Origin of the sequence: Pseudomonas sp. CFII68 (genome assembly GCF_000416195.1) — a bacterium.
Lineage (GTDB): Bacteria > Pseudomonadota > Gammaproteobacteria > Pseudomonadales > Pseudomonadaceae > Aquipseudomonas > Aquipseudomonas kilonensis.
The window spans coordinates 1-54,311 of record NZ_ATLN01000092.1 but is presented as its reverse complement, the minus strand read 5'-3'; the positions used below and the strand labels follow the sequence as shown (position 1 = coordinate 54,311).

The 54,311-nt window shown below is 61.2% G+C and carries 58 protein-coding genes, 2 tRNA genes and 1 pseudogene (1 of these 61 running past the window's edge); 34 read left to right on the top strand and 27 right to left on the bottom strand.

Going from position 1 to position 54,311, the window contains the following annotated elements:
• The 19 genes from CFII68_RS12440 to recX form a co-directional block, all read left to right on the top strand.
• Nucleotides 1–567: the 3' portion of a phage baseplate assembly protein V gene (locus CFII68_RS12440; protein WP_018607978.1), read on the top strand. Its footprint begins 45 nt before the window's first position; the window shows 567 of its 612 coding nt (coding positions 46–612); the start codon falls outside the window, past its left edge; it ends in the stop codon at nucleotides 565–567.
• An 11-nt stretch (nucleotides 568–578) separates the two neighbouring features.
• Nucleotides 579–911 carry a hypothetical protein gene (locus CFII68_RS12445; RefSeq protein WP_018607976.1) on the top strand — a complete coding sequence of 111 codons (333 nt, stop codon included), beginning with the start codon at nucleotides 579–581 and terminating at the stop codon, nucleotides 909–911.
• Nucleotides 908–1,903 carry a baseplate J/gp47 family protein gene (locus tag CFII68_RS12450; RefSeq protein ID WP_018607974.1) on the top strand — a complete coding sequence of 332 codons (996 nt, stop codon included), beginning with the start codon at nucleotides 908–910 and terminating at the stop codon, nucleotides 1,901–1,903. The genes CFII68_RS12445 and CFII68_RS12450 overlap by 4 nt, the downstream gene beginning before the upstream one ends.
• On the top strand, nucleotides 1,900–2,535 hold the full coding sequence (locus tag CFII68_RS12455) for a phage tail protein I (protein ID WP_018607972.1): 636 nt from the start codon (nucleotides 1,900–1,902) through the stop codon (nucleotides 2,533–2,535). The genes CFII68_RS12450 and CFII68_RS12455 overlap by 4 nt, the downstream gene beginning before the upstream one ends.
• On the top strand, nucleotides 2,536–4,083 hold the full coding sequence (locus tag CFII68_RS12460; RefSeq protein WP_018607970.1) for a phage tail protein: 1,548 nt from the start codon (nucleotides 2,536–2,538) through the stop codon (nucleotides 4,081–4,083).
• An 81-nt stretch (nucleotides 4,084–4,164) separates the two neighbouring features.
• Nucleotides 4,165–4,602, top strand: coding sequence for a hypothetical protein (locus CFII68_RS12465; RefSeq protein ID WP_018607968.1), 438 nt, complete (start codon nucleotides 4,165–4,167; stop codon nucleotides 4,600–4,602).
• A gap of 101 nt (nucleotides 4,603–4,703) precedes the next feature.
• A complete protein-coding gene (locus CFII68_RS12470; RefSeq protein ID WP_018607966.1) occupies nucleotides 4,704–4,913 on the top strand; it encodes a hypothetical protein in 210 nt (69 codons plus the stop codon).
• Nucleotides 4,914–4,915: 2 nt separating this feature from the next.
• Nucleotides 4,916–6,082, top strand: coding sequence for a phage tail sheath protein FI (locus CFII68_RS12475; RefSeq protein ID WP_018607964.1), 1,167 nt, complete (start codon nucleotides 4,916–4,918; stop codon nucleotides 6,080–6,082).
• The gene (locus CFII68_RS12480; RefSeq protein ID WP_018607962.1) at nucleotides 6,082–6,588 is read left to right on the top strand and encodes a phage major tail tube protein; all 507 of its coding nucleotides are present in this window, start codon (nucleotides 6,082–6,084) and stop codon (nucleotides 6,586–6,588) included. Before CFII68_RS12475 ends, CFII68_RS12480 begins: the two co-directional genes overlap by 1 nt.
• Nucleotides 6,589–6,744: 156 nt before the next feature.
• Complete coding sequence (locus CFII68_RS12485; RefSeq protein ID WP_018607960.1) at nucleotides 6,745–7,311, top strand: phage tail assembly protein; 567 nt, start codon at nucleotides 6,745–6,747, stop codon at nucleotides 7,309–7,311.
• A 128-nt stretch (nucleotides 7,312–7,439) separates the two neighbouring features.
• A complete protein-coding gene (locus CFII68_RS28075) occupies nucleotides 7,440–9,611 on the top strand; it encodes a phage tail tape measure protein (protein ID WP_018607957.1) in 2,172 nt (723 codons plus the stop codon).
• Nucleotides 9,611–9,994, top strand: a complete 384-nt coding sequence (locus tag CFII68_RS12500) for a phage tail protein (RefSeq protein WP_014336828.1) — start codon at nucleotides 9,611–9,613, stop codon at nucleotides 9,992–9,994. The genes CFII68_RS28075 and CFII68_RS12500 overlap by 1 nt, the downstream gene beginning before the upstream one ends.
• Entirely contained in the window at nucleotides 9,987–10,199 is a 213-nt protein-coding gene (locus tag CFII68_RS12505; RefSeq protein ID WP_018607955.1) for a tail protein X, read from the top strand. The genes CFII68_RS12500 and CFII68_RS12505 overlap by 8 nt, the downstream gene beginning before the upstream one ends.
• A gap of 9 nt (nucleotides 10,200–10,208) precedes the next feature.
• Nucleotides 10,209–11,225, top strand: a complete 1,017-nt coding sequence (locus CFII68_RS12510) for a contractile injection system protein, VgrG/Pvc8 family (RefSeq protein ID WP_018607954.1) — start codon at nucleotides 10,209–10,211, stop codon at nucleotides 11,223–11,225.
• Between the two features lie 133 nt (nucleotides 11,226–11,358).
• Complete coding sequence (locus CFII68_RS12515; RefSeq protein WP_018607953.1) at nucleotides 11,359–11,922, top strand: glycoside hydrolase family 19 protein; 564 nt, start codon at nucleotides 11,359–11,361, stop codon at nucleotides 11,920–11,922.
• Nucleotides 11,904–12,440, top strand: coding sequence for a lysis system i-spanin subunit Rz (locus CFII68_RS12520; protein WP_018607952.1), 537 nt, complete (start codon nucleotides 11,904–11,906; stop codon nucleotides 12,438–12,440). Before CFII68_RS12515 ends, CFII68_RS12520 begins: the two co-directional genes overlap by 19 nt.
• Nucleotides 12,441–12,511: 71 nt before the next feature.
• Entirely contained in the window at nucleotides 12,512–13,012 is a 501-nt protein-coding gene (locus tag CFII68_RS12525) for a CinA family protein (RefSeq protein WP_018607951.1), read from the top strand.
• Nucleotides 13,013–13,095: 83 nt separating this feature from the next.
• Nucleotides 13,096–14,148 (top strand): recombinase RecA, encoded by a 1,053-nt coding sequence (gene recA / locus CFII68_RS12530; protein ID WP_018607950.1) that lies wholly within the window; start codon nucleotides 13,096–13,098, stop codon nucleotides 14,146–14,148.
• Between the two features lie 8 nt (nucleotides 14,149–14,156).
• Nucleotides 14,157–14,624, top strand: a complete 468-nt coding sequence (recX, locus tag CFII68_RS12535) for a recombination regulator RecX (protein ID WP_018607949.1) — start codon at nucleotides 14,157–14,159, stop codon at nucleotides 14,622–14,624.
• A gap of 47 nt (nucleotides 14,625–14,671) precedes the next feature.
• Here recX and CFII68_RS12540 read toward each other — a convergent pair whose 3' ends face one another.
• Complete coding sequence (locus CFII68_RS12540) at nucleotides 14,672–15,790, bottom strand: TIGR00730 family Rossman fold protein (protein ID WP_018607948.1); 1,119 nt, start codon at nucleotides 15,788–15,790, stop codon at nucleotides 14,672–14,674.
• Nucleotides 15,791–16,244: 454 nt separating this feature from the next.
• Between CFII68_RS12540 and CFII68_RS12545 the strand changes: the two genes are divergently transcribed.
• Nucleotides 16,245–16,439, top strand: a complete 195-nt coding sequence (locus tag CFII68_RS12545) for a hypothetical protein (RefSeq protein ID WP_014336838.1) — start codon at nucleotides 16,245–16,247, stop codon at nucleotides 16,437–16,439.
• Here CFII68_RS12545 and CFII68_RS12550 read toward each other — a convergent pair whose 3' ends face one another.
• Nucleotides 16,440–16,862, bottom strand: a complete 423-nt coding sequence (locus CFII68_RS12550; RefSeq protein ID WP_018607947.1) for a quorum-sensing-regulated virulence factor family protein — start codon at nucleotides 16,860–16,862, stop codon at nucleotides 16,440–16,442. It abuts the gene before it with no gap.
• Between the two features lie 184 nt (nucleotides 16,863–17,046).
• Between CFII68_RS12550 and CFII68_RS12555 the strand changes: the two genes are divergently transcribed.
• From CFII68_RS12555 to CFII68_RS12565, 3 genes are all read left to right on the top strand, one after another.
• Nucleotides 17,047–17,793: a tRNA-uridine aminocarboxypropyltransferase gene (locus tag CFII68_RS12555; RefSeq protein WP_018607946.1), complete on the top strand. Its 747-nt coding sequence runs from the start codon at nucleotides 17,047–17,049 to the stop codon at nucleotides 17,791–17,793.
• A 212-nt stretch (nucleotides 17,794–18,005) separates the two neighbouring features.
• Complete coding sequence (gene erdR / locus CFII68_RS12560; RefSeq protein WP_018607945.1) at nucleotides 18,006–18,653, top strand: response regulator transcription factor ErdR; 648 nt, start codon at nucleotides 18,006–18,008, stop codon at nucleotides 18,651–18,653.
• Between the two features lie 77 nt (nucleotides 18,654–18,730).
• Complete coding sequence (locus CFII68_RS12565; protein WP_018607944.1) at nucleotides 18,731–19,093, top strand: diacylglycerol kinase; 363 nt, start codon at nucleotides 18,731–18,733, stop codon at nucleotides 19,091–19,093.
• Between the two features lie 4 nt (nucleotides 19,094–19,097).
• Here CFII68_RS12565 and CFII68_RS12570 read toward each other — a convergent pair whose 3' ends face one another.
• Nucleotides 19,098–20,024: a LysR family transcriptional regulator gene (locus CFII68_RS12570; protein ID WP_018607943.1), complete on the bottom strand. Its 927-nt coding sequence runs from the start codon at nucleotides 20,022–20,024 to the stop codon at nucleotides 19,098–19,100.
• 121 nt (nucleotides 20,025–20,145) lie between these two features.
• Between CFII68_RS12570 and fpr the strand changes: the two genes are divergently transcribed.
• The gene (fpr, locus tag CFII68_RS12575; protein ID WP_002554680.1) at nucleotides 20,146–20,925 is read left to right on the top strand and encodes a ferredoxin-NADP reductase; all 780 of its coding nucleotides are present in this window, start codon (nucleotides 20,146–20,148) and stop codon (nucleotides 20,923–20,925) included.
• 237 nt (nucleotides 20,926–21,162) lie between these two features.
• Here fpr and tsaA read toward each other — a convergent pair whose 3' ends face one another.
• From tsaA to rimO, 5 genes are all read right to left on the bottom strand, one after another.
• Nucleotides 21,163–21,861, bottom strand: coding sequence for a tRNA (N6-threonylcarbamoyladenosine(37)-N6)-methyltransferase TrmO (gene tsaA, locus CFII68_RS12580; protein ID WP_018607885.1), 699 nt, complete (start codon nucleotides 21,859–21,861; stop codon nucleotides 21,163–21,165).
• 6 nt (nucleotides 21,862–21,867) lie between these two features.
• Nucleotides 21,868–22,329 (bottom strand): DUF1456 family protein, encoded by a 462-nt coding sequence (locus tag CFII68_RS12585; protein WP_018607883.1) that lies wholly within the window; start codon nucleotides 22,327–22,329, stop codon nucleotides 21,868–21,870.
• A 57-nt stretch (nucleotides 22,330–22,386) separates the two neighbouring features.
• Nucleotides 22,387–23,097 (bottom strand): rRNA pseudouridine synthase, encoded by a 711-nt coding sequence (locus tag CFII68_RS12590; protein WP_018607880.1) that lies wholly within the window; start codon nucleotides 23,095–23,097, stop codon nucleotides 22,387–22,389.
• Between the two features lie 83 nt (nucleotides 23,098–23,180).
• Nucleotides 23,181–23,654, bottom strand: a complete 474-nt coding sequence (locus tag CFII68_RS12595; protein ID WP_014336846.1) for a GNAT family N-acetyltransferase — start codon at nucleotides 23,652–23,654, stop codon at nucleotides 23,181–23,183.
• Nucleotides 23,655–23,891: 237 nt separating this feature from the next.
• Entirely contained in the window at nucleotides 23,892–25,232 is a 1,341-nt protein-coding gene (gene rimO, locus CFII68_RS12600) for a 30S ribosomal protein S12 methylthiotransferase RimO (protein WP_018607877.1), read from the bottom strand.
• A gap of 333 nt (nucleotides 25,233–25,565) precedes the next feature.
• Here rimO and CFII68_RS12605 point away from each other — a divergent pair, with 333 nt between their 5' ends.
• Nucleotides 25,566–27,407, top strand: coding sequence for a potassium transporter Kup (locus tag CFII68_RS12605; protein ID WP_371103547.1), 1,842 nt, complete (start codon nucleotides 25,566–25,568; stop codon nucleotides 27,405–27,407).
• Nucleotides 27,408–27,667: 260 nt separating this feature from the next.
• Here CFII68_RS12605 and CFII68_RS12610 read toward each other — a convergent pair whose 3' ends face one another.
• From CFII68_RS12610 to CFII68_RS12625, 4 genes are all read right to left on the bottom strand, one after another.
• Complete coding sequence (locus CFII68_RS12610; RefSeq protein WP_018607874.1) at nucleotides 27,668–28,957, bottom strand: virulence factor family protein; 1,290 nt, start codon at nucleotides 28,955–28,957, stop codon at nucleotides 27,668–27,670.
• On the bottom strand, nucleotides 28,957–31,599 hold the full coding sequence (mprF, locus tag CFII68_RS12615; RefSeq protein ID WP_018607872.1) for a bifunctional lysylphosphatidylglycerol flippase/synthetase MprF: 2,643 nt from the start codon (nucleotides 31,597–31,599) through the stop codon (nucleotides 28,957–28,959). The genes CFII68_RS12610 and mprF overlap by 1 nt, the downstream gene beginning before the upstream one ends.
• Before the next feature lie 151 nt (nucleotides 31,600–31,750).
• Nucleotides 31,751–31,827, bottom strand: a tRNA-Met gene (locus CFII68_RS12620).
• 232 nt (nucleotides 31,828–32,059) lie between these two features.
• A tRNA-Met gene (locus CFII68_RS12625) sits at nucleotides 32,060–32,136 on the bottom strand.
• 282 nt (nucleotides 32,137–32,418) lie between these two features.
• Here CFII68_RS12625 and dinB point away from each other — a divergent pair.
• On the top strand, nucleotides 32,419–33,480 hold the full coding sequence (gene dinB / locus CFII68_RS12630) for a DNA polymerase IV (RefSeq protein WP_018607870.1): 1,062 nt from the start codon (nucleotides 32,419–32,421) through the stop codon (nucleotides 33,478–33,480).
• 173 nt (nucleotides 33,481–33,653) lie between these two features.
• Here dinB and CFII68_RS12635 read toward each other — a convergent pair whose 3' ends face one another.
• From CFII68_RS12635 to CFII68_RS12650, 4 genes are all read right to left on the bottom strand, one after another.
• Entirely contained in the window at nucleotides 33,654–34,607 is a 954-nt protein-coding gene (locus CFII68_RS12635) for a hypothetical protein (RefSeq protein WP_018607868.1), read from the bottom strand.
• 17 nt (nucleotides 34,608–34,624) lie between these two features.
• Nucleotides 34,625–36,340 carry a proline--tRNA ligase gene (locus tag CFII68_RS12640; protein WP_018607866.1) on the bottom strand — a complete coding sequence of 572 codons (1,716 nt, stop codon included), beginning with the start codon at nucleotides 36,338–36,340 and terminating at the stop codon, nucleotides 34,625–34,627.
• 129 nt (nucleotides 36,341–36,469) lie between these two features.
• Nucleotides 36,470–38,029 (bottom strand): AmpG family muropeptide MFS transporter, encoded by a 1,560-nt coding sequence (locus tag CFII68_RS12645; RefSeq protein ID WP_018607864.1) that lies wholly within the window; start codon nucleotides 38,027–38,029, stop codon nucleotides 36,470–36,472.
• Between the two features lie 44 nt (nucleotides 38,030–38,073).
• Nucleotides 38,074–38,427 (bottom strand): MGMT family protein, encoded by a 354-nt coding sequence (locus CFII68_RS12650; protein WP_018607862.1) that lies wholly within the window; start codon nucleotides 38,425–38,427, stop codon nucleotides 38,074–38,076.
• Between the two features lie 157 nt (nucleotides 38,428–38,584).
• Here CFII68_RS12650 and CFII68_RS12655 point away from each other — a divergent pair, with 157 nt between their 5' ends.
• On the top strand, nucleotides 38,585–39,592 hold the full coding sequence (locus CFII68_RS12655) for a DUF481 domain-containing protein (protein WP_024619906.1): 1,008 nt from the start codon (nucleotides 38,585–38,587) through the stop codon (nucleotides 39,590–39,592).
• Between the two features lie 194 nt (nucleotides 39,593–39,786).
• Here the strand turns inward: CFII68_RS12655 and CFII68_RS12660 are convergent, their stop codons facing one another.
• On the bottom strand, nucleotides 39,787–39,996 hold the full coding sequence (locus tag CFII68_RS12660; RefSeq protein ID WP_002554837.1) for a cold-shock protein: 210 nt from the start codon (nucleotides 39,994–39,996) through the stop codon (nucleotides 39,787–39,789).
• 354 nt (nucleotides 39,997–40,350) lie between these two features.
• Between CFII68_RS12660 and dcd the strand changes: the two genes are divergently transcribed.
• Together dcd and CFII68_RS12670 are read left to right on the top strand one after the other, a co-directional pair.
• A complete protein-coding gene (dcd, locus tag CFII68_RS12665; protein ID WP_003184751.1) occupies nucleotides 40,351–40,917 on the top strand; it encodes a dCTP deaminase in 567 nt (188 codons plus the stop codon).
• 99 nt (nucleotides 40,918–41,016) lie between these two features.
• The gene (locus tag CFII68_RS12670; RefSeq protein ID WP_018607786.1) at nucleotides 41,017–41,223 is read left to right on the top strand and encodes a hypothetical protein; all 207 of its coding nucleotides are present in this window, start codon (nucleotides 41,017–41,019) and stop codon (nucleotides 41,221–41,223) included.
• 589 nt (nucleotides 41,224–41,812) lie between these two features.
• Here CFII68_RS12670 and CFII68_RS12675 read toward each other — a convergent pair.
• From CFII68_RS12675 to CFII68_RS12700, 6 genes are all read right to left on the bottom strand, one after another.
• Complete coding sequence (locus tag CFII68_RS12675) at nucleotides 41,813–42,577, bottom strand: ABC transporter ATP-binding protein (protein WP_014336859.1); 765 nt, start codon at nucleotides 42,575–42,577, stop codon at nucleotides 41,813–41,815.
• Between the two features lie 13 nt (nucleotides 42,578–42,590).
• Nucleotides 42,591–43,709, bottom strand: a complete 1,119-nt coding sequence (locus tag CFII68_RS12680; protein WP_018607783.1) for a succinylglutamate desuccinylase/aspartoacylase family protein — start codon at nucleotides 43,707–43,709, stop codon at nucleotides 42,591–42,593.
• A gap of 27 nt (nucleotides 43,710–43,736) precedes the next feature.
• A complete protein-coding gene (locus CFII68_RS12685; protein WP_018607780.1) occupies nucleotides 43,737–44,447 on the bottom strand; it encodes an ABC transporter permease in 711 nt (236 codons plus the stop codon).
• Entirely contained in the window at nucleotides 44,444–45,172 is a 729-nt protein-coding gene (locus CFII68_RS12690) for an ABC transporter permease (protein WP_018607778.1), read from the bottom strand. Before CFII68_RS12690 ends, CFII68_RS12685 begins: the two co-directional genes overlap by 4 nt.
• Nucleotides 45,173–45,230: 58 nt before the next feature.
• Nucleotides 45,231–46,013: a transporter substrate-binding domain-containing protein gene (locus CFII68_RS12695; RefSeq protein ID WP_018607777.1), complete on the bottom strand. Its 783-nt coding sequence runs from the start codon at nucleotides 46,011–46,013 to the stop codon at nucleotides 45,231–45,233.
• A 430-nt stretch (nucleotides 46,014–46,443) separates the two neighbouring features.
• Nucleotides 46,444–48,894: a penicillin acylase family protein gene (locus tag CFII68_RS12700; protein WP_018607776.1), complete on the bottom strand. Its 2,451-nt coding sequence runs from the start codon at nucleotides 48,892–48,894 to the stop codon at nucleotides 46,444–46,446.
• Nucleotides 48,895–49,102: 208 nt separating this feature from the next.
• Here CFII68_RS12700 and CFII68_RS12705 point away from each other — a divergent pair, with 208 nt between their 5' ends.
• Entirely contained in the window at nucleotides 49,103–49,660 is a 558-nt protein-coding gene (locus CFII68_RS12705) for a cysteine hydrolase family protein (protein WP_033062679.1), read from the top strand.
• Between the two features lie 306 nt (nucleotides 49,661–49,966).
• Here CFII68_RS12705 and CFII68_RS12710 read toward each other — a convergent pair whose 3' ends face one another.
• From CFII68_RS12710 to CFII68_RS12725, 4 genes are all read right to left on the bottom strand, one after another.
• Nucleotides 49,967–50,176 (bottom strand): SEC-C metal-binding domain-containing protein, encoded by a 210-nt coding sequence (locus CFII68_RS12710; RefSeq protein ID WP_018607772.1) that lies wholly within the window; start codon nucleotides 50,174–50,176, stop codon nucleotides 49,967–49,969.
• Nucleotides 50,177–50,181: 5 nt separating this feature from the next.
• Nucleotides 50,182–50,667, bottom strand: a complete 486-nt coding sequence (locus tag CFII68_RS12715) for an LEA type 2 family protein (protein ID WP_018607771.1) — start codon at nucleotides 50,665–50,667, stop codon at nucleotides 50,182–50,184.
• Between the two features lie 69 nt (nucleotides 50,668–50,736).
• A complete protein-coding gene (locus CFII68_RS12720) occupies nucleotides 50,737–51,225 on the bottom strand; it encodes a YchJ family protein (RefSeq protein WP_033062678.1) in 489 nt (162 codons plus the stop codon).
• A gap of 2 nt (nucleotides 51,226–51,227) precedes the next feature.
• Entirely contained in the window at nucleotides 51,228–51,725 is a 498-nt protein-coding gene (locus tag CFII68_RS12725; protein WP_018607768.1) for a DUF6231 family protein, read from the bottom strand.
• A 191-nt stretch (nucleotides 51,726–51,916) separates the two neighbouring features.
• Here CFII68_RS12725 and CFII68_RS0126025 point away from each other — a divergent pair, with 191 nt between their 5' ends.
• The 4 genes and pseudogenes from CFII68_RS0126025 to CFII68_RS12740 all read left to right on the top strand — a co-directional run.
• Entirely contained in the window at nucleotides 51,917–52,612 is a 696-nt protein-coding gene (locus CFII68_RS0126025; RefSeq protein WP_024619901.1) for an OmpA family protein, read from the top strand.
• Between the two features lie 90 nt (nucleotides 52,613–52,702).
• Nucleotides 52,703–53,428, top strand: coding sequence for an OmpA family protein (locus tag CFII68_RS12730; protein ID WP_018607764.1), 726 nt, complete (start codon nucleotides 52,703–52,705; stop codon nucleotides 53,426–53,428).
• Nucleotides 53,429–53,566: 138 nt separating this feature from the next.
• Nucleotides 53,567–53,839 carry a DUF1145 domain-containing protein gene (locus CFII68_RS12735; RefSeq protein ID WP_018607762.1) on the top strand — a complete coding sequence of 91 codons (273 nt, stop codon included), beginning with the start codon at nucleotides 53,567–53,569 and terminating at the stop codon, nucleotides 53,837–53,839.
• Nucleotides 53,832–54,311: pseudogene (locus CFII68_RS12740) on the top strand (collagen-like protein); the annotation flags it as partial. The gene CFII68_RS12735 and the pseudogene CFII68_RS12740, both read left to right, overlap by 8 nt.

Genomic DNA, 54,311 nt, shown 5'->3' with positions numbered 1-54,311 from the left:
CGTCTGGCGCAGATGGAAACCGAGCTGGAAGACATGCATCGGCGGGCGGAGAGTTTCTGCCGCATCGGCGTTTGCCAGGAAGTCGACGCGGCCAGCAACACCTGCAAAGTCAGCCATAGCGGACTGCTGACCCCGGCGATCCGCTTTTTCAATCCGAGTGCCGGGGCCCAGAGCGAGTCGCGGATTCCTTCCGTGGGCGAGCAATGCCTGTTGCTGAACCATGGCGGCGGCGAAAGCGGTGGGCAAGCCGTGGCGTTGTTCGGCCTCAACGGCGGTCAGTTCCCGCCCGTCTCGACCCAGGCCTCGCTGACGCGGCGCCTCTATCAGGACGGTACGGAAAACGGCTACGACCATGCCAGCCATGTCCTGCACTGGCAAAACGGCCCGGCGACGTTCAGCGGTTCTCGTGAATCCCTGCAGTTGAACATTGGCCCGTCGCGGCTGGCGATGACGCCCCAGGCCATCGAATTGCAAGTCGGCGCCGTCGGCATTCGGCTCGACGCTTCCGGCGTGCACCTGAGCGGCCCGGTGGTGGATCACCAGGGACGCGTCATCAGTACCGCATAAGAGATTTCCTCATGATTGGAATCGATCGAAACACCGGCGCCACGGTCGACGACTGGCTGCAGTTCGTGCAGCGCGCCACCCGTGCCTTGACCACGCCGTTGGGCACTCGCCAGAAGCGCCCGTTGTATGGCTGCGCACTCACGCAGTTGCTGGGGCAGAACCTCGGTGACGACCTGCTGATCCTGGCCCAGAGCCACGCGGCCCAAGCGTTCTACAACCCGGACAACGGCATCGATGATTTCGAGCCGCAGGTCATTGTCGCCAGCCGACAGGGGGCCGGATTGCTGCTGCGTTTCGCCGGCACCTGGAAAAACCGCAAACAGACTTTCGAGGTGGTGACATGAGCATGTTGATACCCGGCCAGAACCAACTGGCCGAACCGGCCATCGTCACTGTCGAAGCGTTCGAGGATCTGCTGGCAGAGTTCAAGACTTTCGTGGTCGAGTACGTCGGCGCACGCTCTCCAGCAAGCGCGGCGAAGCTGGTGGACAGCCTCGAAAACGAAAGCGAACTGCTGACCCTGGCCCTCGAGGCGTTCTGCGTCCGGCTGCAAACCCACGAACGCAAATACAACGCCCGCATCAAGCAGATGTTGGCGTGGTGGGCCACGGGCACCAACCTCGACGCTCGCCTCGCGGACATGGGCCTTGAGCGCCAGTTGCTCGACCCGGGCGACTCGGCGGCATTCCCGCCCGTTCCCCCGGTCTACGAAAGCGATGACGATGCGCGGTTGCGCTACTACCTGGCGCCCCACGCCCCAGCAGCGGGGTCGCGCATGCAGTATCGGCGGGAGATTTTTACCTTGGGTGAACGGCCAGCGGTGAAGGTGGAAAACGCCTCGGCGGGTGTGGTGACGGTCACCTACACCTTCGACCCGGATGGTCATGCGGCGCAGGTCAAGGATGGTAATGGACGTCGGACAGCGCCGGGTGAAGTCACGGTCACGGTGCTGTCCCGTGACGGCGACGGCACGCCGACCGAGGCGCTGCTCGACGGTGTTCGCCAGCATTTCGCCCGGCCGGATGTACGACCGGAAACGGACCTGGTCATCGTCCAGGCCGCGCAGATCAAACCCTACAAAATCCGCGTCGTGGCGAAGATCAATGCCGGCCCGGATTCGGGCTTGACCCAGGTTGCCGCCGAACAGCAGTTGCAGGCGTATGCCGAGGCGTGTCATCGCCTGGAAGGGCGGGTGGACCCCAGCTGGATCGACTACACGCTGCACAGCGCGGGCGCGGTTCAGCTGCAGATTCTCGAGCCGCTCGCACCGATTGTGGCGACGGCTTTTCAAGCCCCGTACTGCACGGGCATCGAGGTCGAGGTGGATACGTTATGAGTGACGACACACCTCGACCGAGCCTGCTGCCGGTCAACAGCTCACCGCTGGAAAGGGCACTGGATCTGGGGTTCGCGCGGTTGCTCGAACGCATCGATCCGCCGTTTCCCGAGCTGATGAACCCGGCCACCACGCCCTTGGCGTTCCTGCCGTATCTCGCGGCGGATCGTGGGGTCAACGAGTGGAGCTCCGCGGCGCCCGAAGCTGAAAAGCGCCTGACCGTTGAACTCGCCTGGCCAACCGCCCGGCAGGCCGGGACGCGAAAGGCGCTGGAAAACGCGGCCAAGGGTTTGCAACTGATGCCTGAAGTGCGCGCCTGGTATGAGCAAACACCCCCTGGCCCGCCCTACAGTTTTTCCGTCCGGGCATTTACCGAGCAGCCCTACAGCGAAGAAATCGACGCCCGTCTCGACCGTCGCCTGGCGGATGCCAAAAGCGAGCGTGACACCTTGAAGGTGTCTGTCGGCTTGAGCGCCTTCGGCAGGCACGTCATCGGCGCCGCCACGCTGTGCGGCGAACTGACCACGGTTTATCCGATCGTCATCGAAGGACTGCAAGCCTCGGGTCAGGTCTTCATGGCCGCCGGGCTCTACACCGTCGAAACCTCCACTATTTATCCACAGGGGTCCTAAATGGCCGACTACTACACCCTGCTCACCGATGCGGGGATCGCCTACGAAACCGCCTGCAAGGCGGCGGGCACACCGATCAAGCTGTCGCAGATTTCCGTCGGTGACGGCGGCGGCACGGAATACAACCCGGCGGCAACGGCGACGGCACTCAAGCGCGAAGTCTGGCGCGGGCCGCTCAATGCGCTGTTCCAGGATGAAAACAACCCGAGCTGGCTGCTGGCCGAGGTCACCATCCCGTCCGACGTCGGCGGCTGGTATGTGCGTGAGGCCGGGATCTGGACCGATACCGGGATCCTGTACGCGATTGTCAAATATCCGGAATCGTTCAAACCGGTGTTGGCGACGTCCGGTTCGGGCAAAGAGTTCTACATCCGGTCGATTTTCGAGACCAGCAATGCTGAGCTGGTGACGCTGCTGATTGACGACACGGTGGTCAAGGCGACGCGGGCTTGGGTGACCGGCTACGTGGCTGACGAACTCGCCAAGCTCGACAGGAAGCAGTCGGTGCGGGTGGCGACAACGGCCAACATCGTCTTGAGTGGTGCGCAGGCGATCGATGGTGTTGCGGTGATCGCCGGGAATCGGGTCTTGGTCAAATCCCAGACCTTGGCGAAAGACAACGGTATTTACGTGGCCGCGAACGACGCTTGGGTCCGGGCAAAGGATGCCGATGCGAGTGCCGAAGTGAGTTCGGGATTGATTGTCTCGGTGGAGGAGGGCGCTACGCTTGCCAACACGATCTGGCAGTTGATTACCGATGGTGCGATTGTGCTGGGCACTACGGCGTTGGCGTTTCAGAACATCACGCAAGGGTTTGCGCCGATTAACTCTCCAGCTCTACAAGGAACACCTACAGCTCAAACAGCGGCTCAGTTTGATAACACGAACAAGCTTGCTACGAATCTGTTCGTGCAACGGGCTTTGGGTAATCTTAGTGCCGCTATACCTATCACCGATACAACCAGCCTGACGGCTGCGCATTGTGGCTTCCTACTGGTAGGGTCCGTTGGGCTTCTTGGTAAAACTGTTACGTTGCCCCCCATCAGTGGTCTGCCCACCGGCGCGACGATCCATTTTTCTGCCGGTGTGGCTGATACCACTATTGCAGCGGCAGGGTCCGACATCATAGGTCCGAACGTAGGTGCAACGGGTTCAACCATCACCTCGTTTGCAATTGACGCGCTTGATTCAATCACTCTTGTGAACGTCGGATCAGGCTGGCGAATGGTTGGCGGTTCTCACCTTAACAAACACAGCAGCCAGTTCGGCGCTAGTCTCGTTGCCAATGGCTATCAGAGACTCCCGAGCGGTCTGATCATTCAGTGGGGCACTGCCGGGAATACAAACGGATTTGGAACATGGACTTACCCGATAGCATTCCCAAACGCAGTTTTTCGTGTGTTTGCCAGTAACGACGCCACGGCCTCTGGTGCCAACATGTACGCATGTGGCGCTCATCCCTCGGGAACTCCTAAAGTATCAGCCACCATCGCGAGTCAGTTGGCGACTGGGGGGGACGCCATCTTCCTGTTTGCCATCGGTTACTGACATTCAGAATAAGGAACTCCTACCAAAAGACAATTATTTCATCAGTCCTGGATACTGGGACTGTGAGTGCGAGGTGAGAAAATGACTCTTTTTTCAAGCAAGACAACGGGTGGTTTCTACGATGACTCCATTCACTCTGCAGCGCAGATCCCCGAAGATGTGGTTGAAATAACCCAAGAGCGACATGCGGAGCTTCTTGAGGGGCAGTCCATAGGAAGGCGGATTTCAAGTGGCGCAGATGGTTATCCAATACTTATCGATCCACCTGAACAATCGCCTGAGTCTTTCGCGGCGGTTGAACGTATATGGCGTGACGGCCAGCTTGTCATGACCGATGGTATGGTCGCCCGGCATCGGGACGAGTTGGAGGAGGTGTCAGAGACCACTCTTTCTGTCGAACAATACTCGGAGCTTCAAGCTTATCGGCGAGCGCTACGCAGTTGGCCGGAGGGGAAAGAGTTCCCGCTGCTCGATCATCGTCCGATCGCGCCGTCCTGGCTGTTCAAACAACCCCAATAAACGCCCCGCACCGACGGGGCGTTTTCTTTCCAGCAACACATCAAAAAAACCTGACAACGGCCCCGCATACACGGGGCTTTTTCATATCTGGAGAAACACAAATGGCACTGCGCCAAACCTACACCGTGCTCCTCCCATTCCCCACCGGGGGTGGTCACTGGTCGAGCGTCGGCCAGGAACTCGACCTGCTCGACGTCGAGGCCAACGCCTTGCGCAGCGCTGGTCGCCTGGAGCTGAAGAAAACCGAAGTCGTCGAACCGGCTTCTGCATCCATCCCGGCCAAAAAGGCCGCCACCAAGAAGGCTGAATAACCATGGCTGAGGTTTTGAACTTCGAGCACAACGGCATTACCGTCAATGCCACCGAATCTCCCGAGGCCATGGGTGGCCTGGGTGACAACGTCATCGGTCTGGTCGGCACTGCGCCGAATGCCAACCCGCTGATTCCGAAAAACACCCCGTTCCGCATCAACAGCTTCACCACCCAGGCCCAGTTGGACCCGACCGGTGCCGAGGCGGGGACATTGTTCCAGGCGGTCTACCAGATCCTCAAAGTGGTCAAGGTGCCGGTCTACGTCGTCATCGTCGAAGAGGGCGCGACACTGGCCGACACGCAGAACAATGTGATCGGTGGTATCGAAGCGCAGACCGGTCGCAAGTTGGGCTTGGCCGCGTTGAGTGGGGTCGCTGAAGACTTGACCATCATCGGCGCGCCGGGCTTCACCGGCACCAAGGCGGTGGCCAGCGAGTTCGCTTCGTTTGGCAAGCGCATCAAGGCCCGTGTGGTGCTCGATGGCAAGGATGCCGCGGTCGCCGACCAAGTGACCTACAGCCAGGAACTGGGCGGTGCCGACCTCGGTTTCGACCGTTGCCTGGTGGTGCACAACATGCCGGCGGTGTACTCCAAGGCGGCGAAGAAAAACGTCTTCCTGGCCCCGTCGAGCCTGGCCATCGCCGCGCTCGCCAAGGTCAAGCAATGGGAGAGCCCAGGCAACCAGGTGACCTTCGCCGAAGACGTCTCGCGCACCGTCGAATACAACATCCTCGACACCTCCACCGAAGGCGATCTGCTCAACCGCTACGGCGTCAGCTACTACGCCCGGACCATCCTCGGCGGCTTCTCGTTGCTGGGTAACCGTTCCATCACCGGCAAGTTCATCAGCTACGTCGGCCTGGAAGATGCCATCAGCCGCAAGCTGGTGAAGGCCGGCCAAAAAGCGATGGCCAAGAACCTGACCAAGTCGTTCATGGACCAGGAGGTCAAGCGCATCAACGACTGGCTGCAAACCCTGGTGGCCGACGAAACCATCCCTGGCGGCAGCGTGTACCTGCACCCGGAATTGAACAGCGTCGAGAAGTACAAGAACGGCACCTGGTACGTGGTCATCGACTACGGCCGCTACGCGCCGAACGAACACATGATTTATCAACTCAATGCCCGCGATGAAATCATCGAGCAGTTCCTGGAGGACGTTCTCTAATGTTTACCAACCGCGTAAGACAGGCCATCGCGGCCACCCTGCAAGGCCTGCCGTTGTCGGCGACCGTGGAAGAGTTCAGCCCGCCGAAAATCGAATTCGACATGGAAGAGATGCGCGGCGGCCGTTTCATTGGCGAGGAAATGGCCAAGGGCGGCAAGGTGCTGACGGCCAAGCTGACCCTGCAAGGCCTCGGCCCGGAAGTCATGCTGGCGCTGGGCGTGAGCGTGGGCGACGACATTCTGCTGAACGTGCGTGAAGCCGGCCAGGATCAGGACGGCAACACTTGGTTTACCTACCACACGGTGGGCGGCAAGTTGAAATCCCTCGAGGAAACCCTGCTGAAAATGGGCGAGAAACCCAAGACCAACCTGGAGCTGTCCTGCCGCACCTACAACCGCCTGGAAAACGGCGTCCCGGTGATCGACATCGACGTGCGTACCCAGAAGTTTGTGCTCAACGGCGTCGACATTCTTGGCGATGCGCGCCGTGCGGTGTTGCTGCCTTAAACAAACCCGTCGGTTGGACACAGTCCCTGTGGGAGCGGGCTTGCTCGCGAAGAGGCCACCAAGTTCAACATCAATGTTGATCGACATACCGCTTTCGCGAGCAAGCCCGCTCCCACAGGTGGCTCGCCCACCCTGATTCACCAAGGAATTGATTTCATGTCCTGGATGCCTCCTACACACGAGCTGTTGTCACCGATCACCAGTGACGACGGCTCGCAGATCGAGCAGATCACCCTCAAGCCGCTGTACTACGCCGCGCAAAAAGACGCCCTGGCCCGTGCCGGTGATGACGAAGACGATCAGTTCTTCGAGCTGGCCAAACTGGCCACCGGCCTGTCGGTCAAGGAGCTCGATCAGCTCAAGCGTCCGGACTACGTCAGCATTGCCCAGTACGTGCACGAAATGTCCACGCGTCCGGCGTCGTACTTTCTGGATGAGCCACAGGCCGATCCCGACCAGGTGCAACTGCTGCAACCGCTCGACGTCGCGGGCCGCAGTGTGACCGCGCTGACCCTGGAAATGCCGGTGCTGCGTGCGACCAAGGCGATGAAAAAACTGAAGACGGCCAAGGAACGCGCCGAGTTCATCACCGCCCATTGCACCGGCCTGATGATGCCCGATCTGGACCTGTTGACCGTGCCCGACTGGACCCAGTTGCAGGTGCGCATCGACGATTTTTTAAACAAACCGGCGGACTTCTTTCGGAACGCGACATCGAAGTGATCCTCGATGTGGTGCCGCTCATTTACTCGGTAAGTGAGGCGGAGATCCTGGAGTGGGACGCCGGCAAGGCCTTGCGCCGATACGACATCGCGATCACTCGCCTTGGCGTGAAACAGGAGTAGAGCGGGATGGCGGACGATAGATATTCGCTCAAATACGCAACCTTCAATGAGCCTGGGTTGGCGTTCGGTAATACCAGCCTCACCAGTGGTGTGTCAGCACAAGGCGCGTTCGCCAGGGATCAACTGTCGAGCCTCGATCTGGCGCTGGAAAAACTCGGGCTCAAGCTCGGACTGCTGACCACGGCGATCGAGTCGCTGACGGTAAAGCTTTCGGCGCAACGATTGTTTTCCCAATCGATGGGCGCTGGCGCCAAGGGTGAGTCGGCCAACGAGCCAAAGGGTAAGTCGGGTGGCGGCATCGAGCCACCGGCGCTGCTCAAACCCGCGATAGCGATGGATTCGGCCATGGCCGATCTGAAGCAGGCCACCCAATTCACGCCTCGTCAGATTGCCGAAGTGGCGGAACCAACCCAGCGTATCGCCAGCGCGCCATTGGTGGCGGCTGGCGGGACCACGGCGGTTGAGGTGGTGAGGATGCAAAGCCTGGCGGCCAGGGCAGGCATCGGTAGCGATCTGCCCAATGCCTCGGACCGGCAATTGGCACTGTTGCGCTTCGCCAGTGATGCGGGTGTCACAGCATCGACGTTCAAAATGCCGGCCATGGAAGCCGCTGAGATGCTGCTCGGCTGGCGCACGTCCATGAAGCTCAGCGCAGAGAAAGCGTTTGATCTGGCGGATGCAACCAACCACCTGAGCAAGATTCCCGGTGGTGCGAAAGCGAGTGAGATCGGCACCGTGTTGCAGCGTGATGGTGCGGCTGCGACCTCGGCGGGCCTGCAGCCTGCCCAGGCTGCGGCACTGACGGCGGCACTTCTCAATACCGGCGCGCAACAAGCTGAAGCGGGTGTGGCGCTCGATCACTTCACGACCGCTTTAGGCAAGGGCGATCAGGCCTCCGCGACCGAGCAAGCGGCCTGGAAGCAACTGGGGCTGGATCCCAAAGAGGTGGCGAGCGGCTTGCGTGACAAGGACGCCGCGTCGGGGACAGTGATGTCGGTGCTGGCGGCCTTGAACGCGCAGCCGGCCGAAAAGCGCTCGAACCTTGCCTCTTCGCTGTTTGGTACTGGGGATGCAGCAGTGCTGCGCATGTCGCAGAAACTCGACGATGTGAATGCGGCGTTCTGGCAGGTGAAAGACCCAGGCCAATACGCCACATCGCAATTGGGCAACGACGGTTCGGTGCGGCAGGACGCGTTGGCGCTGTCGAACACCCGGCAGGGCCAGCTGAACGTCCTCAACGCCCGCAGCGAGCGTTTGTCGCTGGCCACGGGAAATGCCCTGATGCCCTCGGCGGATACCTCGTTCCAGTGGCTGGGTTCGCTGGCCGATGGCATGAGTGAGTTGGCTGAATCCTCACCCAAAGCCGCCGCGGCCATTGTGGTGATTGGCGCAGCGATCAAACCGCTTGTTGGCGCGCTGCTCAAAGCCCTAGGTGATGAGATGAGCAATCAAGCGGCCAAGCGCGTATTGGGGGGTGTGGCGACGCGTCTTCCCAGGCGTGTGGGAGAGGTGTTCTCTGAGGACTTCAGAAACGACAGTCGTAACGCCAAGCTGGATATCAAGGGCATCAGCCGGCTCGAGCCGGCGAACGTTGCCAAAGCCGGGGCTGGAATGAGCGCCGACGGTTCCCTTCGGGGCACGAGCTCTGCGTTGCGCTCGTTTACCCGTTTCATCCCAGGAGCCGTCGCGTTGACTGCCGCCCCTGAGGTGCTTGAGGGCGCGCTGAGCGGTGACGCCCGCAAAGTCGGCGCTGGTCTGGGGGCCGCAGGTGGCGGCTGGGCGGGGGCCTCGGCAGGTGCTACCGCCGGAGCCACTGTCGGTACTTTTTTTGGTCCGCTCGGCACGGCCATTGGCGGCGCGCTCGGTGCGGTCGTGGGTGGGCTGGCCGGCAGTTGGGTCGGGGGAGAGTCGGGGGCCTGGCTGGGTGACAAACTCGCCACGCCTGCCGACAAGCTCCCCCCTCCGGACCAGGCCGCCAGAGACCTGACCAACGCCCAAGCCAGCCAACAACAAAACACCATGACCGCAAACATCTACATCAATGGCCAGGACCAGGCCAGCGCGAGTCAGTTGGCCAACCTGGTTGTGCAACAACTCTCGGGCCAGTTTGGCTTGACGACCATGCCCAACTCACTCGCCATGCGCAGTGACGCGGCCCTGACCGACGGAGGTACGTGATGCGTCAGCAAATGGCACTTGGCAGTTTCATTTTCGGGCTGTCGAGAAACTTTGCGTACCACAGCCTGGTACGCACCTCGGACGGTGGCTGGAAGAGCATCGACATCCTCACCAGCAAACCCAAGTCCAGCCAGATCGGCCAAGGCCTGCAAGGGCTGACGATCACCGGCAAGTCGATGTACGCGACCGCCATGGATCGCCTCGATGAGTTGCGCGCCTTGCAGGCGCAGCGCGTGCCCGTGCCGTTGGTTGACGGCATCGGTCGCAACTGGGGCCTGTGGCAGATCAACAAGGTCACGGAAACCCAGACCGAGATCATCGATGACGGCACGGCGATGGTGGTCGGCTGGGTGGTTGAATTGACGGAGTTCGCCAATGCGTAGGGTTCGAAGTATCGCCGGTGATTCGGTGAATCTGTTGCTGTACCGCGAGCTTGAGCGTTGTGAGGATGCCGCCGAGGAGGCGCTCTGGCTGCTCAATCCGGGCTTGGCTGAATGGGGCCCGGTATTGCCGGCCGGGGTGTGGGTTGTCCTGCCGGAAGTGGATCTCAAACCTGTTGCACCCACACCGGTTTCGGCCTGGGATTAAGGAGGCAACATGTCACTGGGTTTCACGCCTGCGGTGGAAATTTATGGTGCGAACGCCGCACTGCTCAACGAACGCCTGCTCAAGTGGGAGCATGTCGACGCGGCGGGTATCGAATCCGATCAGCTGACGCTCACCATTAGCCTGGACGGGCTCGAAGGGTTACCCAGCCTGGGCGGGAAGATCGGTCTGCGGGTCGGTTATCTGGAGTCGGGGCTGGTGGATAAAGGCGAGTTCGTCATCACCCGACGCACGCCGTTCCTGTTTCCCCTGCAACTCGTGCTGGTGGCCATGGCCGCACCCTTCAGTGCGGCAGACCAGACCGGGTTCAAGCAACGCCGATCCGTCAGCCATGGCCCAACCACCCTGGGGGCCCTGTTTCGGCAACTGACTTCCAGGCACGGTTTTTCGCCGCGTGTGGCGCCGGATCTGTCGCTGATCAAAATCGAGCACATCGACCAGACCAACGAAACCGACATGGGCTTCCTCACGCGCCTGGCCCATCGTTATGACGCTGTCGCCAAGCCGATCAACGAGCTGTATGTGCTGGCTCGACGCGGCCAGGCGAAGTCGTTGTCGGGCAAGGTCCTGCCCGAGATGAAACTCTCGGTGACGACCAACAATCGCCCGGGCGACCACGCGTTCATCTCGGCCAAGTTGGATGAAACTGCTCGGGCGAAATACCAGGGCTGCAAGACCAGTTGGTGGGATGCGGCGGCCGGCAAAGTGCGTGTCGAGGAGAGCGGCCTCGCGCCGTTCAAGACCCTGCGCCAGCGCTTCCAGAGCGCAGACGACGCCCGCGCCGCCGGTGAAGGCGAGGTGCGCCGGATGCTGCGCGAAGCCCTCAAGGTGAGCATCGAATGCCCCGGCAATCCGGGGCTGTCCGCTGAAGGCATCGTGCTGCTGGATCCCACCTGGCCGGACTTCATGCGCGGTCGCTGGTCGATCGACAAGGTCACCGCCAGTGGCGACCGGGAAAAAAGCTATCGCTGCTTGATTCATGCAACCTGCCTGGATGCCAAGACCTGACCCCACCCCCCCTGTGGGAGCGAGCTTGCTCGCGATTGCGATATGACATTCGACATCTCCATTGCCTGACACGCCGCTATCGCGAGCCCCCGCTGGCCGGGCATTTCAATAACGTGTTTTCGATGATCTGATCATGGACATTACCCCACAGCAACTCATCAACATCATGCCCAACGCCCGCGCCCAAGCGGGCGTTTTTATTTCCGCACTGAACACCGCCATGTCGCGCCATGGTATCGACACACCCAAACGCGTCGCCGCGTTCCTGGCCCAGGTCGGTCATGAGTCGGGACAACTGCGTTATGTACGCGAGCTGGGCAGCGAGCAATACCTGAGCAAGTACGATACCGGGACCCTGGCCGTTCGCCTGGGCAACTCGCCCCAGGCGGACGGTGACGGCCAGAAGTATCGCGGCCGGGGACTGATCCAGATTACCGGCCGTGACAATTACCTTCGCTGCAGTCAGGGGCTGTTCGGCGATACACGTTTGCTGGCCTTGCCTGAGCTTCTTGAGCAGCCGCAATGGGCCACCGAGTCCGCCGCTTGGTTCTGGGAGCAGAACGGCTTGAACGAACTGGCCGACCGCGATCAGTTCAACACCATCACCCGGCGCATTAATGGCGGTTTGAACGGCCTGGAGGACCGCCTGCAATTGTGGGCCCGGGCGAGGGCGGTGTTATGCCAACCTTCGACCTGATGCCTTTTACGTCTCGCGCCCTGGGCATTGTTGTGTTGCTCGCGCTGCTGGCCGGCGGTTCGGCGATGCTCGCGTGGCGGTTCCAGGAGTGGCGTTACGGACAGCAGTTGGCCCAACTCGCACAAGCCCAGGCCGAGACGCTTAATCAAATCACCCAAGCGGCCGCGACGCTGCAGAAGGCCGAGCAGGACAAGCGCCGGGCCTTGGAACAGCAACTCTCCGCCAGCGAACAAACCCATTACCGAGCCTTGAGCGATGCCCAACGTGACCAGGATCGCCTGCGCGATCGCCTTGCTACTGCCGATGTCCGGCTGTCAGTCCTCCTCGACGCCGACGATGTTGCCGCCGGTTGCGCAATGCCTGCCACCCCCCGCGCCGGCGGCGTGGATCATGGAGGCGCGAGAGCCCGACTTGACCCGGCGCATGCTCAACGAATTATCGCCATCACCGACGCCGGTGATCGCGGACTGATTGCCTTGCAGGCCTGTCAGGCCTATATCAGAGCGCTGGATCGGTAATCCGCCAAGCCTTGCAAGCTTCCATTGCTCGTGTACGGTAGGCCTCAATTGTGTGGAATCAGGAGAGCACCATGGACGACATCACCGAACTGGCCGCTGAGCTGGGCAGGCGCCTGCAGCTGCTCAATGCCCACGTCACCACGGCCGAGTCCTGCACGGGCGGCGGGATTGCCGAGGCGATTACCCGAGTTCCCGGGAGTTCGGCCTGGTTCGAGGCCGGTTTCGTCACCTATTCCAATCGCCAGAAGACCCAGCAGCTGGATGTGCCGGCCGAGTTGTTCGAGAAGGTGGGGGCGGTCAGCCGCGAGGTGGTCGAGGCCATGGTGCGAGGAGCCCAGCAAAAAAGCCTGGCGCGTTTTGCCGTGGCGGTCAGCGGTGTAGCGGGGCCGGACGGGGGTTCTCCGAATAAACCGGTGGGCACCGTGTGGCTGGCCTGGGGTGTTGGCGAGGCGGTGATCAGTGAGCAGCGTTTCTTTGCAGGCAACCGCGACGAGGTCCGCCGACAAACGGTGAAGGCCGCGCTAGACGGGCTGCTGCAACATGCCGCTGTAGAAATCTCAAATCAGGGGTAGGCGATCCTCAATCGCTGTGGAATAATACTGGCTACTTATACAGGTGTTGGCCGTCAGGCCTTATTGATTACGTGAGGACTTTAATGGACGACAACAAGAAGAAAGCCTTGGCTGCGGCCTTGGGTCAGATCGAACGTCAATTCGGCAAGGGTGCCGTAATGCGTATGGGCGATCAGGACCGTCAGGCTATTCCTTCCATCTCCACCGGCTCCCTGGGCCTGGACATTGCACTTGGCATCGGCGGCCTGCCAAAAGGCCGCATCGTTGAAATCTACGGTCCTGAATCCTCCGGTAAAACCACACTGACCTTGTCCGTGATCGCCCAGGCCCAAAAAGCCGGCGCGACCTGCGCCTTCGTCGACGCCGAACACGCCCTGGACCCGGAATACGCCGGCAAACTGGGTGTCAACGTCGACGACCTGCTGGTTTCCCAGCCGGACACCGGCGAACAGGCCCTGGAAATCACCGACATGCTGGTGCGTTCCAACGCGGTTGACGTGATCATCGTCGACTCCGTGGCGGCACTGGTGCCAAAGGCTGAAATCGAAGGTGAAATGGGCGACATGCACGTGGGCCTCCAGGCTCGCCTGATGTCCCAGGCCCTGCGCAAGATCACCGGTAACATCAAGAATGCCAACTGCCTGGTGATCTTCATCAACCAGATCCGTATGAAGATCGGCGTGATGTTCGGCAGCCCGGAAACCACCACCGGCGGTAACGCGTTGAAGTTCTACGCCTCGGTTCGCCTGGACATCCGCCGTACTGGCGCGGTGAAAGAAGGTGATGAGGTTGTCGGCAGCGAAACCCGCGTCAAGGTCGTGAAGAACAAGGTGGCTTCGCCGTTCCGTCAGGCCGAGTTCCAGATTCTTTACGGCAAGGGCATCTACCTCAATGGCGAGATGATCGACCTGGGTGTGCTGCACGGTTTCGTCGAGAAGTCGGGCGCCTGGTATGCCTACAACGGCACGAAGATCGGTCAGGGCAAGGCCAACTCGGCCAAGTTCCTGGCGGACAACCCGGAAGTCGCCGCCGCCCTTGAGAAGCAACTGCGTGACAAGCTGTTGAGCCCGGTTGCAGACGTCAAGGCAGTGGCCAACCGCGAGCCCGTTGACGACCTGGCTGACGCTGACATCTGATCGATCCGATGACCGCCGTACTCGATACCCTCGTCGCGGTGCGGCGAACCGCGATGGACCTGCTCGCCAGACGCGAGCACGGTCGAGTCGAGCTGACGCGTAAACTGCGTCAGCGCGGCGCTCCCGATGAGTTGATCGACACGGCCCTCGACCGTTTGACTGAAGAGGGCTTGCTGTCGGAATCCCGTTACCTGGAAAGCTTTGTCTCTTATCGCGCCCGCTCCGGTTATGGTCCTTTGCGCATTCGTGAGGAGCTGGGCCAGCGCGGTTTGCAACGCCCGGATATCGAGCTCGCCTTGCGCGAAAGTGGTATCGATTGGCAGGAGCAACTGACGGACACCTGGCGTCGCAAGTTCTCAGGACATTTGCCCATCGATGCACGGGAACGAGCCAAACAAGGGCGTTTCCTGGCGTATCGAGGCTATTCCATGGAAATGATCAACCGCTTGTTCAGCGGTCGCGGTATGGATGACTAAACAAAAAACGGCCCGCTATTTCGATAGCGGGCCGTTTTTTTATGGGCTCAGGTTACTTTGATCGGGTCCCATGTGAGGGGATGGGGCTTTTGGGCGGGCTGGGCCCAGTTTTCCGACAAGTTGATGTAGTCCACCAGCTCCCTCAAGCGGCCGTGGTCGCGGGCGTTGAAGGCAAACGCCAGTCGTGTCAGATGACTGAAACGGGCCTCATCGTGCTCCTCGCCGCTGTAGTCATGCTGATGAAAGCAGTCGTTCAGGCACAGGTCGGCAAAATCTTTCTGCATCTGCTGCAGTGCCTGTTCGCTTAGCTTGTGATTCATGCGGATTACGAACTGATGCTTGAGCCAGCGACTGGAGTGAAAGTTGCGGTAGAACTGATTGATCTCTTCCACGGCTTCTTCGGCGTTGTACACCAAACGCATGAGCTTCATGTCAGTGGGCAGGATGTAGCGGTTCTCCTCCAATTGCTCACGAATAAAGTGCAGGGCTCCTTGCCAGAACTTGCCTCCTGGAACATCCAGCAGGACCACCGGTACCAGCGGGCTCTTGCCTGTCTGCACCAGCGTCAAGACCTCCAACGCCTCATCTAACGTGCCGAAACCGCCGGGGCAGAGCACCAGAGCGTCGGCCTCTTTGACGAAAAACAGTTTGCGGGTGAAGAAGAAGTGGAACGGCAGCAGGTTCGGCGTGCCTTCAACGGTCGGGTTTGCGTGTTGCTCGAAAGGCAGGGTGATGTTGAATCCCAGGCTGTGGTCGCGTCCTGCGCCTTCATGGGCGGCGGCCATGATGCCTCCGCCAGCGCCGGTGATGACCATCATGTCCGAGCGGGCCAGTGCCGCCCCCAGCTCTCGGGCCAGGCCATACAGCGGATGTTCGATGGGCGTTCGGGCCGAGCCGAAGACCGTGACCTTGCGGCGGCCCTTGAACTGTTCGAGTGTACGGAAGGCGTGCTCCAGTTCCCTCAGGGCTTGTAGCGTGATCTTGGCATTCCAGCGGTTGTGATCTTCCTGGGCCATGCGCAGCACAGTCAGGATCATGTCGCGGTAAATGGGGAGGTTGGGGCTGTTGGGGGACACCAGGTTGAGTTGCTCTTCGACCTTGCGGGTGAGGTCGTGGCCATGGTTCTCAAAATGACGACTGAGCAGGTCATTCGGTTTGTAAGGCATTCAACTTCTCCTTCTTAACAGAACCCTGGCCCGAACGAGAGATTCGTCAGGGCTACGACACTCCGTGTGTCGTTGTCGGCCCAGGCCCGTGCCTGGACGTTCGACCTGGCTCGACGCGGTCTGCAGCAAAGCGATCAAGCCATCCAACAGGTTCCGTTTTTCCCTTGGATGAAAAACAATCACACGGCAAGGTGCTGGCAGGGCAGCCTCTTTCTGCCCAATGAAAAAGAGATACATCTGAATCTAGCTGATCTTCGCAGCCTTGATCATGGCGCTCAAAAGTAACCGTTGGCAACCGCTGATACAGGCGCTGAACTATCGCGCCGCTCGTCAGATTGCCGGCCGGGTGCGTGCCGCTCTGATTTACTGATAACAAGCGTGCCAATGCAATTTGACGCCCAGGGCTGGGTGCCACGTGATGGATTTAAGCGGATCGGGCATGGAGGCGGGAGAAATGACCAGGGTGACTCTGGAGCTCGACAGGCAGTTGTACCTGATGCTGCGGGAATCGGCACAGGCCAATCGGGTGAGTCTTGAGGAAGAATGCTGTCGTCGGCTGGGAGGGCGAGCGTGGCGCTCGCGTTACTTGCAGGCGCTGGTGGCGGAGTTGCGCGCCGACGATGAGCAGCGGCGCGCGAGCTCGGGTTGATTACTTCTTCGTCTTGGCGGGTTTCGGGCAATCCGATTCTTGGAAGCGCTCGGTCGCGACCGGGCGGTTGGTCTTAACCTCGGTGAACTCATAGCGCATCGTTGCACCCTTGGCCATCAACTTGCGGAAGCCCGGATTGGTGCACACCGTGGAGCCCAACTGGAAATACACGGCCTTGGGGTCTGCGCGCATTTTCTGGGCATGACTGCTTTGCACGCTGAGATGGTTGATCAGCTCGGTGCCTTCGACGGTATAGCCCTGGTCGAGAATGTCTTCGCTGATCGCCCGCGGCGTACCGACGCTACTTTCCTTGGCAACGTTCTGCAGCATCTTGTTCAGTTCGAGTTCTTTCAGCGAAGCAGCCTGAGCGCTGAAGGACGTCGCCAGCAGAACGGCAACGGTAGGGACGATAAGGCGCAGCATGAAACTCTCCTGGTTCAGTGACTGGTGGTTCGACCGATCACATGACTGTGCGTTCAGTGGCCGGGAATTATAGGGGAGCCCGGGTGGACGGTACAGGCGCGTGCGCTCTGGTAGACTGCCGGCCTTTATTGCCCTGCCGAGTGTTGTTCGTGTCGAGTTTTCCTGTCTGTCGGCGTTGCCCACGATGAGTCACGCCCCTAACGCCGTAGCCCGCCTGCGCGACCAGCGCATGGATGAGGGGATCAGGCCGATTCAGGCCCGTGGTTGGCGCGCCCCCCGTTGCAGCGCCTGCCGCGTGATCGAAAGCCATTGCCTGTGTGCCTGGCGTCCTAGCGTCGAGACCCGCTCCGGGGTCTGCCTGATCATGACCAGCAAGGAAGTGTTCAAGCCGAGCAACACCGGTTGGCTGATTGCCGATGTGGTGCGTGACAACCACGCGTTCATCTGGTCGCGCACCGAGGTCGATGAACAACTGCTGGCGCTGCTGAACGATCCGCAATGGCAACCGTACCTGGTGTTTCCGGGCGAATACGTCGAGCCATCGCGGGTCACCCACACGGTTGACCTCGATCAGTCCAGGCGTCCGCTGTTCATTCTGCTGGATGCGACCTGGACCGAGGCGCGGAAGATTTTCCGTAAAAGCCCGTATTTCGACCGACTGCCGATCCTGAGCCTGCTGCCCGACAGGCTGTCGCGTTACCGCCTGCGCCGTTCGACCCGCAGCGAGCACCTGTGCACCGCCGAAGTGGCGGCGTTGTGTCTGGAGCTGGCGGGGGACAGCGACGCCGCGTCGGCCCTGGACGCCTATTTCGATGTGTTCAGCCAGCATTACCTGGGCGCCAAGGGCCAGCAGGAGGTGAACATCTCGACCCCGGCCCACGCCGAGTTGCAACCCTTTATCCGTACGCCGCAAGCAGTATTGGCCCAATAGTGGCCCATACTGGACACTGTGGCGGTCGTGCTGCTTGACCACCCCGGCTTCGCTGGGCATGCTTGGCGCCGACCAGGGCGCCACCAATGTTTGAAACGCCGTGTTTGGCGTTGAATGTGTCCCTGTGGATGCCGCTGCACGGCGGTGTCTTGAGTTGTCTTGGCGAGGCGCGAATCATCGGGCCTGCCATTAAAAACAGGATCATTTTAAAAATGGCCACATACGAAATCCTGATTGCCGATGACCATCCGCTCTTTCGCAGCGCGTTGCATCAGGCAGTGACCCTGGGCCTCGGCCCGGCTGTCCGGTTGACGGAGGTGGCCAGTATCGCGGAACTGGAGGTCCAGTTGACGGCGAAGGCCGATTGGGACCTGGTGCTGCTGGACCTGAACATGCCCGGTGCCTATGGTTTTTCAGGGCTGGTGCTGTTGCGGGGCCAATACCCGCAGATCCCCGTGGTCATGGTCTCGGCCCAGGAAGAAGCCTCGGTGATGGTCAAGGCCCGGGAGTTCGGCGCCAGCGGCTTCATACCCAAATCCAGTTCCCTTGAGATGATTCAGAAGGCCGTGAAGGCGGTCCTGGACGGCGATGTCTGCTGGCCACCCCAGGCGTTCGAAGCGGTGAGCGTGTCCGCGGAAGCCAAGGCCGCCAGCGAGGGGCTGGCCAGCCTCACGCCGCAGCAGTTCCGGGTGTTGACCATGGTCTGCGAAGGCTTGCTGAACAAGCAGATTGCCTACGAACTGAACGTGTCGGAGGCCACCATCAAGGCCCACGTCACGGCGATCTTTCGTAAACTGAACGTGCGCACCCGGACCCAGGCGGCCTTGCTGCTGCAACAACTTGAGTCAATTTCACCGTAGGCTTAGTGTTCCGGTTCACGCTTTTTTGACCGGGTTTGAATTAGCTTCCCCACTCCTTTTGATCAGTTGCCCACTCTATGTCACCTTTTAAAGGCCAGACCGGCCTGAAACGCATCCTCAACGCCTCCGGCTATTCCTTGGACGGGCTGCGTGCAGCTTTTGTCGGCGAAGCAGCTTTCCGTCAGTTGGTGTTGCTCAATGTCGTGTTGATTCCGTTGTCATTCTTCCTGAACGTCAGTCGTGTCGAGCAGGCGCTGCTGATTGCCGTGTGCCTGTTGGCATTGATCGTGGAATTGCTCAACTCGGCGGTGGAGGCGGCCATCGACCGCATCTCCCTGGAGCTGCACCCATTGTCAAAAAATGCCAAGGACATGGGCAGCGCCGCCCAGTTACTCGCCCTGACGATGATCGCGTTGGTGTGGGGCGTGGTGCTGTTGTAACGGCTCAGGCAATGGCCGGCAGCACGATTTCGTCGCTGCGCTGGGCCCCGGCGGTGAAAGCCCGGCACAGCTCGAGGAATTCGCGCATGGCCGAGGTCTGGTACTTCTGTTTATGCCAGATGAAATAAAACTGCCGCGCCAGGTCCATGTCCGGGGTTTCCACCGCGACAAGGCTGCCGCGGCGGAAGGCGTCGCGCAGGGCCAGGCGTGAGATGCAGCCAATGCCCAGGCCGGATTCCACGGCGCGCTTGATCGCTTCGGTGTGTTCCAGCTCCAGGCGGATATTCAATACGCTGCGGTGGTGGCGCATGGCTTGGTCGAAGGTCAGGCGTGTGCCGGAACCCTGCTCCCGCAGAATCCAGGCTTCATGGGTCAATTCCTCCATGGTTGCCTGGCCGCGCTTGGCCAGCGGGTGTTGAGGGGCGCAGAACACCACCAGTTCGTCCTCGACCCAGCTTTGCACTTCGATGTCCGGATGGCTGCAGTCGCCTTCGATTAGACCCAGATCAATTTCATAGTGGGCAACCTGGTGCACGATATTGGCAGTGTTCTGCACGTGCAGCTTCACCTGGCTTTCCGGATGGCGCTGCATGAAACCGCCGATCAACAAGGTCGCCAGGTAATTGCCGATGGTCAGCGTGGCACCGACCGCCAGTGAGCCGAAGCCGGACTTGCCGTTGAGCAGGTCTTCGATTTCCTTGGCCTGGTCCAGCAGCGCCACGGCCTGGGGCAGCAGTTGTTTGCCCAGGGCATTGAGGCTCAGGCGCTTGCCGGCACGGTCGAACAACTGGCAGCTCGATTGGCGCTCCAGTTCAGTGATGGAGGTGCTGGCCGCCGACTGCGACAGATTGAGCTGGCCCGCAGCGCGAGACACGCTTTCCTGCTGGGCGACGGCGACGAAGACTTGAAGTTGACGGAGAGTAAATCGCATATCTATATAACCGATAACCCTTATCTTAATAATCCATTTAACAGATATTGTCGCCGCCATTAGAATGCGATGCAATTGCGCAGATTATCGGCGCGGGCATTATTCCCAGGAGTCCCCGTACATGAGCAACATGAACCACGAGCGTGTCCTCAGTGTTCATCACTGGAACGACACTCTGTTCAGCTTCAAGTGCACCCGCGATCCGGGCCTGCGCTTCGAGAACGGTCAGTTCGTGATGATCGGCCTGCAACAGCCCAACGGCCGCCCGCTTATGCGCGCTTACTCGATTGCCAGCCCGAACTGGGAAGAACATCTCGAATTCTTCAGCATCAAGGTGCCGGATGGTCCGCTGACCTCCCAGTTGCAGCACCTGAAGGAAGGCGACGAGATCATCATCAGCAAGAAACCCACCGGCACCCTCGTGCTGGACGATCTCAAGCCTGGCAAGCATTTGTACCTGCTCAGCACCGGTACTGGCCTGGCGCCGTTCATGAGCGTCATCCAGGATCCGGAAACCTATGAGCGTTTCGAAAAAGTGATCCTGTGCCACGGCGTGCGTTACGTCAATGAAGTCGCTTACCGCGAGTTCATCACCGAGCACCTGCCGCAGAACGAGTTCTTCGGCGAAGCCCTGCGTGACAAGCTGATCTACTACCCGACCGTGACGCGCGAGCCGTTCGAGAACGAAGGCCGCCTGACCGACCTGATGCGCAGCGGCAAGCTGTTCAGTGACATCGGCCTGCCACCGATCAACCCGCAGGACGACCGCGCCATGTTGTGCGGCAGCCCGAGCATGCTCGACGAGACCAGCGAAGTGCTCAACAGCTTCGGCCTGACCGTTTCGCCGCGTATGCGCGAGCCGGGTGATTACCTGATCGAGCGGGCGTTTGTAGAGAAGTAAGCTGTTGCGATAAGTGTGGAGTGGGGCGTCAGCCGACATAGTCGTTGAATGTTGGACCGCTTTCGCGAGCAAGCCCGCTCCCACATTGGATCGCAGTGAGCGCGAATCTTGTGTTCACCAGAGATCCAGTGTGGGAGCGGGCTTGCTCGCGAAGAAGGCGACTCGGTCCAACAGATGCCCCACAAAAAAGCCCGCGCCGCCTGATGAAGGCCGCGCGGGCTTTTTCGTTTCTGGTGTTTACGGTTTCGCCGGAATCACTTCCAACACCCGAATCAACCCCGGCTGCGGGTAATGCCAACGAACGTCCAGGTCCCAGAACTGTGCGCCATATTCCCGCTCGGCGGTAGGCATCTGGTACGCCGGGCGTGGGTCTTGGGCCAGGCATTGTTCAATCAGCTCCACCAAGGGCTCTGCCAAGCGCGTGGCGTGTTCGCGCGCTTGAAGCAGGGCGGTGTCCGCCCATTGCACCGGAATCAATTCAGGCGCTGCGCTGGCGATGCTGTTGGAAGCCGAGCCGATGATGTCGGCGTAGGGCACGTAGGGCTTGATGTCGAGCACTGGCGTGCCGTCCAGCAAATCGATACCCGAGATCCACAGGCGCCCGGCTTCGACCCGTTCCAGCTTCACCACCGATTGGCCGATGCCGTTGGGGCGGTGGGTGGCACGGGTGGCGAATACACCCATGGATCTGTTGCCGCCCAGGCGTGGCGGCCGCACTTTCAACCGTGGCTTGTCTTCCAGGGCCTGGTGGAACAGGAACAGCAGCCAGACATGGCTGACCTGCTCCAACCCCTGCACCGCCTCGCCCTGATCGAACGGCGCCACCAGCTCCAGCACACCACGTGCGGCCGGAGCCAGTTGCGGTTGGCGGGGGATGGCGAACTTCTCCTTGAAGCAGGAGCGGACGAAGCCGATGGGGGAGACGCTGTAAGTCACGGGGTGTCAGCCGCGAACGCGCAGCGTCAGGCCCTTGAGGAAGTTGCGCAGCAACTGGTCGCCACACGGCCGGTAGTTGGTGTGGCCGAATTTTCGGAACAGTGCACTCAGTTCCGGTTTGGACACCGGGAACTCGGCGGCCTTGAGGATCGCGTGCATATCGTCTTCCTTCAGCTCGAACGCCACCCGCATTTTCTTGAGGATGATGTTGTTGGTCACCGGCACTTCGATCGGCTGTGGCGGACGGCTTTCGTCCTTGCCACGCTTGAAGATCACCAGGCCATCGAGAAAATGCGCCATGACCTCGTCAGGGCAGAACACGAAGCCTTCTTCCTCGTCTTTCTTGAGGTAGCCCGTCAGGTCAGCCAGGGAGACGTCCAGGCCGCCCAGCTTGATGATCTCGATGACTTTCTTGTCGCTGATGTCGAGCATGTAGCGCACGCTGCGCAGTACGTCGTTGTGAATCATGTGTGCAGTCCTGATCAATCGGCAGTGGGCGCCCCGGTTCGGTGCGGCGCCGGAAAATTAGAATTTCTCTTTGGCAGACAGGTAGCGCCATTGGCCCAGCGGCACCTTGCCGATGGACACGCCGCCGATGCGAATGCGGCGAATGGCGACGACCTTGAGCCCGACCGCCTGGCAAAACAGAGCGATCACGCCGGGCTGCGGGTTTTTCATGGCGAAGCGCAGGCGGTTTTCGTTCTGCCAGCTGGCCTTGACCGCCGGCAGCTCCTTGCCCTTGTAGGTCAAGCCATGGTTCAGGCGATTGAGGCCATGGGCGACCATCTCGCCTTCGACTTCCACCACGTATTCCTGCTCGATCTTGGCGGCGTCGGCGGTGAGCTTGCGCAAGATCTTCCAGTCCTGGGTGAACACCAGCAGCCCGCTGGCGTTGGCCTGCAGGTCGGCGCTGGCGGTCAGGCGCAGGAAATGGCCCTTGAGCGGGCGTTTGCCGAAGCGGTGTTCTTCGCTCAGGGTCTGCGGGCCAAGGGAGGCCATCGCGGTGTCTACATCCATGCCAGCAGGTGCATTCAGCAGGAGGGTCACCGGCTCCGGCGCGGTGGCCTTGGCCTCGGGGTCGAGTTCGACTTTCTGGGTGCTGACCTTGAACTGCGGCTCATCGATTACTTCGCCATCCACGGTGACCCAGCCGCCCTCGATGAACAGCTCAGCCTCCCGACGGGAACAGCCGACGAGTTCGATGAGGCGTTTGGAGAGACGAATCGGGTCAGTCATGACGGGGGCCGTAACAAAAAGAGGGTGGGCATTGTACCTGCCTGGCGCCGGTTAATCGCGGGTCCATTTGCCTCATGCCGTTTTTAGCCGCGCCCGGCCTTCAGGTCGGGCTGCTTGTAGCGCATGTGCAGCAGTGGGTAGGGTTGGTTCATGCCATCTTTTGCCGAACGCCCAACCACTTCGAAGCCTTGCTTGAGGTAAAAGCCCAGGGCTTGCGGGTTCTGCTCGTTGACGTCCAGTTGATCGGCGTTCAGGTGTTCCATGGCGTAGCGCAGCAACTGCTTGCCCAGGCCTTGGCCACGGTGCTGTGGGTCGATGAAGAGCATCTCGACCTTGCCGGCCGCGACACCGGCGAAACCGGTGATCCGCTGGCGCGCGTCCCGGGTGCAAATGAGCATCACCGCATCCAGGTAGCGGGTGAGCACCAGGTTTTTCAGCAGCTCGATGTAGCTGTCCGGCAGGAAGTCGTGGGTGGCACGCACCGAGGCCTCCCACACCTGGGTCAGTTCCTGATAGTCGCTCGGTTTCGGTGTGTGGATGACCGAATGCTGACGCATGCCCGCCTGTTCCTTGTGCTGGATGTCCTGGGTTTCTCCATACGATAGCCGTAAAAAAGCCCCGCATCTTGTAGCAAGAGCGGGGCTTTTCAATTTTTTACCGAGTTTCGCAAGAGCCTGTGGGAGCACAGCTTGCTCGCGATGGCAGAGCATCAGTCAACATTTGCAGTGGCTGACACTGCGCTATCGCGAGCAAGCTTTGCTCCCACAGGCCAACTGATCTGTTCAGCTCACAAATCAACCGATCTGCTCAGCCCACAAATCGTACTCATCGGCGTCGGTCACTTTGCACCAGACCTTGTCACCCGGCTTGAGGTTGCTGCCGTTGTCGATGAAAACGTTGCCGTCGATTTCCGGCGCGTCGAAGAAGCAGCGGCCCACGGCGCCTTGCTCGTCCACCTCGTCCACCAGCACTTCGATTTCACGGCCGATGCGCATTTGCAGGCGCGCCGAGCTGATGGCCTGCTGGTGCGCCATGAAGCGCTCCCAACGGTCCTGCTTGACGTCGTCCGGCACCACGTCCAGGTCCAGGTCATTGGCCGGTGCGCCTTCGACAGGGGAATACTGGAAGCAGCCGACGCGGTCGAGCTGGGCTTCGGTCAGCCAATCCAGCAGGTACTGGAAGTCTTCTTCGGTTTCACCGGGGAAGCCGACGATGAAGGTCGAACGGATGATCAGGTCCGGGCAGATTTCGCGCCAGTTCTTGATGCGGGCCAGGGTCTTGTCTTCGAACGCCGGGCGCTTCATGGCCTTGAGGACTTTCGGGCTGGCGTGTTGGAACGGGATGTCCAGGTACGGCAGGAGCTTGCCGGCGGCCATCAGCGGGATCAGTTCGTCGACATGTGGATACGGGTAGACGTAGTGCAGGCGGACCCAGACGCCGAGGGTGCTGAGGGCTTCGCACAGTTCGGTCATGCGGGTTTTCACCGGGGCGCCATTCCAGAAGCCGGTGCGGTATTTCACGTCGACGCCGTAGGCGCTGGTGTCCTGGGAAATCACCAGCAGTTCCCTGACGCCGGCCTTGACCAGGCGCTGGGCCTCGTCGAGCACATCGCCCACCGGGCGGCTCACCAGCTTGCCGCGCATCGACGGGATGATGCAGAAGCTGCAGCTGTGGTTGCAGCCTTCGGAAATCTTCAGGTAGGCGTAGTGGCGCGGGGTCAGCTTGATGCCTTGTGGCGGCACCAGATCGATCAGCGGGTTATGGTCCTGGCGTGGCGGCACCACGTCATGCACGGCGTTGACCACCTGCTCGTACTGCTGCGGACCGGTCACGGACAACACGCTCGGGTGCACGTTGCGGATGTTGCCTTCTTCCACGCCCATGCAGCCGGTGACGATGACCTTGCCGTTTTCCTTGATGGCTTCGCCGATCACCTCCAGGGACTCGGCCTTGGCCGAGTCGATGAAGCCGCAGGTGTTGACCACGACCACGTCGGCGTCCTGATAGGTGGACACAACGTCATAGCCTTCCATGCGCAACTGAGTCAGGATGCGCTCGGAGTCGACCAGAGCTTTCGGGCAACCCAGGGATACGAAGCCAACCTTCGGATTGGCGGGCGCGGTAGTGGTGGACATGTCTAACCTCGGTGTAGGGGGATCGTCTCTTGCCGAGACAGGGCGCCTGGCGCGCCTCTGATCAAAAAGTGCGCAATTCTATCTGTGGCTGGGCTGCTTGACCAGCTTTATACCGGGAAATGCGACGAGTGCTGCGCTATGCTTCGCGCCTTTGCGCTCTGACGATTGCTACAGTCAACAAAACGTCTGTAACAATACGTAAAACGGCGCATGCTGCCTCAACAAAGCATAGTGCTTCGTTCAAGAAGCCAGGTCTGGAATCAGGAGTGTTGGATGGGTCATGCAAGTAGTCAGGCGGTGAGTGCCGAGCATTCGGCAGCGAAACCGCTGAGCATGCTGGTCGCGGCGGTCGGAGTGGTTTATGGCGACATCGGCACGAGCCCGTTGTACACCCTCAAGGAAGTGTTTTCCGGTGCCTACGGCGTACCTGTCAATCACGATGGTGTGCTGGGGATTCTCTCGCTGATTTTCTGGTCGCTGATCTGGGTCGTGTCGATCAAGTACATGATGTTCGTCCTGCGCGCCGACAACCAGGGCGAGGGCGGGATCATGGCGCTCACCGCCCTGGCGCGGCGCGCGGCGGCGGGAAGGGCGCGGCTGCGGACATTCCTGGTGGTCTGCGGCTTGATCGGCGCGGCGCTGTTCTACGGCGACAGCATGATCACACCGGCCATTTCCGTGCTCTCGGCAATTGAAGGCCTTGGCCTGGCGTTCGAAGGTATCGACCACTGGGTGGTGCCCTTGTCGCTGGTGGTGCTGGTGGGGCTGTTCCTGATCCAGCGTCACGGCACTGCCCGGATTGGCATCCTGTTCGGTCCGATCATGGTGACCTGGTTCCTGGTGCTCGGCGCCCTGGGGGTGTACGGCATCCTGCAGCATCCGGAAGTATTGCAGGCGGTGAACCCGGCCTGGGCTGTGCGCTTCTTTGTCGTCCACCCGGGCATGGGCGTGGCGATCCTCGGCGCTGTGGTGCTGGCGTTGACCGGCGCTGAAGCGCTGTACGCCGACATGGGCCACTTCGGTCGCAAACCGATTGCCCGCGCCTGGTTCCTCCTGGTGCTGCCAGGCCTGATGCTCAACTATTTCGGCCAGGGTGCGTTGTTGCTGGGTGACCCGGAAGCGGCGCGCAACCCGTTCTATCTGCTGGCACCGAGCTGGGCGTTGCTGCCGTTGGTGGGCCTGTCGACGCTGGCCACGGTGATCGCTTCGCAAGCGGTGATTTCCGGTGCGTTCTCCCTGACGCGCCAGGCGATCCAGCTCGGTTACATCCCGCGCATGTACATCCAGCACACCTCCAGTGCCGAGCAGGGCCAGATCTACATCGGTGCGGTGAACTGGTCGCTGATGGTCGGCGTGGTGCTGCTGGTGCTGGGTTTCGAATCTTCCGGCGCGCTGGCTTCGGCCTACGGCGTGGCAGTGACCGGCACCATGTTGATGACCACGATCCTGGTGTCCGCCGTGATACTGCTGTTGTGGAAATGGCCGCCGCTGCTGGCGGTACCGCTGTTGTTCGGTTTCCTGCTGGTGGACGGCCTGTACTTTGCCGCCAACGTGCCGAAGATCGTTCAGGGCGGTGCTTTCCCGGTCATCGCCGGTATCGCCTTGTTTGTACTGATGACCACCTGGAAGCGCGGCAAGCAACTGCTGGTGGAACGCCTGGACGAAGGTGCGTTGCCGCTGCCGATCTTCATAAGCAGTATTCGCGTGCAGCCACCCCATCGCGTACAGGGCACGGCTGTGTTCCTGACCGCACGTTCGGACGCGGTGCCCCACGCGCTATTGCACAATCTGTTGCACAACCAGGTGCTGCATGAGCAAGTGGTGCTGCTGACGGTGGTGTACGAAGACATCCCGCGGGTACCGCCGCAGCGGCGCTTCGAGGTCGATGCCTATGGCGAAGGGTTCTTCCGGGTGATCCTGCACTTCGGTTTCACCGACGAGCCGGACGTCCCGCTCGCGCTCAAGCTCTGTCATCTCGATGACCTGGACTTCAGCCCGATGCGCACCACCTACTTCCTCAGCCGCGAAACGGTCATCGCTTCCAAGCTCGAAGGCATGGCCCGCTGGCGCGAGATACTGTTCGCCTTCATGCTTAAAAACGCCAACGGCAATCTGCGCTTCTTCAATCTGCCGCTGAACCGAGTGATTGAATTGGGAACGCAGGTGGAGATGTAGCAACCAGAAAACAAAAAGCCCTCGTTGCCTTGCGGCGGCGGGGGCTTTTTTGTGGGCGACGCAAAGGCGAGTTGACCAGTGAACCTTTGTGGGAGCGAGCTTGCTCGCGATAGCGGTCTGCCTGAGCAGACGATGCTGGATGTACCGCCGCTATCGCGAGCAGGCTCGCTCCCACAAGGGGGCCTATGTGCAGTTGAGCGGGCACAAAAAAGCCCCGGTAACCCTAAGGTTGCCGGGGCTTTTGTCAGGCTGGTATCTGTTTACTGTTCGGCGGTCTTGCTCTGCCGTTTGTTGATCTCATCGATCAAGCGCTTGGCCAGGGCCGGGTAGTTTTCGTCGAAGTGGTGGCCGCCAGGCAGCTTGATGGCTTCGCCTACGGCTGTCTTGTCGGTGCAGCCGCTTTCGTCGGCCTCTTCAGCGCCGTAGATGCACACCACTTTCTCGGCTGGCAGCTTGGCCATCTCCGGGCCGGTGGCGGCTTCGGTGCCGGCGTTGCCGAGCCAGCCTTCGACTTCGATCTCGAAGCTGCCGGTGCGGGCGAAAGCCAGCAGGATGATCGCATCGACCCGCTGTTGTTCGGTGGCCGGCAGGCGATTGTAGATGGCCGGCAACACGTCGGCGCCGAAGGAGTAGCCGGTCAGGATGAAGCGCTTGGTGCCCCAGACCTGACGGTAGTGCTGCATCAGTTCGGTCAGGTCCGCCGCGCTTTGCTCCGGGCTCTTGTGCTGCCAGTAGTAGCGCAGGGTGTCGATGCCGACCACTGGGTAGCCGATCTTGGCCATTTCATCGGCCACGTCGCGGTCCAGGTCGCGCCAGCCGCCGTCTCCGGAGAGAAACAGGGTGACGGTATCCTGCGCCTGGCTGGCTGGGACTTCCACCACCGGGATGCTCAGGCCGCCCTTGGCCTTGTCGGTGCCCACCAGGATTTTGCGCAGCTCGTTGTTCAGCACTTGCGGCAGGTTGATGTCGTAGTCGCTGATGCTGGTTTCGGCATTTTTCTGATCCCTTACGAAACCGGCGCTGGTGTCGTCAGGGTTATCGTTCCAGGCCACCAGCCAATGACCGTGGGCTGCGGTTTTTGGCAGCAAGTGCGTGCAGCCGGGTTTTTCCAGGGCCAGGTCCACTGAAACGGCCTTTGCCTTGTCATCCTTCTGCTCGGCCAGCCAGCGCCAGGCCAGTACGGCGCCCGGGCCGATGCCGCTGACTAGCGTGGCCGGGCCTTGCAGTTCTCTCAGGCCTGCTTGCAGGGCGCGACCTTGCAGCATGCAGTCCTTGGGCAGAATCACTTGGACGATCTGCGCCGAGCCACTGCGGCTGAGGGTCGTCAACTGCGTGTCGCTGAGCTTCTGGTCCTCATTGACTGCCACCAGCACCTGGGCGCGCGGTTTGGTGCCGGGGATGACCCGGGTCATCGCTGCGCCATCGGCGGGCGCCAGTTGTTCCAGGATCGGTTGCGGGGCCGGGCGGTTCCAGTACCAGTAACCGCCACCGAGAATTACCGCCAGCACCAGCAGGGCGGCCACTACGTATCGCCAGGAGCGTTGCATCATCAGCGTTTCACCAATCCAGTCAGGCCGCCTGCAATCAGGGCGGCGGTATCGGCCAGTGCCACCAGCGGATCGAGTCCGGCGGGCACGGCCATGTAGCGAGGTTCCCAGTTTGGCTGGAATTTGTCTTTGAAGCGGCGCAGCCCCTGGAAGTTATAGAGCTGTTCACCGCGGCGGAACACCATCGAACCCAGGCGTTGGGTCAGCGGTGCGCCGCGACGCGGTTGCAAGCCCGACAGCGGGACCATGCCGAGGCTGAAGCGGGCGTAGTCATGGTTTTTATAATGCTGGATGAGGCCGACCATCATGAACTCCATGGTCAGTTTCGGGGCCTCGGGGTGGGCGCGCATCAGGTCGAGGCTGGCCAGTTCGTGGCTGTGGGTTTCCAGCAGGTTGGCGAATGCCACCGGCCGGCCCTCGAAACGAATCACCGCGATGCGAAAATGCTTGAGGTAGTCATCGCTGAAACGGCCCAGGGAGAAACCCTTTTCACGCACGTTCTTGCCGGTCAGCCAGGCATCGGAAATGACCTTGAGCTCATCCATCGGCGCCTGGCCGGGTTCGTGGATCTCCAGCGACAGGCCATCACGGGTGCCGCGGTTCCAGGTGTAGCGCAAATCCTTCATCTCCTTGCCCTTGGCTTCGAGATCGAAACGCTTGAGGTCGACCCGTGCTTCCTCGCCCAGCTTGATGGCTGTCAGGCCGATGTCCATGTAGTACGGCAGGTTCTCGGCGCGCACCTGGTAGAACACCGGGCGGGCATGGTGGATGTCACACAGGTCGCGGAACTGCCAGATCATTTCAGCCCGTTGCAGGGTCGGCCCGATCGGGTCGTACAACGCCACCAGGCTGCGGCCACGGCGGGCGTACATCAGGAACGCCTCGTCGTTGGGGTGAAACAGCAATGCCTTGTCGCCGGTCAGGGCCAGGCCGCCGTCGGGTTGCGAAGACGTCATGAGAATCGTCTTGGCCCGCTCCAGTTCTTCTGCTGTCGGCAAATGGATCACCGGCCGCGCGGTGCGCAGTAGCCAGGTCAGGGACACCACCACCAGCAGTACCGCGGCGCCCAGCAGGGAGCGCAGGCCGCGAGGGGCGTCGGCATCGAGGGTGAACTGCCACCAGAGTTGATGGCTGTAGGGCACATCCTGGTAAGCAAACAGCAGCAGCCAGATCGACGCGCCCAGCACGCAGATACTGGCGATCAGAAACAGCGGGGAAAAGGGCAGTTCAGTCAGGCGACTCGGACGATAGAAGGAGCGCCGGAATACCGCCAGCAGGGCAGCCGTCAGGGTCAGCAGCGTGGCTTCTTCCCAGTCAAAACCCTTGAGCAGCGAGAGCAGGGCGCCCACCAACAGCAGAACCGTGGTCAGCATCCAGGCGGCCGACAGGCGACGGCGCAGGCCTTGGGCGAGCAACAGGCACAGCACGCCCACCAGGCTGGCGCCAAAGTGCGAAGCGTCCACCAGCCGATGGGGGATCAGGAAGCCGATGTGCTCCAGGCGGGTGTCGATTTCCGGTGTCACCCCGGAAAACAGCAGCACCACGCCCGACAGGAACACCAGCACCGCGAGGATCGGCGCGGCGAAACCCGATGCCGCCCGCAGGGTCTGGCGCGTCTGGAACAGCCGTTGGGCCTCATTGATCAGCAGCAACACGCAGGCCACCAGCATCGGCAGCAGCACGTAGATCAAGCGATACAGCAACAGCGCGGCGGCCAGCGGTGCGGCGCCGAGCTTGTCGGCAAACGCGGCCAGCAGGATCGCTTCGAACACCCCGACGCCGCCGGGTACATGGCTGAGCACCCCGGCGGCCAGCGCCAGCAGGTACACCAGCAGGAAAGCGCCGAACGGCGGGGCTTCGGGCAGCAACAGATACAACACGGTGGCGGCGGCGGCGACATCCAGCGCGGTGATCACCAACTGCAGGAAGGTCAGGCGTCGGCCCGGCAGGCGCAGCGTGCGGCGCCCGGCCTTTACCAGCAGGCTGTCTCGATGAGGCTGCTCCGGCAGGCGTCGGCGGTAGATGCCGATGGCCAACACGCTGGTGAGCAACAGCACCGCCACGGAAATGGCCCCCAGTAAAGTGGCAGGCAGGTGCAACGCGGCAGACGCGGCGGGCAGGTTGCTGAGCGTTGCCAGGGCCGCCAACGGCGGCAGCGCGCAGCCCAGGGACAGGCTGGCGAACAGCGTCATGTGGGCGACATCCGAGGCCCCCAGGCCATGACGCGCATACAGACGGTAGCGAACCGAACCGCCCGACAGCAGTGACAGGCCAATGGCGTTGCCGATGGCGAACGCGGTGAATCCACCCAGGACCATGGTCTGTGGCGGCAGCGTCACCCCGGCATACCGGCTGGCGGACCATTCGTAGCCCAAAAGAATGATGAAGCCGGCTACCGTGGCGGCGATCGCGCCGAGCAGGGCTGGCCGGGGGACTTCCAGAATCGAGTCGTGCAGAGCGTACAGATCGAGCTCGCTCAGCAGATGGCGGCAGGCAATCAATGCAATCGCAAACAGCAGCAGCGTGACGGCGAGGCCGATGGGCTGGCGGTACTGGCTGATCCGATCCAGCCAGCGCAGTCGCTCGGCCTTGATCGGTTGTGTCGCAGTAACGGAGTCTTGCGGGTCAGACGAGTGGGCGCGCATCAATCACCTCTTGAGCTATGCGCGACAGGATGGGGGTATCCAGTCAAGTTACCAATCCCCGCGGTAAAAAATAATTACAAAATATTTGTAATGAGGCTTTTTTCACCAGGCACAAAAAAGGCCACTCTTTCGAGTAGCCTTTCTTGGTGTTTGGTTGCGGGAGCCGGATTTGAACCGACGACCTTCGGGTTATGAGCCCGACGAGCTACCAGACTGCTCCATCCCGCGTCTGTGTGGCGGCATTCTACAGGCGAACGCCCGAGTGTCAACCGTTAAAAGGCGATGGGCTCAAATAAACCGTCGATCCGTCCCTTGTCTTCCTAAATGCACGGAATTTAAAGGAAATTGTCCTACAACTCATTGTGCGTAGGGCGTCGCAGGCGACGAGTCTCTGATCAGGTAGTCAGAAAACGAGCACGCACAAAAAAGGCCACTCTTTCGAGTAGCCTTTTTTGATGTTTGGTTGCGGGAGCCGGATTTGAACCGACGACCTTCGGGTTATGAGCCCGACGAGCTACCAGACTGCTCCATCCCGCGTCTGTGTGGCGGCATTCTACAGAGGATTGCGCCGCTGTCAACCCTGGTGCCATAAAAACCTGTTCCGCTTCAAGCGCTTAGCCTTGGGGAAAGGCATTGTGGCAACGCTGTGACGCAGGCCTGGCAAGGGCTGAGGCTCTATTGGCCGGCTCGTTGCGATTGAAGAAGTAAATTTGTGTAGGCCCTTTCGGGTATCAACGAAGGATCTTTCAAACTACTGGTGCTATATACAGGTGCTGGTGCGATACTGGCGGCCCGATCTGTCGCACACTCCGCTCTGCTATGACGCAACGTAAAATCATCCATGTCGACTGTGACTGTTTCTATGCCGCTATCGAGATGCGCGATGACCCGCGGCTGGCCGGCAAGCCCTTGGCTGTGGGTGGCTCGGCGGATCGGCGGGGCGTGATTGCCACCTGTAACTACGAAGCGCGGGCCTATGGGGTGCGCTCGGCCATGTCCTCCGGCCACGCCTTGAAGCTTTGCCCGGACCTCACCATCGTCAAGCCACGAATGGAGGCCTATCGGGAAGCGTCGAAGGAAATTCATACGATTTTCAGTGATTACACCGACCTGATCGAGCCGTTGTCCTTGGACGAGGCCTATCTGGACGTCTCCGCCAGCGCCCATTTCGGTGGCAGCGCCACGCGCATCGCCCAGGACATTCGCCGGCGTGTTTCCAACCAGCTGCACATCACCGTGTCTGCTGGCGTCGCGCCGAACAAGTTCCTGGCCAAGATCGCCAGTGACTGGAAAAAGCCCAACGGGCTGTTCGTCATCACCCCCGACCAGGTCGAGGACTTTGTCTCGGCCCTGCCGGTCAGCAAGCTCCACGGCGTTGGAAAGGTCACCGCCGATAAGCTGAACCGGCTCGGCATCGTCGATTGCTCGCAGTTGCGTCAATGGGACAAGCTGGCGCTGGTGCGCGAATTTGGCAGTTTCGGTGAGCGGCTTTGGAGCCTGGCTCGTGGGATCGATGAGCGTCTGGTGCACAACGACAGTCGACGGCAGTCCATCAGTGTGGAAAACACCTACGATGTCGACCTGCCCGACCTGGTGAGCTGCCTCGACAAACTGCCGGAGCTGATGGAAACCCTGAAAGGGCGCATGGCGCGGATCGATAGCAGTTATCGACCGGGCAAGCCGTTCGTCAAGGTGAAATTCCACGACTTCACCCAAACCACATTGGAACAGGCCGGGGCAGGGCGGGACCTGGGCAGCTACCAGCTGTTATTGACCCAGGCGTTCAACCGGGGCGGCAAGCCGGTGCGGTTATTGGGGATCGGGGTGCGGCTGGAGGATTTGCGCGGTGGGTTTGAGCAGTTGGAGTTGTTTGAGCGGTGAGGGCGTCGGTTGGCGGAATGCCTTGCCTTGCTCTTGTGGCGAGGGAGTCTTGTGGGAGCAAAGCTTGCTCGCGATGGCATCCTTGAGACCGCCATCGCGGGCAAGCCTTGCTCCCACAAGCCTTGCTCCCACAGGCCTTGCGACCACAAAAATCCCTTGCCACAGGAGGTATTTCAGTTAGCGCCAGGATCCGCCACCAACCGCCCGCCATCCTTGGTCAGGGCCTTCATGAATTCGGCCTGCAACTCCGGATCATTACGCGTCAGTTCGATCAGGCTCTGCTCCAGTTCGCTGGCCTCTTCCTCAAGTCCAAGCTCCGACAGGCGCTTGACCCGATGAACCCACTGGCTCACCTCGTCGTCTTCCAGGTCGTCGTAGATCAGCGCGTGGGCTTCCACCAGCTTGCTGCGCAAAGTACTGCTGATGCTCAGGGATGAGTCGGTGTGCACCTCGTCCTGGGCATCCGTCACGCTGATCTGCAATTTGCCGAACTGGCTCAGGTCCTGCTCGGCGAACGGGCTTTCCAGCAGGTTCAAGCGCAGCACGCCGTTACGGTCAGTGCTCAGCTCGAAGGTCTGTCGGGCGGCCTTGACCTCCACGGGGCGTTCGCTCCAGGGCAGGCTCGAGTGTTCCGTGCGCTTGTCGCGCTGGACTTCGTCGATGCCCGCCAGGTTCTGTTGGGCGCGGCCATGGGAGGGGACGTTCATGAATGGGTTGAGCCCGGCGAAACCGTAGCTGATCCAGTCACGGGTCGCGGTGTCCGGCAGGTTGCCGAGGGCGAACACATTGACCACGTTCGCGCCGACACCGGCCACCACGGCCACCGCGCCCAGGGGGATCTCGTAAATCTCCCGCCAGGGTTGGTACGGCGTATAGCGATCGTAATGGCGAGTGACCTCGAATTCGGTGACTTCGAAGGTCTTCTGCTCATTGATGCGCACCCGACGCTGCGGCAGGTCGAGCACCTTGGGGTCGCCCACATCGATCTGCAGGCTATGGTCGAGCAATTTTCGCTCGACCCGCTCTTCGTGCTCGCTGCGTTGTGACATTTGGTTGGCACAGCCGCTGACCAGCAGGGCGCCGCACAGGGCGGCGCCACCGAGGCCTAAGGTGTTTCGCTTGAACATGACGTCTCTATCTGGTGTCAGCGGCGGATACGGGCCTGGAGGAACGACAGCACGTCGGCGACCGGCAGCGCTTGCGGCTCGGCCTCGGTGCGGCTCTTGTATTCCAGGTTGCCTTCGGCCAGGCCACGGTCACTGACGACGATCCGATGCGGGATGCCGATCAGTTCCATGTCCGCGAACTTGATGCCGGGGCTGGTTTTCTTGTCGCGGTCGTCCAGCAGCACTTCAAAGCCGGCGGCCGTCAGTTCGGCATAGAGCTTGTCGGTGGCTTCACGCACCTGGTCGGTTTCATAGCGCAGCGGTACCAGGGCAATCTGGAAAGGCGCCAGCGTGTCACTCCAGATGATGCCTTTCTCGTCGTTGTTCTGCTCGATGGCGGCAGCCACCACGCGGGAAACGCCGATGCCGTAGCAACCCATTTCCAGGGTGACCGGCTTGCCGTTCTCGCCCAGCACTTCGCACTTCATCGCCTTGCTGTACTTGTTGCCCAGCTGGAAGATGTGCCCGACTTCGATGCCCCGCTTGATTTCCAGGGTGCCCTTGCCGTCCGGGCTCGGGTCGCCGGCCACGACATTGCGCAGGTCCGCGACGGTTGGAACCGGCAGGTCGCGTTCCCAGTTCACGCCAAAGTAATGCTTGTCGTCGACGTTGGCGCCGATGGCGAAATCGCTCATCAACTCCACCGAGCGATCGATGATGATCGGCAGTGGCAGGTTCAATGGGCCGAGGGAGCCGGCACCGGCGCCAATGGCGTCGCGCAGGTCGGCTTCGGTGGCCATGACCAGCGGGCTGGCGACGCCAGGCTGGTTGGCGGCCTTGATTTCATTGAGCTCGTGGTCACCACGGACGATCAGGGCAATCAGCTTGCCTTCCTCTTCGGCTCGCACGATCAGGGTCTTGATGGTGCGCTCGATCGGCAGGTCGTAGCCTTCCACCAACTGGGCAATGGTCTTGGCGTTCGGCGTGTCTACCAGGCGCAACTCTTCGGTCGGCGCGGCGCGGGAGGTTTCCCGTGGCACGGCTTCGGCTTTCTCGATGTTGGCGGCGTAGTCGGAGCCATTGCTGAAGACGATGTCGTCTTCGCCAGACTCGGCCAGCACGTGGAACTCGTGGGAGCCGGCACCGCCGATGGAGCCGTTGTCGGCTTCAACCGGGCGGAATTTCAGGCCCAGGCGGGTGAACACGTTGCAATATGCCTGGTGCATGCGGTCGTAGGTGACTTGCAGCGAGGCCAGGTCGGTGTGGAACGAGTAGGCGTCCTTCATGATGAATTCGCGACCGCGCATCAGGCCGAAGCGTGGACGGATTTCGTCACGGAATTTGGTCTGGATCTGGTACAGGTTGATCGGCAGCTGCTTGTAGCTGCTCAACTCGTTGCGCATCAGGTCGGTGATCACTTCTTCGTGGGTCGGGCCTGCACAGAAGTCGCGACCGTGACGGTCTTTGATGCGCAGCAGCTCAGGGCCGTATTCTTCCCAGCGTCCTGATTCCTGCCACAGCTCGGCCGGTTGGGTGCCCGGCATCAACACTTCCAGGGAACCAGCGGCGTCCATCTCTTCGCGAACAATGGCTTCCACCTTGCGCATGACCCGCAGGCCCATCGGCAGCCAGGTGTACAGGCCCGAGGCGAGTTTGCGGATCATGCCGGCACGCAGCATCAACTGATGGCTGATCACGACGGCGTCGGAAGGCGTTTCTTTCTGTGTGGCGAGCAAATATTGACTGGTGCGCATGGTTGGCCGTTGTCGGTTGCTGATGACGAGAAGTGACGGAGCATTGTACGGGCGAGATGCCCTGGCGTACAGGCGCGTGGCCGGTCGCCCGCTGCGAACGCCGGTTTCCCCGGCGTTTTCTGAAGTTTCCTACGACTCTTCCGCAGGCCGGGTGGGCGTCGGTTCCGCAGTGGGTGCCGAATCCTGGCGACGGTTCTCCTGGAACCAGTGCAGGGCGATCAGCAGCAGGGTCGGAACGCCAAGCAATGCGGTGATCAGGAAGAATTTGTGATAGCCGAACTTCTCCACCATCACCCCTGAATAACCACCGATCAAGCGCGGCAGCAGCAGCATGATCGAGCTGAGCAGGGCGTATTGGGTGGCGGAGAATTTCAGGTTGGTCAGGCTCGACAGGTAGGCGACGAACGCTGACGTGGCCAGGCCGGAGCTGAAGTTGTCCAGGGAAATGGTGACAATCAGCATCTGTACGTTGGCGCCCATGTCGGCGAGCATCAGGAAGAGGATATTGGTGCCGGCCGAGGCCGCGCCGCCGATGAACAGAATTGGCAGGATGCCGAAGCGCACGATCAGCAGGCCGCCCATGCCGGCGCCGACGAGGGTCATGATCAGCCCGAAAATCTTGCTGACGCTGGCGATCTGGTCCTTGGTGAAGCCCTGGTCGATGTAGAACACGTTGGCCATGACGCCCATGACCGTGTCGGACATCCGATAGGTTGCGATCAGCCCGAGCAGCAGCAAGGCTTGCCAGCGGTAGCGCAGGATGAAGTCGTTGACCGGCGTCAGCACCGGCGCCAGCCCTCGGCGGCCCATGGCCGACAGGCACAGGGCCGTCAGGATGATATAGAGGATGGCCCGCAGAAACGCGCGGTCTTCGAGCAGCAGGTCGAGCAGGCTGACGCCCTCGAACAGCACGCTGGCGAAGTCGGTGTTGTAGAGCTGGGTGAACATCGCCGGGACGGACACCAGCAGCACGATCAGCACGAATACCGACGCCAGTTGATGCACGAACGTGTAGCGTCCGGCCTGCAATTGGGTGCGCAGCGGCACCGGCGGCTCGCGCATGAACAGCGAGGTCAGCAACGCCGGGACCATCAATGCGCCGAACAGCAGGTAGGTACCGGCCCAGGCCGAGTGTTTGTAGTTGAAGCCGGTGGAGCCAAACCCTTCGGCGAAGAACAGGGCGCCAGCGGTGGCCAACAGCGCGGCGATGCGGTAGCCGGACATGTAGCTGGCGGCGAGGGCCGCCTGCCGGGTGTCGTCGGCGATCTCCAGGCGATAGGCGTCGACGGCGATGTCCTGCGTCGCAGAGGCGAAGGCGACGATGACGGCGATGGCGATCAACCATGACAGGTGCTTTTGTGGGTCGCAGAAACCCATGCCGATCAGGCCAAGGATCACCAGGGCCTGGGAGAGCACCAGCCACGAACGGCGACGCCCCAGTTTGCCCAGCAAGGGCAGGCGCCATTGGTCGAGCAGTGGCGACCAGACCCATTTAAAGGCATACGCCAGGCCGATCAGGCTCGCGTAGCCAATGGTTTCGCGGGCGACGCCGGCTTCGCGCAACCAGACCGAAAGCGTGGAAAACACCAGCATGTATGGCAAGCCGGCGGCGAAGCCAAGCAGCAACAGCACGAGCGTCGAAGGGCTGGCATAGGCGGCGAGGGCGGCGCGCCAGGTTTTACGGGGCATGGGCTGGAGTCTGCCTCAAAAATTGCGAAAACAAAGCGCGCACTCTAACCGCTGTGCTCTACCGGGCGCCAGCCATGGCGCTGAATATCAACACGATTGTTCAGGACACTGATCCCTTCCAGGCGCAGGCGGGCGCGCTGTTCATCGCCTGAGGCGCTGCCCGCCGGCAGGCTGATCCGACCGCCGGCAGCCAAGACCCGGTGCCAGGGCAGCTTGGTGTCGTTCGGCAACTGGCTGAGGGTTCGCCCGACCCAGCGCGCCGCGCGGCCCAGGCCGGCCATTTCAGCGAGTTGGCCATAGGTGACCACCTTGCCCGCTGGCACTTGTGCCAGGGTCAGGTAAAGGGTGGTGCGGCGGATTTGGGCGGCGTTCTCGGTGCCCGCTGGGGTGTCAGTCACGTAGAGGGTTCCTGAGTGGGTGTCCGTCTGTAGATTAATTCCTACAGGACTGGTTGAAAAATGAACTCATCAGTCCTACACAGGTCATTCCTTGCTGAGGTGTCATCCTGGGGGATAATGCCGCCTTTTCACCGTAAACTTGAGCCCTTTATCGCTTATGTTGTCTAGAACCCTGCTATGCCTGGCTGTGGCCAGCGCCTCCATGCCCTTGCTTGCCGACACTGTCTGGTTGAAGAATGGGGACAAACTCAGTGGCAAGATTACCGTTTTCGATGGCGGCAAGTTGCTGATCCAGACCGATTACGCCGGTGCGATTCCCATCGACTGGAAACAGGTCAAGACCCTGGAGAGTGACCAGCAGCTCCTGGTCAAGCAGGATGCCTACACCGGCGAGAAGGCCAAAGCGTTGCAGGCGGCCGAGGATGGCAAGGTCACCTTGGCCAACGGTGATGCGCCCAAGACCGTTGAGCTGGCCAGTATCCAGCAGATCCTCAAACCCAAACCGGTGGTCGAGGACCTGGTGTGGAAGGGCAATATCGATGCCGCGCTGGATTATCAGCGTGCGGAAAAAGACACCGACGATTACGACGTCGATTTCAAGACCTCGGCGCGCCACGGCAGATGGCGGCACACCGCCGAAGGCGAATACAACCGTGAATTCCAGGATGATGTGGTTTCCGCCGATAACTGGCGCCTGGAGTATTCCCTCGACCGGTTCATCACCGACAAGTGGTTCTGGCAAGGCCGCTTGAACTACAAGCGTGACAAAGTCGAAGACCTGGCGCGCCAGCGCGTGGTGGGTACCGGTCCGGGCTACCAGTTCTGGGATGACGAGTTGGGGGCTTTCTCGTTGGGCTCTCTGCTCAACCGCACCGACTATGAATACCGCGACGGTGGAACGGACAACTTCTATTCCGTGGCCATGAAGTGGGACTACAACCGCTACCTGATTGGCAAGCGCGTCGAGTTCTTCACCAACGGCGAAGTGGGCAAGCCGCTGTCCGGCGTGGCGGACTACGCCTATGACGCCGAGATGGGGCTGCGCTACAAGGTCACCGACTGGGCGTCGCTCAATCTCAAGGCGGAGAAGGATGTCATCGAGGGCACCGAAGACAGCGACTTGAGCAAGACGCGTTATACGGCCGGGTTTGGCGTGACCTGGTAACCCCAGGCTAACCACAAACCAATGTGGGAGCGGGCTTGCTCGCGAAAGTGGTGTGTCAGTCAACGAACATGTTGCTGATTCACCGCTTTCGCGAGCAAGCCCGCTCCCACATTATTTTTTGTGCCTGCAAAACTGACAGGCACAAAAAAAGCCCCGCTTTTGAGGGCGGGGCCTTTTACTAAAGCAAGGACAAGTTAGATAACTTGAACTTCTTCAGCTTGCATGCCTTTCTGACCGCGGGTAGCGATGAAAGAAACCTGTTGGCCTTCTTTCAGGCTTTTGAAGCCGTCGGATTGGATAGCTTTGAAGTGAACGAACAGGTCGTCACCGGATTGTGGGGTGATGAAGCCGAAGCCTTTTTCATCGTTGAACCACTTAACGGTACCGGTTTGGCGATTAGACATGGTGTAACTCCTTGAACAAAGATAACTGCGACTCAGGAAGAACCCTGGCCGAGACTGAGTGCAAAGAGCAGGAAAAATTCTTGTAGATGGTTGGATCGAAATTCAACATATCGTGTAGAGATTCTCAGTGACACAAGCAACACAGTGGCGCCACCTTAACCCTTTTTCCAGAATGTGCCAATGGTCTTTGCGAAGGTTTCTCTTATTTGGTGACTGACGGCGCTGGCGATGGCCGGCAGGACCCGGAAATCAAGGTGGATCGGCGAGATTTGCGCGCCGTGCTTTGAACCCTGCCCCGCGCCCCGGTAAGATGCCGGACGTATTTTTTCCACCTCGCTATTTCAGGAAACCGCCATGAGCATCAAATCGGACAAGTGGATTCGCCGCATGGCGCAAGAGCACGGCATGATCGAGCCCTTCGTCGAACGCCAGATGCGTGGCGAAGGCGCCGACCGGCTGATCTCCTTCGGTGTCTCCAGCTACGGCTACGACGTGCGCTGCGCCGACGAATTCAAGGTGTTCACCAATATCAATTCGGCTACCGTCGACCCGAAGAACTTCGACGAGAAGAGCTTCGTCGACGTCAAGAGCGACGTTTGCATCATCCCGCCGAACTCCTTCGCCCTGGCCCGCACCGTCGAGTACTTCCGCATTCCGCGCAACGTACTGACCATCTGCCTGGGCAAGAGCACCTATGCCCGTTGCGGCATCATCGTCAACGTCACGCCGCTGGAACCCGAGTGGGAAGGTCACGTGACCCTGGAATTTTCCAACACTACAACCCTGCCGGCGAAGATCTACGCCAACGAGGGTGTGGCGCAGATGCTGTTCCTGGAATCCGATGAAGAGTGTGAAGTTTCCTACAAGGATCGTGGCGGCAAGTACCAGGGCCAGCGCGGTGTGACGCTACCGCGTACCTGAATCTGACGAACTGTTGGAATTCCTGGGCGGGCAGACACTCTATTGCGTGTACTGCCCGTTTTTGCGTCAGCGCAACGGGCTTCGCCCAGGAGTTGCTCTATGAAGATCGATCCGCGAATCAGTGCCGAACTGGCAAGGCTTGAGCCCAACCAGATCGGCGTCATGGCCTGGTCGTTGCTGGCCCATCCTGTCGAAGCGGCGGGTGGCATCCCCGGCCAACCCGATCCTGACTCCCCCAACGAACAGCCTACCGAACCGGGCGAACCTACCCTGCCGGACGAGCCGCCTCCTGCGCCTGTTGCCTGATGAACCATGGCCCGTGTCCTGTTTTTTTCAGGCCACGGGCCATATTTCGTTATAGGTACTGAATCACTGATTTGTGAAGTTGTTGGATGTCGCCATGCCTGCCGTGTGCGTCCTGGAAGTCCTTCTCCAGTGACGACCATGGCGGGATGCGAAAGGTCTTATGCAAGGTATCGTGGCGAGCGTGCTTTTGTGGCGAGGGGATTTATCCCCGCTGGGCTGCGCAGCAGCCCCCAAAACCAGGCAACTCGGTGTGCCAGGAAGATTGAGTTGACTGCTTTAGGGCCGCTGCGCGCCCCAGCGGGGATAAATCCCCTCGCCACAGGGCCTTGTTCCCTGCGCGACAGCGCAGCGTCGAAGACGCGGCGGGGGCTCCCTCGCCACAAAAGCAGCGCCTGGCGCCGAATGCCAGTCAGTTAAGCAGCAAACCTGTGGGAGCAAAGCTTGCTCGCGATTGCGGTAAGCCAGCCGACTAAGATATTGGCGACTCTGCCGCTATCGCGAGCAAGCTTTGCTCCCACAGGATTTATGCCGTTTGTTCCTAACTGACAGGCATTGGCGCCAGGCGCTGCTTTTCAGGGGAGTCCGGAATTTATTTCAGGTTGCCACTGAGAAACTGCTTGAGCCGTTCGCTGGTGGGATTGCCCAATACGTCTTCCGGCCTGCCTTCTTCTTCCACCAGGCCCTGGTGCAGGAACAGCACCTGGTTCGAGACTTTGCGGGCGAAGCTCATTTCGTGGGTCACCATGATCATGGTCCGGCCTTCCTCAGCCAGGCCCTGGATCACCTTCAGCACTTCGCCCACCAGCTCCGGGTCCAGGGCCGAGGTGGGTTCGTCGAACAGCATCACCTCCGGCTCCATCGCCAGGGCGCGGGCAATGGCCACGCGCTGTTGCTGGCCGCCGGAGAGGAACGCCGGGTATTGCTCGGCGACGCGTGCCGGCAAGCCGACCTTGTCGAGGTAACGACGGGCGCGGTCATCCGCTTCCTGCTTGCTCACCCCCAACACCCGGCGCGGCGCCATGGTGATGTTCTCCAGCACGCTCATGTGGCTCCACAGGTTGAAGTGCTGGAACACCATGGCCAGGCGCGTGCGCAGGCGTTGCAGTTCGTCGGCGTCGGCCACGTGCATGCCGTGGCGGTCCTTGATCATCCGGATCGGCTGGCCGTCCAGGCTCATGGCGCCGTCGTTGGGTTGTTCCAGGAAGTTGATGCAGCGCAGAAAGGTACTTTTACCCGAGCCGCTGGCGCCGATGAGGCTGATGACGTCGCCGGTCTTGGCCTTGAGCGAAACGCCCTTGAGCACTTCATGTTCGCCATAGCTTTTGTGCAGGCCTTCGATGGTCAGTTTGTACATGGAGCATGCATCCTCAAGGCGAAAGTAGGTAGCCGCTGCGGTAGGCTTCGGTGCCGGCGACATGGGAGATCACCATGCCGGCCGTGGCCATGCGGCGCAGCGAACGGGCGTACAGCAGCCCGGCGTTACGGCAATGAACGGGGGTGACGGTGTCGTTGACCGGGTCGATGACTTCCGCGATCAGTTGCCCCGCCTCCAGGTATTCGCCGGGCAGCGCGCTGTAGACCAGCAACCCACCCACGGGCGTCGCCACCGGCTCGACCGCGGCCAGCGGCGTGGCCGGGTAGGGCAGTTCGGGCATGGGCGTCGGTTCGCCGTCGATGGCGCCGAAACGGATCAGGTATTGGATCAAGGCCTGGCAGTCGAGGCTCGCCAGCCCGTGGTTGACGTCACCCTGACCACGCAATTCCACAGTGACCGAAAAACTGCCCAGGGGAATCTCGAAGCGTTCGCCGAAGCGTTCCTTGAGTTGCCACCAGAGCAGGGTGAAGCATTCGTCGAACGATTGGCCGCCCGAATCGGTCGCCAGCAGGCTGGCCTCGGCACCGATGTAGCGGGCCAGCGGCTCGACCTGTGGCCAGGCTTCGGGCGTGGTGTAGAGGTGGGCCACGGCTTCGAAGTCGCAATGCAGGTCCAGCACCATGTCGGCGTCGCAGGCCAGCCGCTGCAGGGCCAGGCGCAGGGATTGCAATTGCGTGCCTGGGGTCTGTCGGGCGAGGGCATCGCGCAGGCTGGTACGGATCAGCATCAGGTTGTGCTGCGGATCGTCGGTGAGCAGGTCCTGGATTTCGTTGCCGATCTCTTCGCTCAGGTCGACGAAGCGGCGGTTGAAGTTCTGCCCGCTCTCGGTTTCGTAGCGGCCCAGGGGCACGTCCATCAGCACTTGTTCGAGGCCGATGGGGTTGGCGACGGGCACCAGCACGATCTCGTGCCGCAGGTGGCCCGACGCTTCGAGTTCGGCCAGGCGCTGCTTGAGATGCCAGGCGACCAGCATGCCCGGCAGTTCATCGGCGTGCAGGGACGCCTGGATATAGATTTTGCCGACGGCTTTTTCCGGGCCGAAGTGGAAGCTGTGGATCTTGCGTGCGGTCCCCGGTACCGGGGCCAGCAGGTCATGGATCTGGTGGCGCATGTGCGTGTGTGTCCTGGAACAAAAGCCCTAGTGGGTCGGCCCGAGAAAGGCCAGCCAGCGGCGTTCGGCGAGGCGGAAGAGGCCCACCAGTGCAAAGGTGACGGTCAGGTAGATCAACGCGGCGATCCCGAACGACTGGAACGTCAGGAACGTCGCCGAGTTGGCATCCCGGGCGACTTTCAGCACGTCTGGAACGGTAGCGGTGAATGCCACGGTCGTCGAGTGCAGCATCAAGATGACTTCGTTGCTGTAATACGGCAGCGAGCGGCGCAGCGCCGACGGCATGATCACGTAGGTGTACAGCTTCCAACCGGTCAGGCCGTAGGCCTTGGCTGCTTCCACTTCGCCATGGTTCATGCTGCGAATCGCCCCGGCGAAAATTTCCGTGGTGTAGGCGCAGGTGTTCAAGGCGAAGGCGAGGATCGTGCAGTTCATCGCATCGCGAAAGAAGCTGTCGAGCATGGGTTGGGCGCGCACCGCCGCGATGCTGTAGATGCCGGTGTAGCAGATCAGCAGTTGGATATAGAGCGGTGTGCCCCGGAACAGATAGGTGTAGAACTGCACCGGCCAGCGGACGTAGAACTTGGGTGAAACCCGGGCGATGGACAGCGGGATCGACACCACGAAACCGATCAGCAGCGAGGCGCTGAGCAGCCATAGGGTCATCGCCAGGCCCGTGACGTTGACGCCATCGCTGTAAAGGAATGGCCGCCAGTACTCTTGCAGAAGTTCGATCATCGCACCGCCTCCCGGGCGCCGGCGGCGTAACGGCGTTCAAGCCAGCGCAGGATGACGTTGGACGCGCTGGTGATCAGCAAATAGATCAATGCCGCCAGTACCAGGAAGTAAAACAATTGGTAGGTGCTCTTGCCCGCATCCTGGGCCGCCTTGACCAGGTCGGCCAGGCCGATGATCGACACCAGCGCGGTGGCCTTGAGCATCACCATCCAGTTGTTGCCGATACCCGGCAGGGCGAAGCGCATCATTTGTGGAAACACCACGAAGCGAAAGCGCTGGCCACGCTTGAGGCCGTAGGCCGTGGCGGCTTCGACCTGGCCCCGGGGGACCGAGAGGATCGCGCCGCGAAAGGTTTCGGTGAAGTACGCGCCATAGATGAAGCCCAGGGTGATCACCCCGGCGCCGAATGGGTTGATCTCGATGTATTCCCATTCCATGAAGTCGGTAAACGAGGTCAGCCAGGTTTGCAGGCTGTAGAAGATCAGCAGCATCAGCACCAGGTCCGGCACGCCGCGGATCAGCGTGGTGTAGAGCAGGGCAGGGATTCGCAGCAGTTTGACGCTGGACAGCTTGGCGCTGGCGCCCAACAGGCCGAGCAAGACGCTCAACAGCAGGGACAGGGCCGACAGCTTGATGGTCATCCAGGTGCCTTGCATCAGCAGCGGGCCAAAGCCCTGCAGGCTGAAGGCAGAGAGCCCCAGATTTTGTAGGAGTTGTTCGAACATGGAAGAAAGCCTTTGGCAGGAGAAAAGCGCCCATCCGAGACCGGATGGGCGCAGCGCATTATTTGCCGCTGTACAGATTCAGATCGCCAAAGTGTTTTTTCTGGATCTCGGCGTACTTGCCGTCGTCGTGTAACGCTTTGATACCTTTATCCAAAAGTGCCTTCAGCTCACTGTTACCTTTCTTGATACCGATGGCGGTCTTGGATGGCAGCAGTTCGCTGTCCACCGGCTTGCTGACTTCGTAGCCTTCACCTTTTGGCGACTTCAGGAAGCCCAGCTCTGCCTGCAGCATGTCCTGGATCGCCGCGTCGAGGCGGCCGGAGGTCAGGTCGGCATAAACCTGGTCCTGGTTCTGGTAGGCCTGGGTCTTGACGCCAGCCTTGTCCAGCACGGCCTTGGCATAGGCTTCCTGGATGGTGCCTTGCTCGTAGCCGACGGTCTTGCCTTTGAGCGAGGCAACGTCTTCGCTCAGGCCCGAGCCCTTCTTGAATACATAGGCGGTTGGGCCGGAGAACAGCTCGCTGGAGAAGTCGATGGCTTTTTCACGGGCCGGGGTAACGGTCATGGAGGAGATCACGCCGTCGAATTTATTGGCCTTGAGGCCCGGGATCATGCCGTCGAAATCGCTTTCGACCCATTTGCATTTGACCTTCAGCTCTTCGCAGATCGCATTGCCCAGATCGATGTCGAAACCGACCAGGCTGCCGTCGGCGGCCTTGGACTCAAACGGGGCGTAGGAAGGGTCGACACCAAAACGCAGTTCCTTGTATTCCTTGGCCGTGGCGACGCCAGCAGCCATGCACAACGCCAGTGCAGAAAGGGTCAGCAGTGCTTTTTTCATTATTCAATCCCTAAAACCAATATGAGCGCTTGTGGCGCGTAAGTATTGTTACCGGTGAAGGCGAGAACGGTATGACGGCATAAAGGTAGCAATTTCCGAACCAGAGTGCCGAACAAGTGTTTTAAAAGCTTCGGCGGCAGGCAGCGGAATGCGATGGTGCGCGGGGATGAGCGTACATCAAAAGCTGCACCAGGATAGAGCAGGCTCTACTGGGCAAAGCCCATGTGGCGAGGGGATTGTCGGGCTGCATAGCGACCCTGAAACCAGGCATCACGATATTCAGGCGAGTTGGAGCTGTAGGCGCTGTAGGAGCTGACGAGTGCAACGAGGCTGCGATCTTTCCCCTGACGCTTGAATCTCAAGCGAAAGATCAAAAGATCAAAAGATCGCAGCCTTCGGCAGCTCCTACAGGGCAATGAACAGCCTGTTGTTATTTACCGGGCACCAGGGTCAACCGCGTCTTGCCATAGCCGCGATCGAAATTCTGCGATTGCAACGGCAAGCTCTGGTACTGCCCCTTGATCCACGGATCGATGCCATTGGCATAGTTCGGGCTGACCGGGTTGCCGGACTGTCCGGCGCCATCCTGGATCATCAACGGTTCAGGCTGGCCGAAGTCGACGATAAAGCGCATGGCTGGCGCCAGGGTGGTGTTGAAATCCTGCCCCCCAGCGAACGCTGCGGTGTTGAGCGTGCTGGCGTCGCCACCGGCCGGCAGCGGGCCGCGTACGATGTGGCCGTTGCTATTCTTCCACGCGTAGCGATGCAACTGGCCCCACTGCCAAGCCTTGTGGTCACCGCCCAACTGGCTTTCACCGGCGCTGATGGTGGCGGCCAGGCTGCGGGCGAGGATGACGGCCTTGTCTTCTTTCTGAGGTGTGCGCACATCGTCCCAGAACGGGCTGTCTTCACGCCCCAGCAGATGATCGGCCTGGGCCGAGTAGGACAATTGGCCGTTGGCAACCAGCGCCTGCCACGCCGGGCTGCTGTCCGGGCCCAGCTCGTCGAGGAAAATCTGCTTCATGCTTTCCTGCAGGAACAGCTCATAGATCGCCGCGTCGGTGGAGGTCGGGCTGAGCCGGCCATCGAATGCCATCAAGCGGGTATAGGCCTCGTGGGCCTTGGCCCGGTCAGCCATCGGCAGGGCTTCGATCGCCTGTTTGAGCGGCTGGGCCATGCCCGGTGCCTCGAAAACTTTCTTGAGCTTGGCCGCGAAGGTCGTGCCCTGGTCGTATTGCATGGCGGTCAGGCTGCGGGTGTCGTGCTTGCCCGCGCCGGCCAGTTCGGCCATGCGTTCGCCACGCTCCGGTGCGGCCCAGGAGTTGGACAACTGCATGCCATAGCCGTGGGGAATGACCCGTTGGTTGGCCGTGCCAAGCCAGCCCTGGGCCGGGTCCTGATCGTAGGGGTGCAGCATGGGGTCGGCGTAACCGTCCCAATCGTAGCGACCGTCCCAGCCCGGCGACGGCAACAGGCCTTCGCCTTCACGGCGGTTTGGATAGCGACCGGTGACTTGCCAACCGATATGGCTGGCGTCGGCAAATACCAGGTTCACGGCCATGGCGCGGATTTCCCGGCTGGCGTCGGAGGCTTTCTCGACGTTCTGTGCCCGGGACAGGTCGAAGAAGGCATCCAGGGTCTTGTCGTCGCTGAAGCTTGGCGTCTGCAAGGCCAGGCCAAAGCCGTTGGCCATGGCTGGGCCCTGGGCGCTGTTGAGCAGCGGGCCGTGGCGGGTCTCGAACACCGCTTCACGAATCGGCCGCTGGCCTTTGATGAAATAGGTTTCGTTGCGCACGATTGCCGGCTGCCATTTGCCGTTGACTTCATAGGACAGGCTGTTGCCCTGGCGGCGGATTTTTTCCAGGAACAGGTCCTGGTTGTCCCCCAGTACGCTGGTCATGCTCCAGGCCACTTTGCCGTTGAACCCGGCCAGGATCATCGGGATGCCCGCCACGGAAATCCCGGCCGCCTGGTACTTGGGCGCGCGGATCTGTACGGGGCTCCACAGCCCCGGCATGCCCAGCGGCCCATGGCTGTCGCTGGCCAGCAGGCTCTTGCCGCTGCGGCTGCGTTGCGGCGCGATGGCCCAGTTGCTCGAAGACGCCGCGCTCAAAAGGTTCAGCTCGGCCAACTGGCGGGTGGCCTTGCTGATCTCGTTCAGGCCCGGAATCTGGCCGTTGAGCCGCAAGCCCTGGAGTTTGTCGGCCTCGGCCACGGGCAGTGGTTCGTCTGGATAGGACGGGTTCAGCCAGGCGAGTTTGTCGTTGGTGACGGTCTGGGCCAGTACCAGGCTGGCGATTTCTTCCGGCAGGTTGGCCGACTGGCTGAAATTCAGCAGGCAGAACATCAGCGCCGAGTCTTCCGGTTTCCAGTATTCGGGTTTGTAACCGGTGGCGGCCAGGTCCGACGGCAACTTGTCGCGGTAGCGGAACAGGTAGGCGTTGACGCCGCGGGCATAGACTTCGAAGAAGCGCTTGAGTCGTGGCGAAGACGCCTTGTACAGCTCGTCGGCGTTTTTCTTCAGGTTGACGGCGCGCATGTAGCGGTCGACGTCCAGCCGTTCGGCGCCGGACATCTCTGCCAGCCGCCCCTGGGCCAGCAGGCGCAGGGTGACCATCTGGGTGATGCGATCGCTGGCGTGGACGTAGCCGAGGGTGAACAGGGCGTCATGGAAGCTGTTGCTTTCGATCAGCGGCATGCCCGTGGCATTGCGCCGGACCGAGACGTTCTGCGCCAGCCCCTTGAGCGGCTGCACGCCGGAAGTCGGCGGGACAGTGTCCTGGGCATTCCAGGTCTGGCATCCGCTCAAACCGAGCACACTGGCCACTGCGGCGGCAACGCCGAGCCGGGGAATAAGGGAAATAGAGGCTGGCGAGGCCATGGCAAAGCTCCTGCGGGAGGGGGGTGGCACCAATAAAGGCGCTACGTTAGTGAGCAGGCGGGGGCCGCGCAAGCGGGGGCGAGGGTTATTTGTTGATTTGGCGATGAAACCCCGGTTTACGGGGGCAGCCTACCCAAAGACTTGCCTGAAAGAAGCCCAGATGCTCAAAGTGGAGGGGGACCCAATGACTGAACAAGAGAAAACCGGCATGGAGCTACAACACAACGCAGCGCTGATCCTCATCGATCAACAAAAAGGCATCCTGCATCCCAGGCTCGGCCCTCGCAACAATCCCGAGGCAGAGCTGCGCATGCTGGAGCTACTGGCTTTATGGCGACACACGGCGCGACCGGTGATTCACGTCCACCACTTGTCCCGCTCGCCGGACTCGGTGTTCTGGCCGGGGCAGTCGGGCGTGGAGGTCCAGCCACGGTTCGAGCCGCTGGCGGGGGAATGGCGGGTGCAAAAACAGGTGCCGGATGCGTTCAGTGGCACGCGCCTGGAGGAAGACCTGCGCAGGGCGGGCGTCGGGCAACTGGTGATCGTCGGCGTGGCGACGAACAACTCGGTGGAGTCCACGGCGCGTACGGCCGGCAACCTGGGATTCGACACGTGGGTGGCCGAGGATGCCTGCTTTACCTTCGACAAGGCCGATTACTTCGGCAACGCCCGTTCGGCTGCCGAGGTGCATGCCATGTCCCTGGGCAACTTGCATGGCGAGTATGCGACGGTGGTGGGTGTGGAGCGGATTCTGCAGGCGGGCTGACAGACAGGTGCTGAATGTGCCGGCCTCATCGCGAGCAGGCTCGCTCCCACATTGATTCTGCGGCGATCAGTAAATATCGCTTCGGCGCAATCCTCCCTGTGGGAGCGGGCTTGCTCGCGATGAGGGAGTGTCAGGTTAGTCAATGTCAGCTGACCCACCGCATTCGCGAGCAAGCCCGCTCCCACACCGGTTCCGCGGCGACCGTTAGATATCGCTTCGGCGCATTTCCTTGTGGGAGCGAGCTTGCTCCGGGCGGCGATCCGACGATGACGGTCTAACAGGCGAAAAAGTTTTTCGCCCGGACCCTCAAGCCCCGTGGCACTTCTTGAATTTCTTGCCATTGCCGCATGGGCAAGGGTCGTTGCGGCCGACATCCTTCAGGGCGTTGCGCACCGGTTCCTGGTGGGCGTGGCCGCAGTTCGGACCGTGGACATGGCCGTGGTCATGATCGTGATCGTGATGATGGTCGTGATCGTGGTTGCAATCAGGGCCATGGACGTGGGGTTGTTGGGTCATCGAGGTTACTCCGCAATAAAATCGGCGGCGATTATCACGCCATTGCGTTCCAGGTGCACGTAGTCGGCGATGAATAATCCGGTTTCCAGCTCACCTTCCAGACGATAGGGGATCTGTTCCCGGGGTTTTTCCAGCAACTTCACCACATCCCGCACCTGCGGCCACAGGTTGGTGCGGATCGGCACTTTGAAATAGGCGCTGTGCCGGGGGCGCACGGTGAACCAGTGTTCATGCTCACCTTCGGTCAGCAACAGGTCGCCCAGGTGGATGCGGTAGGTCAGGCCGCGAACGGTCAGGTCGCTGTCGCCGGGGTTGTCGACGCGAAAGTGCAGCGTGAACTTCTGCTCCAGCAGTCGGGCCCGCACCACCTCGACCTTGACCAGATGCACCTGTGGTTCAGGCGCTTGCTCACCTCGCCAGGACGCGCAGCCGCCGAGCCCGACGAGCAGCAGCAGGCAGGTGATGCGTAGCAAGAATGATGGAGCGGTCATGTCCGTGCCTCTGGTTTACCCCCAGTCTAGCCCTCTGGGCCGATGGATGAGCGTCGGACATTGGCGAAATCAACGATTGAAGTAGCCGGCGCAGCACTTCTTGAATTTATGCCCGCTGCCGCACGGGCAGCCGTCGTTGCGGCCCGTCTTGACCGGCACCGTTGGGTCGATGAAGTACCAGTGCCCGGTGTTCTGCACGAACGAGGACTGTTCACGGTGGCTATGCTCGCCCTGGCCGTCGTGCCAGCGTGCCGTGAACGTGACAAAGGCGTGTTCCGGTTGACCGCCGAACACTTCGCTGCTTTCCACGTCCAGCCCCAACCACGTGCTGTTGGCGCTCCATTCGCTGATCGACTGGCGATCAAGGCCTTGCTGCTGGGCGGGCAGGGTGGTGGCGACCAGATAATCCACCAGGCCCAACACATAGGCGCTATAGCGCGAGCGCATCAAGGCTTCGGCGCAGGGCGCCGGGTGACCGTCGTGGTAGTGGCCGCAGCAGGCGTCCAGTGAGTTGCCACTGCCGCAGGGGCAAATGGGTGTGTGCGGGCTTGTGTTCACGGTTACCACCAATATTTTCCAAAATTTTCCGGGTTGGCCCAAAAGCGCGAGTTGAGCCAGTCGGGGACTTGTTTGTATTCAAGCAGATCGTAGGTGAACAGGGTCAACACCTGATCTTCGCGCTGGAATCGTTCGCTGGCTTGCAGGGCCAGGGAAAAAAAGTCCGTCTCTTGCCAGCCGCAGGCGTTGAGGTCTGCCAGCACGGCGATGCGGCTTGCGTTCAGATTGCGAATGCCGCCCAACAGGTTCAGACCGTCGCGCTTGGGCAAATGCTCCAGGCAATCGAGCGCCAGGGCCAGGTCAAAACGCCGCGCCGCCACGTCCGCCGGCAGCGCGCCGGGGCCGGCGTGGATCACTTCGGTGTCGGGGTGGGCCTGCTGGAATGCTTCGAGTGCGGGAAAGTCGCTGGCACCGATCAGCAGCAGTGTTTGCGGGGCATAACGGTCAAGCACGGCCGCCAGGGCTTGCTGGGGCGTACGCGAAGAAATGGCAACGGTCATCGAAGTTCCTCAGTCAGAACCACCACGATAGCCTGCCCGGACATCGTGGCCTAGAGCGGTTTGTCCAAGAATGTGCGCAAACGTCGCAAACACGGGGCGAAAACCCGCGATTGCTCAGGCTGGCGCGGATTCGAAGACGGGTCTTTACTCCCCTGAATCGGCGCAAGGCCGATCTCTCAAGGAGAAACCCGATGAGCATAGTTCGGACAGCGTTACCCCTGGTTCTGCTAACCAGTGTGTTGACTGGTTGTGCAGGTTTGCAGAAAACCGACTGGCCGACCTGTGCAGCAGTCGGCGGTGCGATCGGTGCGGGATTAGGCGCCATAGAAAGTACTTCTTGGGCGGGCGGCGGCGCGCTGTACGTTGGCGGCATGGCGGCAGCTTATTGCTGGGTGCACGGCGATGGCGACGAAGATGGCGATGGCGTGCCGGACAGCCGCGACAAGTGCCCGGGCACACCGAAGGGCGTGCAGGTCGATGCTGACGGCTGCCCGCCACCTGTCCCAGCGCCAGTGGTTGAAGAGGCCGTGGTGGTCAAGGAAGAAACCATCGTGATCCGCGATGTGCACTTTGAGTTCAACAAAGCCACGCTGACCCCGGCCGACAAGGATGTGCTGAGCACGGTCGCCACCCGGCTGAAACAGGAAACGTCCACCGCGCAACTGCGGGTCACCGGCCATACCGACAGTGTCGGCAGCGATGCCTATAACCAACGGTTGTCGGAGAAACGGGCCAACTCGGTGGTGCAATACCTGGTCGAAAACGGCGTACCGCGTGCCAGTTTTGTCTCGGTGTCCGGTGCCGGAGAGAGCCAGCCGGTGGCCGATAACAAGACCGCCGACGGCCGCGCGATGAACCGTCGCACGGAAATCAGGATAAACCGCTGAAACCCTTGCCATTCGCGGCTTGTAGAGTTGCGGATGCGGGTCTTTACTCCTGTGTGACCGGTATGGGCCGGTGACACAGGAGCCTTCACCATGAACGTTCTAATCAGGGCCGCCTTACCGGTACTGCTGGCGAGCAGTCTGTTGTCCGGCTGCGCCACTCACAGCGACGGTAGCGCACCTCTCAACCAACGCACCTGGCCAATCTGTAGCCTGATCGGCGGTCTCGTCGGTGGCGGGTTGGGCGCCATTGAAAGCAGCGGCTGGGCCGCCGGTGGCGCCGCGTTGGGGCTACTGGGCGGTGGCTTGATCTGCTACGCCCAGGATGGCGATGAAGATGACGACGGTGTGTTCGACCGCCGCGACCGTTGTCCCGATACCCCGGCCAATACCCCTGTCGAACATCACGGCTGTCCGATGCCGCAATACCCGGCCAGCGCGCCACCGGTCGAACCGCAGGCCCCGGCTAGCGAGGTCATCACCCTCAACGACGCCGGCAAGGTGCTGTTCGATTTCGACAAGTCCGATCTCACCGCAGAAGCTCGCAGCCAGCTCGATGGGCTGATGAGCAAACTCGGCCATGCCAATGTCGCCAGCATCCGGGTGGTGGGCCACACCGACGGTGTCGGCAGTGATGCCTATAACCAGGGGCTGTCCGAGCGTCGGGCCAGCAGCGTCGTGGAGTATTTGCTGGCGCAGGGGCTGGCCCCCGACAAACTCACCAGCGAAGGCAAAGGCGAAAGCGAGCCGGTGGCCGACAATGAGACCGACGAAGGGCGGGCGCAGAACCGTCGGGTTGAACTGCATATCCAGCGTTGAAGCGCGGGCCAGGGCTGCCGGGTCGTCGGTAAGGCGATCCGGGGCTCGGGTCAGATTAAATTTGCCTGGCCCTCTGGCTTATCCTGCGCGCAAGCCGTTACTGTGCGCGCAAAGAATAATTCCCGATCAGGGGGGCGTATGAAGGTGTTTTGGGGGCTGGGGCGCTTGCTGACCCTGCTGTTCTGGCTGGTGGTGCTGGTCAATCTGGTCGTGCCGTTCGTCCATCCGCTGCATCTGCTGGTCAATGTCGCTGGCGCGTTTTTGCTGGTGCTGCACCTGCTGGAGCTGCTGTTCTTCCGGGCCAGTTTCCGTGGCCGCCCCGCGCCTGGCCGTGATCGCCTCAGAGTGCTGCTGTTCGGCATCTTCCACCTGCAAACCCTCCCGACCGCGCCAGAGGCTTCCCATGCGTAAATTGTGTCTGCTCGCCGCACTCGTATGCCCGTGGGCTTCGGCCCAGGTGGTCCAGGTAGAAAGCCATTCGTTAATGCGCCTGCCCAACACCACCGGCACCCTGGTCCTTGAGCGACTGGACGTGGCCGACTACGGCACGCTGCTGGTGCCTTCCAATGTCACTGAACTGACCATCGACCAATTGCACCTGGGGCGTGAGGCGCGGATCGCCATCGTGCCGGCGCAGCAGGTATTGGAAATGAAAGTGGCCCAGGCTGAGCTGGCCGAGGGCAGCCAGATCACTGCACGCGGCGCACCGGGTACCTACACCAAGGCGGCGCGGCGGGGGCGTGATCTCAACCTGCAGTTCAAGGCGTTGAATGCGCCGCTGTTGTCGGTGGATGCCCGCGGTGGTGCCGGTGCGCCGGGTTTCGTCGGCCTTGACGGTGCCAATGGCCAGGCGCCGGGCTGCACCTGGGGTTCGGCCGGTCGC

Excerpts from the sequence above, each read along its gene's own strand:
- CFII68_RS12735 (WP_018607762.1), top strand. The coding sequence starts at position 53,567 with ATGAAGGTGTTTTGGGGGCTGGGGCGCTTGCTGACCCTGCTGTTCTGG.
- CFII68_RS12545 (WP_014336838.1), top strand. The coding sequence starts at position 16,245 with ATGACCAGGGTGACTCTGGAGCTCGACAGGCAGTTGTACCTGATGCTG.
- recX (WP_018607949.1), top strand. The coding sequence starts at position 14,157 with ATGACCGCCGTACTCGATACCCTCGTCGCGGTGCGGCGAACCGCGATG.
- CFII68_RS12725 (WP_018607768.1), bottom strand. The coding sequence starts at position 51,725 with ATGACCGTTGCCATTTCTTCGCGTACGCCCCAGCAAGCCCTGGCGGCC.
- CFII68_RS12540 (WP_018607948.1), bottom strand. The coding sequence starts at position 15,790 with ATGCCTTACAAACCGAATGACCTGCTCAGTCGTCATTTTGAGAACCAT.
- CFII68_RS12705 (WP_033062679.1), top strand. The coding sequence starts at position 49,103 with ATGGAGCTACAACACAACGCAGCGCTGATCCTCATCGATCAACAAAAA.
- CFII68_RS12445 (WP_018607976.1), top strand. The coding sequence starts at position 579 with ATGATTGGAATCGATCGAAACACCGGCGCCACGGTCGACGACTGGCTG.
- CFII68_RS12485 (WP_018607960.1), top strand. The coding sequence starts at position 6,745 with ATGTCCTGGATGCCTCCTACACACGAGCTGTTGTCACCGATCACCAGT.
- CFII68_RS12470 (WP_018607966.1), top strand. The coding sequence starts at position 4,704 with ATGGCACTGCGCCAAACCTACACCGTGCTCCTCCCATTCCCCACCGGG.
- CFII68_RS12685 (WP_018607780.1), bottom strand. The coding sequence starts at position 44,447 with ATGATCGAACTTCTGCAAGAGTACTGGCGGCCATTCCTTTACAGCGAT.
- CFII68_RS12635 (WP_018607868.1), bottom strand. The coding sequence starts at position 34,607 with ATGTTCAAGCGAAACACCTTAGGCCTCGGTGGCGCCGCCCTGTGCGGC.
- CFII68_RS12465 (WP_018607968.1), top strand. The coding sequence starts at position 4,165 with ATGACTCTTTTTTCAAGCAAGACAACGGGTGGTTTCTACGATGACTCC.
- CFII68_RS12610 (WP_018607874.1), bottom strand. The coding sequence starts at position 28,957 with ATGATGCAACGCTCCTGGCGATACGTAGTGGCCGCCCTGCTGGTGCTG.
- CFII68_RS12670 (WP_018607786.1), top strand. The coding sequence starts at position 41,017 with ATGAAGATCGATCCGCGAATCAGTGCCGAACTGGCAAGGCTTGAGCCC.
- CFII68_RS12675 (WP_014336859.1), bottom strand. The coding sequence starts at position 42,577 with ATGTACAAACTGACCATCGAAGGCCTGCACAAAAGCTATGGCGAACAT.
- fpr (WP_002554680.1), top strand. The coding sequence starts at position 20,146 with ATGAGCAACATGAACCACGAGCGTGTCCTCAGTGTTCATCACTGGAAC.
- CFII68_RS12570 (WP_018607943.1), bottom strand. The coding sequence starts at position 20,024 with ATGCGATTTACTCTCCGTCAACTTCAAGTCTTCGTCGCCGTCGCCCAG.
- CFII68_RS12695 (WP_018607777.1), bottom strand. The coding sequence starts at position 46,013 with ATGAAAAAAGCACTGCTGACCCTTTCTGCACTGGCGTTGTGCATGGCT.
- CFII68_RS12655 (WP_024619906.1), top strand. The coding sequence starts at position 38,585 with ATGTTGTCTAGAACCCTGCTATGCCTGGCTGTGGCCAGCGCCTCCATG.
- CFII68_RS12565 (WP_018607944.1), top strand. The coding sequence starts at position 18,731 with ATGTCACCTTTTAAAGGCCAGACCGGCCTGAAACGCATCCTCAACGCC.
- recA (WP_018607950.1), top strand. The coding sequence starts at position 13,096 with ATGGACGACAACAAGAAGAAAGCCTTGGCTGCGGCCTTGGGTCAGATC.
- dcd (WP_003184751.1), top strand. The coding sequence starts at position 40,351 with ATGAGCATCAAATCGGACAAGTGGATTCGCCGCATGGCGCAAGAGCAC.
- rimO (WP_018607877.1), bottom strand. The coding sequence starts at position 25,232 with ATGTCCACCACTACCGCGCCCGCCAATCCGAAGGTTGGCTTCGTATCC.
- CFII68_RS12515 (WP_018607953.1), top strand. The coding sequence starts at position 11,359 with ATGGACATTACCCCACAGCAACTCATCAACATCATGCCCAACGCCCGC.
- CFII68_RS12455 (WP_018607972.1), top strand. The coding sequence starts at position 1,900 with ATGAGTGACGACACACCTCGACCGAGCCTGCTGCCGGTCAACAGCTCA.
- CFII68_RS12660 (WP_002554837.1), bottom strand. The coding sequence starts at position 39,996 with ATGTCTAATCGCCAAACCGGTACCGTTAAGTGGTTCAACGATGAAAAA.
- CFII68_RS12585 (WP_018607883.1), bottom strand. The coding sequence starts at position 22,329 with ATGATTCACAACGACGTACTGCGCAGCGTGCGCTACATGCTCGACATC.
- CFII68_RS12480 (WP_018607962.1), top strand. The coding sequence starts at position 6,082 with ATGTTTACCAACCGCGTAAGACAGGCCATCGCGGCCACCCTGCAAGGC.
- CFII68_RS12505 (WP_018607955.1), top strand. The coding sequence starts at position 9,987 with ATGCGTAGGGTTCGAAGTATCGCCGGTGATTCGGTGAATCTGTTGCTG.
- CFII68_RS12645 (WP_018607864.1), bottom strand. The coding sequence starts at position 38,029 with ATGCCCCGTAAAACCTGGCGCGCCGCCCTCGCCGCCTATGCCAGCCCT.
- CFII68_RS12605 (WP_371103547.1), top strand. The coding sequence starts at position 25,566 with ATGCTGGTCGCGGCGGTCGGAGTGGTTTATGGCGACATCGGCACGAGC.
- CFII68_RS12555 (WP_018607946.1), top strand. The coding sequence starts at position 17,047 with ATGAGTCACGCCCCTAACGCCGTAGCCCGCCTGCGCGACCAGCGCATG.
- dinB (WP_018607870.1), top strand. The coding sequence starts at position 32,419 with ATGACGCAACGTAAAATCATCCATGTCGACTGTGACTGTTTCTATGCC.
- CFII68_RS12520 (WP_018607952.1), top strand. The coding sequence starts at position 11,904 with ATGCCAACCTTCGACCTGATGCCTTTTACGTCTCGCGCCCTGGGCATT.
- CFII68_RS12680 (WP_018607783.1), bottom strand. The coding sequence starts at position 43,709 with ATGCGCCACCAGATCCATGACCTGCTGGCCCCGGTACCGGGGACCGCA.
- CFII68_RS12475 (WP_018607964.1), top strand. The coding sequence starts at position 4,916 with ATGGCTGAGGTTTTGAACTTCGAGCACAACGGCATTACCGTCAATGCC.
- CFII68_RS12590 (WP_018607880.1), bottom strand. The coding sequence starts at position 23,097 with ATGACTGACCCGATTCGTCTCTCCAAACGCCTCATCGAACTCGTCGGC.
- CFII68_RS12525 (WP_018607951.1), top strand. The coding sequence starts at position 12,512 with ATGGACGACATCACCGAACTGGCCGCTGAGCTGGGCAGGCGCCTGCAG.
- CFII68_RS12640 (WP_018607866.1), bottom strand. The coding sequence starts at position 36,340 with ATGCGCACCAGTCAATATTTGCTCGCCACACAGAAAGAAACGCCTTCC.
- CFII68_RS12700 (WP_018607776.1), bottom strand. The coding sequence starts at position 48,894 with ATGGCCTCGCCAGCCTCTATTTCCCTTATTCCCCGGCTCGGCGTTGCC.
- CFII68_RS12595 (WP_014336846.1), bottom strand. The coding sequence starts at position 23,654 with ATGCGTCAGCATTCGGTCATCCACACACCGAAACCGAGCGACTATCAG.
- CFII68_RS12715 (WP_018607771.1), bottom strand. The coding sequence starts at position 50,667 with ATGACCGCTCCATCATTCTTGCTACGCATCACCTGCCTGCTGCTGCTC.
- CFII68_RS12690 (WP_018607778.1), bottom strand. The coding sequence starts at position 45,172 with ATGTTCGAACAACTCCTACAAAATCTGGGGCTCTCTGCCTTCAGCCTG.
- CFII68_RS28075 (WP_018607957.1), top strand. The coding sequence starts at position 7,440 with ATGGCGGACGATAGATATTCGCTCAAATACGCAACCTTCAATGAGCCT.
- CFII68_RS12510 (WP_018607954.1), top strand. The coding sequence starts at position 10,209 with ATGTCACTGGGTTTCACGCCTGCGGTGGAAATTTATGGTGCGAACGCC.
- CFII68_RS12460 (WP_018607970.1), top strand. The coding sequence starts at position 2,536 with ATGGCCGACTACTACACCCTGCTCACCGATGCGGGGATCGCCTACGAA.
- CFII68_RS12730 (WP_018607764.1), top strand. The coding sequence starts at position 52,703 with ATGAACGTTCTAATCAGGGCCGCCTTACCGGTACTGCTGGCGAGCAGT.
- erdR (WP_018607945.1), top strand. The coding sequence starts at position 18,006 with ATGGCCACATACGAAATCCTGATTGCCGATGACCATCCGCTCTTTCGC.
- CFII68_RS0126025 (WP_024619901.1), top strand. The coding sequence starts at position 51,917 with ATGAGCATAGTTCGGACAGCGTTACCCCTGGTTCTGCTAACCAGTGTG.
- CFII68_RS12450 (WP_018607974.1), top strand. The coding sequence starts at position 908 with ATGAGCATGTTGATACCCGGCCAGAACCAACTGGCCGAACCGGCCATC.
- mprF (WP_018607872.1), bottom strand. The coding sequence starts at position 31,599 with ATGCGCGCCCACTCGTCTGACCCGCAAGACTCCGTTACTGCGACACAA.
- CFII68_RS12550 (WP_018607947.1), bottom strand. The coding sequence starts at position 16,862 with ATGCTGCGCCTTATCGTCCCTACCGTTGCCGTTCTGCTGGCGACGTCC.
- CFII68_RS12710 (WP_018607772.1), bottom strand. The coding sequence starts at position 50,176 with ATGACCCAACAACCCCACGTCCATGGCCCTGATTGCAACCACGATCAC.
- CFII68_RS12500 (WP_014336828.1), top strand. The coding sequence starts at position 9,611 with ATGCGTCAGCAAATGGCACTTGGCAGTTTCATTTTCGGGCTGTCGAGA.